Consider the following 53,708-nt stretch of genomic DNA (forward strand, 5'->3'; position numbering starts at 1 on the left):
GGCCCCCGGACGCGGGTGCGGCGGGCCCCACCGGGGGCCCGCCGCACCCGCATGGTGGTCAGGCGCGGTCGGCCAGAATCAGCTGCGCCGCCTTCTCACCGATCATGAAGCACGTGATGTTGGGGTTCACGGTCACGTGCTCGGGCATCACGGAGGCGTCGGCCACGCGCAGACCCGTCACGCCCTTGACACGCAGGCGGGCGTCAAGGGGGCTCATGGCGTCGTCGTCGGCGCCCATGCGCACCGAGCCCACCGGGTGGTACACGGTGTTGTGGGTGCGGCGCACGTAGTCGGCGATCTCCTCATCGGTCTGCACGTCCACGCCCGGGGCCAGCTCGCGCCCCGCCCACGCTGACATGGCCGGCTGGGAGACGATCTCCCGGGCCAGCCGGATGCCGGCCACCGCGACGGCCATGTCATGGCCCTCCGGGTCGGTGAAGTAGCGCGGGTCCACGGCCGGCTTGTCCCGGTAGTCGTTGGAGCGCAGGCGCACGGTGCCGCGGGACTTGGCGTGGGTGACATTGGGGGTGAGGCAGAACGTCTCGTCCGCCGTCGGGTACCCCTGACGGTAGGTGTGCATATCGAACGGCACGGAGCCGTAGTGCATCATCAGGTCGGGGCGGTCCAGCCCCTCCTTGGTCGGGGAGAAGATCCCGATCTCCCAGTACTGCGTGGCGTCGCGGTACATCGGCTGCTTGGACTCCCAGGAGATGACCGCCTCGGGGTGGTCCTGCAGGTTGGAGCCGACGCCGGGGGCGTCCACGCGCACATCGAGGCCCTGCTCGGCCAGGTGCTCGGCCGGGCCGATCCCGGAGAGCATCAGCAGCTTGGGCGTGTCGATCGCCCCGGCGGAGAGGATGACCTCGGCGCGGGCGTGGATCTCGGCCTGCCGTCCGTGCCGGTCCGCGACGTGACGGACGCCGTAGGCGCGGCGGTCGTCGTCGAAGAGCACCTCGCTCACCCAGTGGTCTGTGAGGATGTCCAGGTTCTCGCGGTCCAGGATCGGGTGGAGATAGGACACCGACGACGACGAGCGGGTGCCGTCCTGCTTGCGGTTGATCTGGAACCAGTTGGCTCCCTTCATGACGGTCTCGCCGGTGTTGAACGTCGTCGTCGGGATGCCGGCCTCGGCGGCGGCCTCGAGCAGGGCGACGCCGGCCGGGTCCTCGGCGGGCACGTCCATCAGCTCGACGGGGCCGTCATGGCCGTGGTGATCGCCCTCGGCCCGGTTGTTCTCGAGCTTCTTCACCAGCGGCAGGGTGTGCTCGGCGCCCCAGCCGGTGGCGCCCATCGCCTCCCACTGGTCCAGGTCCTCGCGGGGAGGCCAGAACGCGATGCAGGAGTTGTGGGAGGAACAGCCGCCGAGCACCTTGGCCCGGGAATGGCGCATGAAGGAGTTGCCGTTCTCCTGCGGCTCGATGGGGTAGTCCCAGTCCAGGCCGGACTCGAGCAGCTCGGGCCAGCGTCGCAGCTCGAGGACCTCGTCCAGGTCCACGTCGGTGGGGCCGGCCTCCAGCAGGGCGACGCTGATCTGGGGGTCCTCGGACAGGCGGGCCGCGAGGGCGGCGCCGGAGGAGCCGCCGCCGACCACGATGTAGTCGTAGACGGGCGTGTCGGGCCGCGGGGACGAGGCGTCGGGGACGGTGGTGGTCACGATCCGGGGGTCCTTTCGGTCATCAGCTCGTTCGTCAGCGGCGGTCGGCGAACCAGCCGGTCACCGCGGGCTCGGTGTTCTGGTAGATGTGCTTGTGCTCCACGTACTCGCCCAGCCCGGTGGGGCCGAGCTCGCGGCCGATGCCGGAGGCCTTGAAGCCGCCCCACTCGGCCTGGGGGAGGTAGGGGTGGTAGTCGTTGATCCACACGGTGCCGTGGCGCAGGGCGCGGGAGACGCGCTGGCAGGTGCCGGCGTCGGAGCTCCACACGGCCCCGGCGAGGCCGTACTCGGTGTGGTTGGCGATCTCGATGGCCTCGGCCTCGGTGGAGAACGTCTCTACGGTGATCACCGGGCCGAAACCCTCCTCGATGACGGCGGGGTTGTCCCGGTCGCAGCGGTCCAACACGGTGGGGGCGTAGAAGAAGCCGTCCTTGTGCTCTTCGCCGCCCCAGTGCCCGCCCACGCGCAGGCGTGCGCCGGCCTCGACGCCGCGGCGGACGTAGTCCGTCACCTTGTCCCGGTGGGCCGCGGAGATCAGCGGGCCGGTCTCGGCGCGCTCGTCGAAGGGGCCGCCCATCACGATGTGCCCGGCGCGCTCGACGAGGTCGTCCACGAAGCGCTCGGCGATCGACTCGTGGACGATCAGGCGCGTGCCGGCCGAGCACACCAGGCCCGAGTCGGTGAACGCGGCGTTGAGGGCGTTGTCCAGGGCCGCCTCGTAGTGGGCGTCGGGGAAGATCACGTTGGGGTTCTTCCCGCCCAGCTCGAGGGCGACCTTCTTCACGGTGCCGGCGGCGGCCTGGGCGATGGTCTTGCCCGTGGCCAGCCCGCCCGTGAAGGAGACCAGGTCCACGTCCGGGTGGGAGGAGAGCGGCTCGCCCACGGTGGCGCCGGGGCCCAGCACCAGGTTCGCGACGCCGGCCGGCAGGCCCAGCGACTCCAGTGCGCGCATCGTGAGGATGGCGGTGTGGGGGGTCTGCTCGGCGGGCTTGAGCACGAAGGTGCAGCCGGCGGCCAGGGCCGGGGCGATCTTCCAGGCGGCCTGCAGCAGCGGGAAGTTCCAGGGGGTGATCATGCCGCACACGCCCACCGGCTCGGTGACCACGCGGGACAGGACGGTCGGGTCGCCGGCGTCCACGAGGCGGCCGGGGTTCTGGTCCGCGATCTTGCCGAAGTAGCGGAAGCAGGCGGCGATGTCCGCCATGTCGCCCTCGGCCTCCACGAGGCGCTTGCCGGTGTCCAGGGCCTCGGCGCGGGCGAACTCGTCCCGGTGCTCCAGGATGTGGTCGGCCAGGCGGAGGAGCAGGTCGCCGCGCTCGGCGGCGGGGGTGGAGGACCAGACGCCGCTGTCGAACGCGCGGCGGGCGGCGGCGATCGCGGCGAGGGTGTCCTCGCGGGTGCCCTCGGCGACGACGCCGACCTCGGAGCCGTCGGCGGGGCAGTGGATGGTGCGGGTGCCGCCGTCCGAGGACGACACCCAGGCGCCGTCGATGAACTGGGTGGCGGTGGGATCGGTGGTCATGGGGATGGTGCTCCTCACGGGTGGGTGGGATCGGTCGGGGAGGCCGGGGCGGTGTCCACGGCCGGCATGGCGTCCGTGGCGGTCGAGCGGTCGGCGTCACCCCACTCATCCGGCACCTCGGACTCGAGGCGTTCGGCGAGATGGGAGTCCTCGCCCGTCATGGCGAGGAAGGTCAGGTGGGCCTCGTAGTCGTCCAGGACGTTGGCGCACAGCTGCTCGCGGCTGTAGCCGAGCACGTCCCTGCCGCGCGAGCCCTTCGCGGAGAACACCTCGAGCTGGAAGTAAGTGTCCTGGGCGACGCTGAGGCTGCCGGCAAAGCTTGGCACCGGGTAGGCCACGGGGTAGACCTGGTACTTGAAGTCCTCCTGGCCCTCGAAGGTGACGGTGAGGTCCACCCAGGGCACCCCGGACTCGGGGTGGACGCCGTGGGTGACGGCGGCGTCGGCGTCGTGGCCGCGCAGCTCGGCGGCCACCTCCTCCAGGGCGGGGCCGACCTCGCGCTCGATGTAGGCGGCGGCCTGGCGGGCCGTGGCGAAGTTCATCCGCCGGGCCAGGCGTTGGCGCCAGGTGGCGCGGTTGCCGGAGCCGCGGGCCTGGCCGGCGAGGACGGAGGGCAGGGCCGCGGTGCGCGAGTCCATGGCCAGGGACTCGGAGTGCAGCACCCGCCACAGGCTGATCATCACCAGATACAGCAGCACCGAGAGCGGCAGGCCCACGATCACGGTGGCCTTCTGCAGGGTGTAGACCCCGTCGATGAACAGCATGGACAGCGTCAGCAGGCCGGTGATCACCGCCCACGTGATGCGCAGCCATGGGGCGCCGTCGGAGTCCTCGACCGAGCCCTTGGAGGTCATGTTCGCCATGATGAGCGAGCCGGAGTCGGCACTGGTCACGTAGAAGAACAGGCCGGTGAGCACGGCCAGGCCGATCAGGAACATGGAGCCGGGGTACTTCTCCAGGAGGCTGAAGAAGCCTGCCTCAGGGGAGCTCACGGCCTCCTCCAACAGGGTCTGGTCCCCGCTGCGGAAGAAGCCGATGGCGGCGTTGCCCATGATGGACACCCACAGCAGGATGAACGCGAAGGGGATCAGAAGCACGCCCGTGACGAATTCGCGCAGGGTGCGGCCGCGGGAGATGCGGGCCAGGAACAGGGACACGAACGGTGCCCAGGCGATCCACCAGGCCCAGAAGAACAGCGTCCAGTCGGACATCCACTGCTCCGCCGGGTAGGCCGCCGGGCCGTCGGTGTAGGCGAAGGTGCGCATGAGCATCGCGGGGAACCCGGCGAAGAAGTCACCGATGTTCTGCACCAGAGCGTTGAGCAGGTCCGTGGTGCGGCCGGTGAACAGCACCCAGGCCAGGATGACGACGGCGAGGAAGACGTTCAGCTCGGAGAGACGGCGGATGCCCTTGTCCACTCCGGAGACGGTGGAGACGATGGTGATGCCCACCGCCAGGGCCATGAGGGCGACCTGCACGCCGGTGCTCACCGGCACATCCAGGATCAGGGCGAGGCCGGCGTTCAGGAAGACGACGCCGATGCCGAGGGAGACGGCGATGCCGAAGATCGTGCCGACGGTGGCGCCGATCTCCGCGGCGTGGCCGACCGGGCTGTGCACGCGGCGGCCGAAGATGGGGGCGATGGCCGACCGGATGCTCAGGGGCAGGTGGTAGCGGTAGGCGAACAGCCCGAAGGCCATGCCCATCAGGGCGTACATGGCCCACCCGGGGATGCCGTAGTGGAAGATCGTCCACAGCGGGGCCATGCGGGCGGCCTCGTCGGACATGGGCGGCAGGTCCGGTGGGGTGAGCAGGTTGGTGGCCGGGCCGGAGGTGGCGAAGAACATCAGGTCCACACCGATGCCCGCAGCGAAGAGCATGGCCGACCAGGAGAACAGGTTGAACTGCGGGACGGCGTGGTCCGGTCCGAGCCGCACCCGTCCCAGGCGGCTGAGCGCCACGACGATCACGAAGACGACGACGAGGCCCGCCGTGAGCACGTAGTACCAGCCGAAGCTCTCGGCGATCCAGCTCACCGTGGCTGAGATCACGGAGTCTGCCTGGGCGGGAAGGAACATGGCCCAGAGGGCGAAGCCGACGACGATGCCCGCCGTGCCGACGAACACCGGCCAGTTCACGGGGGAGTGGGAGGCTCCTCCGGCGTCGGGGGGACCCGGTGGCCCTGCGCTCTCGGCTGTCGTCCTCTGTTCGGCGGACACAGGTGTGCTTCCTCTCGTCGGGGTTGGGGGCCCGATCAGCCTAGCTGTTGTGGGTCATGCGGTTCTTGCCACGAGGTACGGGCTGAAGTGAGACGAGCCGGTCCCTGTCGCAGGATGAGAATTCCTCAACACAACACATCCGAAAGGAGAGCCCGCTCAGGTCTCTCGCCTCACTGCCGCCCCCAACGGTCGGTTGCGAATGCTCCCACCCCACCTGATCGGCCTACGGAACCTGGTCCCGTGGTGGAAGAAGGCTGAAATTTTCAAGCGCCGAAACCGCCCAGAGTCGGCACTTTCAGATACTTGTTGATCGCGGAAGGGTCCCATAAGAGGGCATGTCGTTGAGTTCGGGATGTTCTGGGTGGATTGTGAACTGCTTTTCGATCAGAAGGCTGTCGCTTTCTCCATGGCTGCTTCTACGATGCTTCTCTGGGCGGCTGTGAACGCCTACCTGCGTCACGTCGAGGACCGAACGGTGAACAGTGCCCAGCCCGCGGCGCCGAGCCACAGGTAGCCCGGCCACACGGACAGCCGCTGCCAGAGCCCGATGAACCAGCCGGACACGCTGACGGCCAGCATCGTGAGTGAAGCGACGACCGCCACCACGGCGATCACGCGCCCGACGGCGGCGAGCCGAGGCATCCGCTCTCGCAGTCCGGCGGCCGTGAACCACACCGCTGGCCCCTGCAGGACCATCGGCAGGGACAGCAGGGTGTGCAGGGAAAGGTCCACATCCAACGGGACCGCCGAGCCCATGCAGGCCAGCCCGACCAGCACCCACAGGACGACTCCCACCGTGCGGGCCCGCCCCGGCGGCGCCGATCTTGACTGCGGTTCCCGTCCCGCGGCTGCACACAGCAGTTCCTCCGTTGGTCCTCGGCGCCTGCATCGTCTGTGTCCCGGCAGGGGGCCTCGTCCTCTGTTTCACCTCCAACGCCGCCGGGAAGCCTCCTGTGCAGAACCCTATTGATGGCCCGGGGCTGGACCCACGGCCCATCGTCCCCTACCCACGGCCCATCGTCCCCTACCCACGGCCCATCGTCCCGGACCCACGGCCCATCGTCCCGGACCCACGGCCCATCGTCCCGGACCCACGGCCCATCGTCCCGGGCCAACACCCCACCGTCCCCCGGACCGACACCCCACTCCACGGTGACGAGGGCTGGCAGGCGAGGGGCGTCGTCGTGATTCCACAGGCCATCCGCCCTTGTCAGACCCCCGTCACCGTCCCGTAGCGTCGCACTCATGACGAATCCGAAGCCTGCAGGCACGCCCGCGACCGCCTCCACCGCCCGCCAGTGGGAGGGCGACGACCCGCGCGCCCGCCACCCGCGGCATCACGCCCCGGAGCAGCACCAGCCCGAGCCGGGCCTGGACGTGAAGACCGATCCGGTCCCGGACATCGGCCTGGACTCCTATACCGGCCTGGGCCGGCTCGAGGGCCGCAAGGCGCTGATCACCGGCGGCGACTCCGGCATCGGCGCCGCCGTGGCCGTCGCCTACGCCCGCGAGGGCGCGGACGTGGCCATCGCCTACCTGCCGGACGAGCAGCCGGACGCTGACCGGGTGATCGCCGCGATCGAGGAGGCTGGCCGGAGGGCCGTCGCCCTGCCCGGCGACCTCACGGACACCGACTACACCGCCGGCCTCGTGGACGCCGCCGCCGAACAGCTCGGCGGGCTGGACATCCTCGTGAACAATGCCGGCAAGCAGCTCGTGGCCGACACCCCGGAGGAGCTCACCGACGAGCAGGTCGCCACCACCTTCCAGATCAACGTGCTCGCCATGTTCACGCTCTCCCGTGCTGCCCTGAAGCACATGGGCCCCGGCTCGGCGATCATCAACACCACCTCGGTGCAGGCATACAACCCGAACCCGCTGATCCTGGACTACGCCGCCACCAAGGCCGCCATCAACAACTACACGAAGGGCCTGGCCCAGGCCGTCGGCCCGCGCGGCATCCGCGTCAACGCCGTCGCCCCCGGCCCGGTGTGGACCGTCCTGCAGGTCTGCGACGGCCAGCCCAAGGAGCGCCTGCCCGAGTTCGGCCACGATTCCCCGCTGGGCCGTGCCGGCCAGCCCATCGAGATGGCGCCGGCCTACGTGTTCCTCGCCAGCGGCGAGTCCAGCTATGTCAACGGGGACACCCTCAACGCGAACGGCGGCACCCCCACGCCGTGACCGGCCCCGTGACCGGTCGCATCGCCAGGCCGCCTCACCCGGCCCGCCTCGCCCGCCTCGCCCGCCTCGACCGGCCCCGTGACCGGCCGCCCCGCCCGCCGCGCCCGGCCGCCCCGCCCGCCTCGACCGGCCGCGCCCGCCTCGCAGCAGTCCCCACCGCAGCCTGTGACGGATCCCTCACCGTGAGATGACATCCTTCACACCGGCCGCTACGGTGGACGAGTTTGCGCTCCGCCCGGCCCTTCCCACCCGCCCACCAGCGCGGGGGAGAGGGGCCGGGCGGTGCCCTGTCATCCGACCGCACTCCCGAAGGGACTCTGCACATGGCCGCTGACCCGGCTGGCTCGCGCGGCACCACCGCCGCCGACGCCGCGGAGACCGTCACCACCCAGGACGGCTCCGCCACCCACGCTTCCGACCAGAACGCCCCCGACCGTCCGCGTCGGGGCGGCATCGGCAACCGGGCGCTCGACTTCGTCGAGAAGGCCGGCAACGCCCTGCCCCACCCGGCCACCCTGTTCGCCGCGCTCGCGGTGCTGGTGGTCCTGCTGTCCTGGCTGTTCTCCACGCTCGGCGTCACCGCCGAGGACCCGGTGGAGGGCGGCCAGATCGAGGTCTTCAACCTGCTGTCCCCGGAGGGCGTCCAGTGGATGTTCTCCTCCGCCGTGGACAACTTCGTGGGCTTCGCCCCGCTGGGCGTCGTGCTCGCCACCATGCTGGGCATCGGCATGGCTGAGCAGTCCGGCCTGATCGGCACGGTGCTGCGCCAGTTCATCCTGTCCGTGCCGAAGTTCCTCATCACCGCGGGCATCGTGTTCGCCGGTGTGATGTCCTCCGTGGCCTCGGACGCCGGCTACGTGGTGCTCCCGCCGCTGGCCGCGATCCTGTTCATGGCCGTCGGACGTCACCCGTTGGCCGGCCTGGCCGCCGCCTTCGCCGGCGTCTCCGCAGGCTTCTCGGCGAACCTGCTGCTCTCCGGCACGGACGTGATGCTCGGTGAGCTGACCATCGAGGCCGCCGCCACCGTGGACGGCGCCTACGCGGACGGCATGAACCTGGCCATGAACTACTGGTTCATCATCGCCTCCACCTTCCTGCTGACCATCGTCGGCACCCTGGTCTCCCAGTTCATCGTGGAGCCGCGCCTGGGCCCGTGGAAGGGCGAGGGCCGCATCGAGGACGAGGACGTCCAGCTCTCCGCCGTGGAGAAGAAGGGCCTCGTCTGGGCCACCGTCTCCGGCGTGGTCACCGTGGCGCTGCTGGCCCTGCTGATCGTCCCGGAGTGGGGCCTGCTGCGCGGCGAGGACGGCGGCGTGGTCCAGTCCCCGTTCATGGACTCGCTCGTGGTGGTCATCATCATCGCGTTCTTCGTCCCGGGCCTGGTGTACGGCATCGTCACCAAGGTGATCCGCAACGACACCGACGTGGTGGACCAGCTCTCCCAGACCCTCGCCGGCATGGCCGTGTTCCTGGTGCTGGCGTTCACCGCCGGTCAGTTCATCGCCTACTTCAACGAGTCGAAGCTGGGCCTGCTGCTGTCCGTGCTGGGCTCGCAGTTCCTGGAGTCGATCAACCTGACCGGTATCCCGCTGGTGGTCGCGTTCATCGCGTTCGTCTCGGTCGTGAACCTCTTCGTGGGCTCCGCCTCGGCGAAGTGGGCCATGCTCGCGCCGATCATGGTGCCGATCATGATGCAGCTGGGCATCTCGCCCGAGTTCACCCAGGCGGCCTACCGCGTGGCCGACTCGTCCACGAACATCCTGTCTCCGCTGATGACCTACTTCGCGCTGATCATCGCCGTGGCCCAGAAGTACGACAAGAAGATGGGCATCGGCTCCCTGATCGCCACGATGCTCCCGTACTCGATCGCCTTCCTGGTCACCTGGAGCATGATGACCATGGGCTGGTACTGGCTGGACCTGCCGCTGGGTCCGAACGCTCCGGTCACCTACACCCCGTGAGGCACTGACGGCGCCTCCTGACGGGGCCGCCTGACCTGATTCCCGACGTCGGCCGCCCGCCTTCCGCACCGAAGGCGGGCGGCCGTCGTCGTTCCTCTCCGTCCTCTGGCAGGGGTCGAGTGGGCGGGTATTCCACGATGTCGCTCGATTCCGTGGAACAGCTGCCCACCCGACTCGGGGCGACGCTCTCAGGGGCCCTGTGGCAGGGTGACTGACATGAAGACCACGAACCCCAGCCGTGTCTCCGAGCAGCTGGCCCGCCTGATCTCCACGGTCAAGGAGGATCGCAACGGGGCCCCGTCGGAGTACCTCGAGGACGTGGAGGACCGTCCGGTGGACGGCTTCGCCGTGGCCGTGTGCACCACAGACGGCGTGGCCGTCTCCGAGGGCGAGACGCAGCAGGCGTTCGCCCTGCAGTCCGTGTCCAAGGCGCTCACCTACGCGGTGGCCCTGCAGGAGCGCGGCATGGACGCCGTGCTCGAGCGTGTGGGCGTGGAGCCCTCCGGGATGGCGTTCAACGAGCTGTCCCTCCACTCGGACGGCCGCCCGTACAACCCGCTGATCAACGTCGGCGCGATCATGACCCACGGGCTGATCCCCGGGAACGACGAGGACGCCCGCCTCGAGCTCCTGCTGGACCGCTACTCGCAGCTGGCCGGGACGGACCTGACGATCTCCGAGGACGTCTGGGACGCCGAGACCGCCCGTGCCCACCAAAACCTGGGCCTGGCCCACATGCTCGCCGCTTCGCAGATGCTCCCGGACGAGGCACACGAGGTGGTCCGCGGCTACCTCGGCCAGTGCTCGGTGGAGGTCACCGTGGAGCAGCTGGCCACCATGGGCGCCACCCTGGCCTCAGGCGGCGTGAACCCGGTGACCGGCCGGCGCGTGCTGGCGGAGTGGGTCTGCCAGCAGGTGATGTCCGTGATGCTCTCCTGCGGGATGTACAACGCCTCCGGGCAGTGGATGGCGGAGGTCGGCATCCCGGCCAAGTCCGGCGTCTCGGGTGCGCTGCTCGGTGCGGTCCCGGGCGCCCTCGGCATCGCCAGCTGGTCCCCGCGCCTGGATGAGCAGGGCACGTCGGTGCGCGGCATCGGCGTGTTCGAGGCGCTCTCCGCGGACTGGGACCTGCACGTGCTGCGCCACCGCGACGCCATGGCCGGCCTGCGCGAGGCCGCCGGCGACGGGTCCTGACACCCCGGACACCCGTGTCCCGACGGCGGCCCCCGCCTCATGCGCTGGCCCACCCGTCCGCTCGGCCGGGTGAGGAGGAGAAAGCGAGGGGCAGTCGTCGTGACCGGACACACGTGGATGGCCGATCTTCGGCTCATGCCCTGGGTGGAGGCACAGTGCTAGCGTGGAGCCGACATCGCTGTGCAGTGGCGCGCCCTGACGCACCTGCGCAGCCCGAAAAGACCACGCCGACCCAGGAAGGCACCCACTGATGGCCCCCACGGCAATCCCCGTCTCTGCGCAGACCCGCGCGAGCTCGCTGTCCGACCTGCTCGCGGCCCTGATCCGCCTGCTGCCCCTGCAGATCAAGGACGAGCTCGCCCTCGCCCTGAACCAGGCCAAGTCCAAGGGTGTGAAGGTCGGCGTCGCCGCCGGTCTGATCCTCGCGGGCCTGTTCATGCTGTTCTGCATGCTGGTGTCCCTGATCGTCACCCTGATCGGCGCCTTCGCGAACCCGTCGTTCTGGTTCCCGGCCCTCATGGTGGCCGCCGCGTTCCTGCTGCTCGGCATCATCCTCGCCGCCGTCGGCGGTCTGATGATCAAGGGCGCCATGCCGCTCATCCCGGCCGAGACCGTCCGCAACATCGAGTACGACCTCGGCTACCTCAAGGAGGGCAACGCCTTCGACCCGGCCGAGTACGACCGCGTGAAGGCCGAGCGGGCCGAGCAGAAGCGCATCGAGAAGCAGCGTGAGGCCGAGCGCAAGAAGCTCGAGAAGGAAGAGAACAAGAAGGCGGTCAAGAACGGCGAGGCCGCCCCGTACCCGGAGAAGGAGACCGCCTCCGAGGACGAGATCCGCCGCCGCGCAGAGCTGCGCCGCCGCCACCTGGCGGACATCCGCTCCGGCCTGGGCGAGCGCGCCTCCGTCAAGGGCCAGATGAACGCGTTCGCCGCCCAGCGCAAGGGCCGCGGCGCCACCCCGGAGTCCGCCGGCTCCACCGACGTCACCGCCCCGTACTCCGGCGCCGCCCGCGCCGGCGAGAAGGCCGGTGCGGCCGAGGACTACGTGAAGGAGCGGTGGCAGCCGCTGGCCCTGCTCGGTGTCTCCGGCACCGCCTTCGCCGTCCTGGGCTCCATGCTCGGCAAGAAGCGCAAGGGCTGATCCGGCCGCACGCAGACTGCCCGTCCACGGCGCCTCGTCCCTCACCGAGGGGCGGGGCGCCGTGCTGTGCGCGGGCGGGGGAAGCGGTGGTGAGGACGTCCGACCCACGGCGACCTGCCACCGTCCGGCCACGTGGCCTCGCCCGAGGCCTGTGCAGGCCACAGACGCCGGTAGACTGGTCCGGCCCCCGCAGTCCCCGCCTGTGCCGCCCCGAAGGAGCCCCGTATGCGCGTGATCGACGTCGGCCTCCGCGAGGGGTACGAGTACACCGTCCGGGACACCTTCTGGACCCTGCCGAACGTCATCACCCTGGCCCGGTTCGCGCTGATCCCGGTGTTCGTCTGGCTCACCGCCACCGAGCAGTACCTGGCTGCGTTCTGGGTGCTGGCGGCCCTGTCCAGCACGGACTGGGTGGACGGGTTCGTGGCCCGCCGGTGGGACATGATCTCCACCACCGGCACGTGGCTGGATCCGCTGGCGGACCGGCTGTCCATGATCATCGTGGCCGCCACCCTGGTGCTCACCGGCGTGGCCCCGGACTGGATCGTCTGGGCGATCGTGGTGCCGGACCTCGTGCTGAGCACGGTGTCCCTGGCGCTGTTCCGCGGCAGCCCCGAGCTGGACGTCTCCGTCCTCGGCAAGGTTCGTACCGCCCTGCTGCTCGTGGCCGCACCCGTGCTGCTGCTGGGCAACGTGCCGAGCCTGACGGACACCGCCTGGGGCAGTGCCGGCCTGTGGCTGCTCTCCCTCGGCGCGATCGCCCACATGCTCGCCGCCGCGGACTACCTCCGCCGGTTCCGGGCCAAGGCCGCCGAGTTACGGGCCCGCGGGATCGATCCGCGGGACCGGACCGCCTGGTCCGAGCAGTCGGCGGAACGGCGCGAGGCCTCCGGCGCCGCACCGGCCGGCGAGGACGGGGCCGGCCCCCAGGGCGTATCCGGCGCCGTCCACGTTGCTAGGCTGAGCCGGTCTGAGCCTCCTGAGGGCCGGTGTCCACGGGGCGCCGGCGACGGGGGGAGAGGCCCCAAGACCACCCACCACCCAGGAGCACCGTCCTCGTGACCGACGCCCCGCAGGCGCATGACGCCCGTCCCCTCACCGTGATGATCGCGGCGGACACCTATCCGCCGGACGTCAACGGCGCCGCCACCTTCTGCTTCCGCCTCGCCACGGCGCTGCACGAGCGTGGCCACGACGTGCACGTGGTGGCCGCCCGCAACGACGACGGCCCGGACTTCGTGGAGCACCGCCCCGAGGCCACCGTGCACCGCCTGAAGTCCTGGCGGCCGCCCACGCACGAGTACTACCGGCTGGTGTTCCCGCCCCTGGCCCGCCGCGCGATGCGCCGCATCATGGCCCAGGTGCAGCCGGACGTGGTGCATGTGCACTGCCACTACATGATCGGCGCCGCGGCGATCACCGAGGCCGAGCGCCGCCGTGTCCGCACGATCTCCACCAACCACTTCATGCCGGAGAACCTCGAGCCGTTCCTGCCGTTCCCGCAGTGGTTCCTGGACCGCTACTCCCGCTACTCCTGGTGGCAGATGGGCCGGCTGATGAGCAAGGGCGCCGTGGTCACCACCCCCACCGCCCTGGCCGCGCGCGCCATGGCCGAGCGGGCCGGGCTGCAGAACGTGCTGCCGGTGTCCAACGGCATCGACGCCTCCAAGTACGAGCAGGCCGCCGGCGAGGTCATCACCCCGCACGCGAACCCCACCGTCCTGTTCGTCGGCCGCCTGGCCGTGGAGAAGAACATCGACGTGCTGCTGCGCGCCGTCGCGCACCTGAAGGACACCCGCCCGGAGCTGGACGTGCACGCCGAGATCGTCGGCGACGGCGAGCAGCGCGACGTCCTCCGCGAGCTTGTGGCCGAGCTCGGCATCGAGGACCGTGTGGCGATGCGAGGCCACGTCACCGAGGAGGAGCTGCACACCGCCTACCTGCGGGCAGACGTGTTCTGCCAGCCCGGCACCGCCGAGCTGCAGTCGTTGGTGTCCCTGGAGGCGATGAGCGCCTCCAAGCCCGTGGTGCTGGCCGACGCGCTGGCCCTGCCGCACCTGGCGGACGACGGCGTGAACGGCTACCTCTTCGTCCCCGGCGACCACGAGGACCTCGCCGAGAAGCTGGCCCGGGTTCTCGGCGCGAGTCCCGAGGAACGCGCCCGGATGGGCGAGGCCTCCCACGCCAAGGCCCTGCGTCATTCGGCGCAGAAGACCGTGGAGGTCTTCGAGGCGCTCTACCGCGGGGCCACACCGGCCGAGGTGCGGGCACGGCTGTGAGCGACTCCTCGCTAGACTTGACCGACGCGTGCCACGCGCGCGGGGCGTTAGCTCAGTCGGTCAGAGCAGGGGACTCATAATCCCTTGGTCACGGGTTCAAGTCCCGTACGCCCTACCTCTCTGCGGCCTTCGGTCCGGTCCACGCCGGGACGGAGGCCGCAGCCATGACCGATTCTTCCCGGCCCGCCGAACCGAGGGGCCGCGGCACCGCGGACGACGACGGTCCGGCACCTTCCGTGCGGAAGGTGCCGGACCGTCGTCGGGCCTGGACCGTGGACGCCGTCACCCGAGGGGGCCGGCGCGTGTCTGCGGCTCAGTAGCGGCCGGCCACCGAGAGCATGTTGGCCGGCATGTAGTCCACCGAGGTGATCATGAGGCCGCGGTGCGGATTCAGGGCGTGGGCCATCTTGCCGTCGCCGATGTACATCGCCACGTGGTAGACGCGGCCGGTGGAGGAGTTGCGCCAGAAGAACAGGTCGCCGGGCTGGGCTTGGGACTTCGGCACGAAGGACTTGGCGTTCCGGTACTGGTCGTGGGAGACCCGCGGCAGGGAGAAGCCGGACTTGGCCATGGCCTCGCGGACCAGGGCGGAGCAGTCGTAGCCGTACGGGCCGTTGCCGCCCCACTGGTAGTAGGTGCTCGGGTCGTTGACCTTGGAGACGATGTGCTTGACCGCGGCGGTCTTGGAGGACGGGGCCGGGGCCGGGGCAGGAGCCGGGGCAGGGGCCGGAGCCGGGGCAGGGGCGGAGGAGGAGCCCGAGACCTTCAGGACGTCGCCCACGTACATCGGGCTGTTGATGGTCTTGCCGTTCAGCGAGGCCAGGGCATACATGTCCATGCCGTGGTTGTTCGCGACGCGCCACCAGCTGTCGCCGGCCTTCACGGTGTAGGTGCCGGTGGACGGGGCAGGGGCAGGGGCCGGAGCCGGGGCAGGGGCCGAGCTGCCGTTGCTGACCTTGAGGACGTCGCCGACGTAGATGGTGGCGTCGATGGTCTTGCCGTTCATGGCGGCGAGGTCGTACATGTCCATGCCGTGGTTGTGGGCGATGCGCCACCAGCTGTCGCCGGCCTTGACGGTGTAGGTCGCCGGGGCTGCGACGGCCTCGGTGGCGGTGGAGACGGCGCCTGCACCGACGACGGTGCCGGCGCCCAGGGACAGGGCCAGGGAGGCGACGAGGGGACGACGACCGCGGCGAGCGGTGCGGGGGTGCTTCTGGGTCTCAGACATAGCGAATCTTCCAGTCGGGGACCGGCAGGTGGCATGGAGCCGCCAGGGCTTTCCGGCAGGAAGGTGCCCAGGGGTGGCCGGTACGAGAGTGAATCGGTGTGGTGAGGCCGGGAGCCGCGGGAGCGGACGGGGAAGGTCCGGGATCCGGACGATGTCCGCATCGTTATCGAATATACATGTTCGTTATCTAAACGCAACTATTGCTGTGACGGGTGTCTCTGGCGTGTCGCGCGGGGCGGGCCGCTGCCCTGCCGGCGCGATCCGGCCGGTAGCGTGGGCACCGTGACAGACCGCCCCCTGCGCCTGCTGATGGACGCCCGCTACACGCGCACCGACTTCCATGACGGCATCTCGCGCTACGGCGCCAGTCTCATCGCGGCCGTGCACCGGCTGACGACTGCGGGGGAGTGGGCCGGCCGTGTTCAGATGCACATGCTGGTCAGTGACGAGGCGCAGCTGCGCCTGCTGCCGGCCGGCGTCCCGTGGCACCGCGCCACCGGGCCCACCTCGCCCCTCGAACCGACGCTTCCCGTGCAGGTGAACCGGCTGCGTCCGGACGTGGTGTTCTCCCCGATGCAGACGATGGGCTCCGCCGGCCGCCGCTACGGGCTGATCCTCACGCTCCACGACCTCATCTACTACGAGCACCGCACCCCGCCGCGGAACCTGCCCGAGCCGGTGCGCTGGCTGTGGCGGCTCTACCACCTCGGCTACGGACCGCAGCGGCTGCTGCTCAACCGCGCGGACCGCGTGGCCACCGTCTCTCAGACCACGGCCGGGCTGATCGCCGAGCACGCGCTGACGCGACGCCCCGTGGACGTGGTGCCCAATGCTCCGCAGCCGGTAGCCGAGCCCCGGAACCCGGACGCGGCGCCGGCCCGCTCGCTCGTCTACATGGGCTCCTTCATGGACTACAAGGACGTGGACTCGCTCGTGGCCGCGATGCCGCTGCTGCCGGGGTACACGCTGCATCTGCTCTCGACGGTGCCGGCCGAACGCCGGGCGGAGCTGGAGGCGCTGCTGGCGCGGCGGCGCGCCGAGACGGGGGCCGGGACAGCGACCGGAGCGCACGGCGCGGGGGCCGGAACCTCCGGTGAGGTGGTCTTCCACAACGGCGTCACCGACGAGGAGTACATCGCCCTGCTCCGCGAGGCCACGGCGCTGGTGACCCTGTCCCGGGCCGAGGGCTACGGCCTGCCCGTGGCCGAGGCGATGTCCCACGGCACTCCGGTGATCGGCTCGGACATGCCGATCTTCCGCGAAGTCGCCGGGGGAGCCGAGCCCGCCTTCCTCCCGGTTCCGCTCGACGGCGACCGTCCCGCCGCCTTCGCCGCGCAGGTCCGCACCCTCACCGCGCCCGGCGCCTGGGCCGTGGCCTCGCGGGCCGCCGTGGGGCGTGCCGCCCGCTACCGCTGGGAGGACTCGGCGGCGCGGCTGCTCGCGGCAGTGGAGTCCGTCGCCGATGAACGCGCTCAGTCCCGCTCCCGCCGCGGCTGAGCCCCGTCCTCACCGGCATCGTCCTCCCTCCCGGCGCCGCCGTCCTCGCCGAGCGGCCACAGCACCGAGGGGCCGGACAGCCCCAGCAGCAGCGCCGGGTCCAGATAGCGATCCCGCAGCGTGCGGCCCACCAGCCAGCCGTCCAGCACGCGCACGCCCAGGTGCACGCACGGCTCGGCGCAGTGCTCCGCCGCCGGGTCCAGCCGGCCGACCGGCTGTCCCGCCGTCACCGTCTCCCCCTTCCCGACGACGGCCACCACCGGCTCCATCGAGCTCACCACCTCCTGTCCGTGGTCGATCGACAGCACCGGCCGCCCCGCCACCATGCCGACGTGCCGGACCGTCCCGTCCGCCGGAGCCAGCACGACGTCCCCGCGCAGCCGCAGGTCCACGCCGCGGTGACCGGGATCCCAGGGCTGTTCGGGGGCGTCGAAGGCGCGCAGCAGGTCTCCGGCACCCGCGCCGGGCGCGGGGGAGGACCAGCGCAGCCCCGCCGGGATCGGTGTGGGGTCGGGTGCGGAGGCGGCGGTGCCTGCAGCGGACGACGCCGCCGGTGGGCCGGCACCGGCCGGTGCGGCGCCGAGCAGCACGGTCAGCAGCAGCACCGTCGCCGGGCGGCGCAGGCCGGGGCGGCGGAAGGGCGCCCGCCTGCTCGGGCGGGGCGAAGCGGTGAGTGACGTTCCCATGGGGCCAGGGTGCGCAGAAGACGGAGGCCGGTGCCGTCGTCGAGAAGCGAACTGTGGAGGGAACCGGGCAACCGGTCCGCTGTGCAGGAGGGGACGAGCGGGCGGAAGAGGTGCCGGGCGGGCTGGGGTACGATGGTCACAGCGGTGACGTGTGCTGTGCCCGGAAACGGGAGGCGACGTCATCGACTACGCACACCACGGTGCGGCTGCGGGGCCCCGGTCCCACAGCGGCAGACCCCACCGACGGTCCCGTCCCCACGGACGGGTTTCGGCGGCGGTCCGGCGGCACCGCCGTCGTGGTGTCAGGGACCGCCCGGCCGGGCGGTCGAAGAACCGTGAAACAACGATCGGCAGCCGCCTGCGCACAGACGCGCGGGGTCCTACGGCCGCCACAGAAGGGATTCGACATGTCGTCCGTCGTGACCATGCGCCAGCTCCTCGACTCCGGTGTCCACTTCGGCCACCAGACCCGCCGCTGGAACCCCAAGATGAAGCGCTTCATCTTCACCGAGCGCAACGGCATCTACATCATCGACCTCCAGCAGTCGCTGACCTACATCGACCGTGCCTACGAGTTCGTCAAGCAGACCGTCAAGCACGGTGGCACCATCCTGTTCGTCGGCACCAAGAAGCAGGCCCAGGAGGCCATCGCCGAGCAGGCCAACCGCGTCGGCATGCCGTACGTGAACCACCGCTGGCTGGGCGGCATGCTCACCAACTTCCAGACCGTCTCCAAGCGCGTGCAGCGCATGAAGGAGCTCGAGGAGATCGACTTCGAGGACGTGGCCGGCTCGGGCCACACCAAGAAGGAGCTCCTCCTGCTCTCCCGCGAGCTGCAGAAGCTCGAGGCCAACCTGGGCGGCATCCGCAACATGTCCAAGACCCCCTCCGCCGTGTGGGTCGTGGACACCAAGAAGGAGCACCTCGCCGTGGACGAGGCCCAGAAGCTGGGCATCCCGGTGGTCGCCATCCTCGACACCAACTGCGACCCGGACGAGGTCACCTACCCGATCCCGGGCAACGACGACGCGATCCGCTCCGTCGCCCTGCTGACCCGCGTGGTCGCCGACGCCGTCGCCGACGGCCTGATGGCCCGCTCCGGCAAGGGCGGCGACGCCTCCGCCGAGCCGATGGCCGAGTGGGAGCGCGAGCTGCTCGAGCAGCACAACGCCGAGAAGGCCGCCGAGGCCGAGCAGACCGAGGGTGAGGCCGCTGAGGCCGCCGCTCCGGCCGCCTCCGAGGACGCCGCCAAGGGCGAGTGACCCCGGACCGCCCCGGCGGGCGCCCAGCCGCACCCGCCGGGGTGGACCCCAGACATCAGCATCCCGCAACCACCCCATCCAACGGGAAGGACCGAACGAGCATGGCGAACTACACCGCTGCCGACATCAAGGCCCTGCGCGAGCGCACCGGCGCCGGCATGATGGACGTCAAGAAGGCCCTCGACGAGGCCAACGGCGACACCGACAAGGCCATCGAGATCATCCGCGTCAAGGGTCTCAAGGGCGCCACCAAGCGCGAGGGCCGCGCCGCGGCCGAGGGCCTCGTCGCCGCCACCGTCGAGAACGGCGTCGGCGTGATGGTCGAGCTGAACTGCGAGACCGACTTCGTGGCCAAGGCCGAGAAGTTCATCACCCTGGGCGACGCCGTCCTGAAGACCGCCGTCGACTCCGGCGCCGCCGACCTCGAGTCGCTGCTGGCCGCCGAGTACGAGGGCCGCACCCTCGGCGACCACGTCACCGAGGAGGGCGCCCTGATGGGCGAGAAGGTCGTCGTGCGCCGCATCGCCCGCGTCGAGGGCGCCTTCGTGGACGCCTACCTCCACAGGACCTCCAAGGACCTGCCGGCCCAGGTGTCCGTGCTCCTGGCCGTGGACTCCGACTCCGACGAGGCCAAGACCGCTGCGCACGACATCGCCGTGCACACCGCCGCCTACTCGCCGACCTACCTCACCCGTGAGGACGTCCCGGCCGAGACCGTGGAGAACGAGCGCCGCATCGCCGACGAGACCGCGCGTGCCGAGGGCAAGCCGGAGCAGGCCCTGCCGAAGATCGTCGAGGGCCGCCTGACCGGCTTCTTCAAGGAGATCGTCCTCGAGGACCAGCCCTTCGCCAAGGACCCGAAGACCACCGTGGGCAAGGTCGCCTCCGAGGCCGGCACCAAGGTCACCGGCTTCGCTCGCTTCCGCGTCGGCAACTGAATCACGCCGCGGCGCCTGCCGCTCGGTCCGCCCCCTGATTCGGGGGGTAGGATCGTAGCGATCCGAGCCCGCGCCGGTCCGCATGCACCGCATGCGGCCGCCACCGATGGCGGGGTGGTCACCAGCTCGGTGACCACCCCGCCGTTGTGTGCCCACACCTGGACCAGCCCGAGACGACGCCCCGAGGAGTCCCGCCCATGGAGACGAACACCCACACCCAGTCCCTGCCGACCGTGACCGACGCCGCCACGGGCCGCCGCCGCGTGCTGCTCAAGCTCTCCGGCGAGGTCTTCGGCGGCGGCAAGGTCGGCGTGGACCCGGACACCGTCCGCGGCATCGCCGAGCAGATCGCCGAGGCCGCCGAGTCCGTCGAGATCGCGATCGTGGTCGGGGGAGGCAACTTCTTCCGCGGCGCCGAGCTGTCCGAGAACGGCATGGACCGCCGTCGCGCCGACTACATGGGCATGCTCGGCACCGTCATGAACTGCCTCGCCCTCCAGGACTTCCTCCTCCAGGCCGGCGTCTCCACCCGCGTGCAGTCCGCGATCTCCATGGAGCAGGTCGCCGAGCCGTACATCCCGCTGCGCGCCATCCGCCACATGCAGAAGGGGCGCGTGGTGGTCTTCGGCGCCGGTACCGGCCTGCCCTACTTCTCCACGGACACCGTGGCCGCGCAGCGCGCCCTCGAGATCGGCGCGGACGAGGTCCTCATGGCCAAGTCCGGCGTGGACGGCGTCTACACCGCCGACCCGAAGAAGGACCCGAACGCCGAGCGTCTGGACCACCTCACCTACGACGAGGCCCTGCAGCGGGACATCCGCGTCATGGACCTGACCGCCATGACCATGTGCAAGGACAACGGCCTGCCCATGCGCGTGTTCGGGATGGAGGGCCCCGGCAACGTCACCGCTGCTCTGCGCGGCGACGGCATCGGCACCACCGTCACCCCCTGAGCCGGGCCCCGCCCGAGCCCGAGTCCCTGAATCCCACGTAGGATGGAGGGCAGCCACTCACCCACACGTCAGGAGACATCGTGATCCAGGAGACCCTGCAGTCCGCCGAAGAGCAGATGGGCCGCACCATCGAGGCCACCCGCGAGGACTTCGCCTCCGTGCGCACCGGCCGCGCCAACCCGGGCCTCTACTCCAAGGTGATGGTGGACTACTACGGTGCCATGACCCCGCTGCAGCAGCTGGCCTCCTTCACCACCACGGACGCCCGCACCCTGCTGATCACCCCCTTCGACGTGTCCGCGCTGCGCAACATCGAGAAGGCCCTGTCCGAGTCGGAGGTCGGTGCCAACCCGTCGAACGACGGCAAGGTCATCCGCGTGGTGATGCCGGAGCTCACGGAGGAGCGGCGCAAGGAGTACGTGAAGCTCGTCAAGCAGAAGGCGGAGGAGCACAAGATCTCCGTCCGCAACGCCCGCCGCAAGGCCAAGGAGGCCATCGACAAGGCCGTCAAGGACGGCGACGTCGGCGAGGACGAGGGCGCGCGCGGAGAGAAGGAGCTCGACGCCATGACGAAGAAGCACGTGGACCTCATCGAGGACATGGCGAAGAACAAGGAAGCCGATCTGCTCGAGGTCTGAGGCCCCGCCCGGGCCCCAGCGACGCCCCACCGGAAGCATCCGATGACCACAGCCGCGCAGACCCCCGCACCCCCACGCGGCGGCCGAGACCTCAAATCCGCCGTCCTCGTGGGGGTCGTGCTGTTGGGCGTCGCCCTGGCCGGCCTGATCCTGTGGGACTGGCTGCTGGCGCTGCTCATCGTGGTGCTGCTGGTCGCCGGCGTCACCGAGGTCGCGAATGCCGTCCGAGGCATCGGCCTGGACGTCCCCAAGCCCCCGCTGTGGATCGCGGCCGTCGCCCTGCCGCTGTCCGCGCTGCTGTGGGGAGTGGAGGCGCTGTTCATCGCCCTGCTGGGGTCGTTGATGCTGGTCTGCCTCTGGACGGAGGCCACTCGCCGCAGACCCACCGGCCAGATCATCCTGGCCGGCGTGTTCGCCGTGATGTGGGCCCCGTTCCTGCTCTCCTTCGGCGTCGCGCTGCTGGACCAGCCGCGCGGCAACTTCATGGTGGCCTGCCTGCTGCTGATGGTGATCGCCAACGACACCTTCGGCTACATCGTGGGCTACCGCTTCGGCAAGAACCCCATCGCGCCGCGCATCAGCCCGAAGAAGTCGTGGGAGGGCCTGGTGGGCTCGCTCCTCGGCGCGGTGCTGGTGGGCGTGGTGGCGGTGCCGCTGCTGGTGGGCCAGCCCTGGTGGGTCGGCCTGCTGCTCGGCGTGTTCGCGGTGGTCGCCGCGACCGCCGGCGACTTCTCCGAGTCCATGGTCAAGCGTGAACTCGGAATCAAGGACATGTCCTCCCTGCTGCCGGGCCACGGCGGGGTCATGGACCGCCTGGACTCACTGGTGTTCGCCGCACCGGTGGCCTACACCCTCTTGGCCCTGCCCATCGCCTGAGCGGCGCCCCTGCCCAGGCACCTTCCCCTACGGCCGCCCCAGCGGCCCCTGACACCACAGGAGTGCGGATGTCGAAGAAGTCGCCTGATGACCTGAAGACCACCGTCGACCAGCCCTTCGAGCGCGTGGAGTCCGACGAGATCGGCTATGAGCCCAGCCACGTGGACGCCTTCATGGTGCGTGCCCGCAAGGCCTACGAGGGCGCCGGCGAGCTGTCCGTCGAGGACGTCCGCCAGGCCCGCTTCGCCACCGTCAACGGCGGCTACGCCACGGACCAGGTGGACGACGCCCTGGACCGCCTCGAGGGCGCCCTGGCGGACTCCGAGCGCGAGGCCTTCGTCTCCGAGCGCGGCGACGAGGACTGGGCCGTGATGCTCACCGAACGCACCGAAGAGCTGCTCGGCCGTGCCGACCGCGCCCCGGGCGAGCGGTTCCGCCGCCCGTCGCGCGCCGATGCCCAGTCCTATGACGTGGACCAGGTGGACGAGTTCTGCGACCGCCTCGCCGAGGCGCTGCGCGCCCCGGAGGGGGAGTCCGAGCTCGATGCGGACGACGTGCGCCGCGCCGCCTTCGCCGCCGCGGAGGGCCGCAAGGGCTACGAGGAGGGCCAGGTCGACGCGTACCTCGACGCGGCCGTGGACGTTCTGCTCCGCCGCGGCTGAGCCGCACACGAACTGTCCGGCAGCCCTACGCGGAGGGCTTCCGGCTGCCTCCGCGCGTGTTGTCAAGTCCTGTCCATGTGACTAGACTCACCCGGAGTCATCGGAGGTGACTGAGGCCACAACCGCGCCCGTGTCACCCGCCCCCGGACGGCGCCGAACACCTCCGGTGCCCGGTCACGAGAGTTGAGGACATGACGCAAGTCGATCTCCCCGCTGAGGCGGACATCCCGCAGTCAGAGCACCGCGAGTACCTGCAGGTGCTGGACGCCCAGGGCGTGCGCAGCGCCGAGCCCGAGTTGGACCCGTGGCTGGAGGACGTCGACGACGACGCCCTCTCCCAGCTGTACCGGGACATGGTCCTGATCCGCCGCCTCGACACCGAGGCCACCCACCTGCAGCGCCAGGGGCAGCTGGCCCTGTGGCCGCCGCTTCTCGGCCAGGAGGCCGCGCAGGCCGGCTCGGCCGCAGCGCTGCGCGAGGACGACTTCGTCTTCCCGTCGTACCGGGAGAACGGCGTCGCCCTGCTCCGCGGCGTGGACGCCCTCGGACTCATCCGCCTGTGGCGCGGCTCCACCTTCTCCGGCTGGGACCCGAAGGCCCACAAGGTGGCCGCCCAGCAGATCATCATCGGCGCGCAGGCTCTGCACGCCACCGGCTACGCCATGGGTGCCGCCATGGACGGGGACAAGTCCGCCACCATCGTCTACTTCGGCGACGGCGCGACCTCCCAGGGCGACGTCAACGAGGCCATGGTGTTCGCCGCCACCTACAAGGCGCCGGTCGTCTTCTTCTGCCAGAACAACCACTGGGCCATCTCCGAGCCGGTGACGCTGCAGTCGCCGCGGCACCTGGCCGACCGCCCGTGGGGCTTCGGCGTCCCGTCCCTGCGGGTGGACGGCAACGACGTGCTCGCCGTGCTGGCCGCGACCCGCCGTGCCGTGGAGCGCGCGGCGAACGGCGGCGGCCCGACCTTCATCGAGGCCGTCACCTACCGCATGGGCCCGCACACCACCGCGGACGACCCGACCCGCTACCGCTCGGACGAGGAGGTCGAGTCCTGGAAGGCCAAGGACCCGATCGACCGCGTGGCCGCCCACCTGCGGGCCAACGGCGTGGACATGGATGCCCTGGAGGCCGAGGCGACGAAGGAGGCCGACGCTCTCGCCGCGGACGTCCGCGCCGCTCTGGAGGTTCTCGAGGAGGCCGGCCCAGACGCCCTGTTCACCGAGGTCTACGCCGAGCCGCACCAGGAGCTCGCCCGCCAGCGCCGGGAGTCCGCGCTGTACCACGCCATGTTCGATGAGGAGGGCCAGGCATGAGCACCGAGAAGATGACCTTCGGCAAGGCGATCAACCGGGCCATGCACCGCGCGATGACGGACGACCCGAAGGTCGTCCTGATGGGCGAGGACATCGGCACCCTCGGCGGCGTCTTCCGCATCACCGACGGCCTGATCGACGAGTTCGGGGCCCAGCGCGTCATGGACACCCCGCTCGCCGAGTCCGGCATCATGGGCACTGCGCTGGGCCTGGCCTACCGCGGCTACCGCCCTGTCGTGGAGATCCAGTTCGACGGCTTCGTGTACCCGGCCTTCGACCAGATCGTGTCGAACCTGGCGAAGATGCGTGCCCGCACCGCCGGCAACGTGCAGCTGCCGGTCACCATCCGCATCCCGTTCGGCGGCGGCATCGGCTCCCCGGAGCACCACTCGGAGTCGCCCGAGGCCTACTTCATGCACACCGCCGGCCTGCGCGTGGTCTCGCCGTCCACCCCGCAGGAGGGCTACGACCTGCTCCGCGCCGCCATCGCCTCGGACGACCCGGTCGTCTACCTCGAGCCGAAGCGCCGCTACCACGACAAGGGCGAGGTCGACCTGGACGCCGAGATCCCGCCGATGGCCCCGGCCAAGATCGTGCGCGAGGGCAAGGACGTCACCCTGGTGGCCTACGGCCCGCTGGTCAAGACCGCCCTGCAGGCCGCCGAGGTGGCTGCGGAGGAGGGCATCGAGATCGAGGTGATCGACCTGCGCTCGATCGCCCCGATGGACTCCGGCCTGGTGGAGTCGTCCGTGCGCCGCACCGGCCGTCTGGTCGTGACCCACGAGGCCGGCCGCTCCGGCGGCGTCGGCGCCGAGCTCGTCGCCACCGTCACCGAGCGCTCCTTCCACTGGCTGGAGTCCCCGCCGGTGCGCGTGACCGGCTTCGACATCCCGTACCCGGCTGCGAAGCTGGAGGACTACCACCTGCCGGACCTGGACCGCATCCTCGACGGCGTGGACCGTGCCATGGGCCGACCCCACTCGCTCGACTCCGTGGACATGTTCGCCGCCCCCGAGACCGCCGCCGACTTCCTGGCCGCCCAGGCCCAGCAGGAGGGAACCCGATGACGAAGAAGATCTTCACCCTCCCCGACCTGGGCGAGGGCCTCACCGAGTCCGACATCACCTCGTGGCGCGTCTCCGTCGGTGACGCGGTCGAGGTGAACCAGGTGCTGGCCGACGTCGAGACCGCCAAGGCCGTCGTCGAGCTCTCCAGCCCCTATGCCGGCACCATCGCCGCGCTGCACGCCGAGGAGGGCGACACGGTGGACGTGGGCGCCCCGGTGGTGACCTTCGACCTCGGCGGCGACGACGGCGGCGACGCCCCCGCCTCCGACGGCGCCGAGGAGTCCGGCTCCGGTGACGGCCGCGTCCCCACCCTCGTGGGCTACGGCGCCGCCGCGGAGAAGGGTCGCCCGTCCCGCCGTGCCCGTCGTGGAGTCGGCCAGGCCGCTCCGGCCGTCCCCACAGCCTCGGCCCCGGCCGCGGCGCCCGCCGCTCCGGCCGCGGCCCCGGCCGAGGCCCAGGCCACGGCGCCCGCAGCCCCGGCCGCCTCCTCCGGCTCCGGCGAGCGTCCGCGCTCCACTCCGCCGGTGCGCCTGTACGCCAAGCAGAACGGCGTGGACCTGGAGACTGTGACCGGCACCGGCGCCCACGGCGTGATCACCCGTGCCGACGTCGAGGCCGCCATCAACGGCGGCTCCGCTTCCGGCCCGGCAGGCCCCGCGTCCGCCGCCGCACCGGCCGCCGCTGCCGCCGCGGGCGCAGCGGCCGGAGCCGTGCGCACCCTCGGCGGTCGCGAGCGCGAGGTGTCCGTCCCGGTCAAGGGTGTCCGCAAGGCCACCGCCGCGGCGATGGTGAACTCCGCGTTCACCGCCCCGCATGTGACCGAGTTCCTGCAGGTGGACGTCACCGAGACCATGGAGCTGCTCGCCGAGCTCAAGGCCTCCCGCGAGTTCCGCGACGTGAAGCTCACCCCGATGACCCTCACCGCCCGCGCCTGTGTGCTCTGCATGGAGCGCACCCCGGACGTCAATGCCCGCTGGGACGAGGCGGCCGGCGCCATCGTGGAGCAGAACTTCGTGAACCTGGGCTTCGCCGCGGCCACCCCGCGCGGGCTCATGGTCCCGAACGTCAAGGACGCCCAGGCCATGGACCTGCGCGGCCTGGCCGATGCGATCCGCGACCTCACGGACAAGGCCCGAGAGGGCACGCTGGCGCCGGCTGAGCTGACCGGCGGCACCTTCACCCTGACCAATGTGGGCGTGTTCGGCGTGGACGCCGGCACCCCGATCATCAACCCGGGTGAGGGCGCGATCCTCGCCCTCGGCCAGGTCCGGAGGATGCCGTGGGAGCACAAGGGCGAGATCGCCCTGCGCGACGTCATGACGCTCTCCCTGTCCTTCGACCACCGCTTCGTGGACGGCGAGCAGGGCTCCCGTTTCCTCGCGGACGTCGGCGCCATGCTGCGCCGCCCGGGCATGACCCTCGCCATGGTCTGACCCGCACCGACTGCGCTCCATCCCGCGCACCGTCAGAGCGAAGGGCCCCGGAACCGTGTGGTTCCGGGGCCCTTCCGTGTCCGTTCCGGCCCGCCAGGGTCGGGGAGGAAAAGCACGACGACGGCCGCCCGCCCCGCGCTCCCGCCTCACCGGGGTCGGAGGGCGGGGCTCACTCTCCGGTGAGCTCGAGGATCTCCTCGGTGACGATTTCGGCGCGGGCGTTGGAGAAGACCTTCTCCTGGCCGACGACCTCGAAGCCGCGGCGCTTCAGGACCTTCTGGGAGCCGACGTTGTCCGTGGGCACGTGGGCGCGGACCGGGCGCTCTGCGAAGTCGGCGAGGAACTCGTCCACGGCCGCGGTGGTGAGGCCTCGGCCCCAGTATTCGCGGGCGGTCCAGAAGGACAGCTCCGGGATGCCGTCCTCGCGGGAGCAGACGAGGGCTCCGGCGGCGCGGCCCTGTTCGTCCTGGATGGTCTTCACCTGCGTCTTCTCGTCGTTCAGCAGGTGGTCCCAGTGGTAGTCGAACACGCCCCGATCCTTCGGATTGCGCGGGGCGAACGCGGACATCACGTTGGCCTCGTCGTCCTGCTGGTGGGCGAAGAACTCGTCCAGGTCCTCGGGGCGGACATCTCGGAGCGACACGGCGGTGGACCTCTCTGTCACGGTGCGGTCTGCGGTCGCCGTCCGTCGGCACGGACGGGTGCGGCGGGTGCTGATCACGCTACCACCGCGGACCGGGCGCGCAGGGCGCCCCAGGCCATGGCGATCAGGGCCGGGCGGCGGGTGCGGCGGTCCGCGGGGGAGCGGCGCACAGAGCGCGGGGTGGAGTTGAGCAGGCCGAAGACGGCCTGGGCGCGGAAGACGGCGGCGGCCTCGTCCTCGTCCGGGTGGAGGACGCCGATGTGCTCCGCCCAGAGGTCGATGTACGCGCGCTGCACGCGGATCAGGTCCTGGCGCTCCTCGTCCGGCACCGAGCCGAGGTCCCTGTCCTGGACGCGGATGACGTCACGGCGGTGCAGGGCGAAGTCCGTGTGGAACTCGACGAGCGCCTCGAGGGCGTGCTCGCCGGGGCGGCGGCCGGCCACGGCGGCGCGGCCTCCGTCCAGCAGGCCGTGAGAGGCGCTCTCCAGGATCTGCGTCAGCACGGCGGCCTTGCCGCGGAAGTGGCGGTAGATGCCCGGGCCGGAGATGCCGCAGGCCGCGCCGATGTCCTCCAGGCGGACGGACTCGAAGCCGCGCTCGGCGAAGAGCCTCGCGGCGGCGTCGAGCAGGTCCTGGCGTCGCTGGGCCTTGGCCGCCTCCCGGGCGGTGACGGGCTCGGCGACGCTGGAGCTGCGGGGCGTGGGCATGCGGACCATCGTAACGGGCACGTCGGCGCGGCTCGGCGGGCGACGGTCGGGCGGTCCGGCGGTCCTCACGGGCCCGGCGCCCGGCATGCTGTGATGTGGACGACATGGGCATCGGGACAGTAGACTCGACCCTGGTCTTCCAGTTAATCGCAATTCACTGAGTTGGAGGTCGGGCATGTCCGTCCTGTCCACGCGCGCCGTCCCCGAGTCCGCGGAGTTCGCGGACAACGTGGCCGGTCACGCCGAGCTCGAGAAGAGCCTGCGCGAGATCGTCGCGCGCACGGCCCTCGGCGGCAGCGAGAAGTCCCGTCAGCGCCACGTCTCCCGCGGCAAGCTGCTGCCCCGCGAGCGCGTGGACCTGCTGCTGGACGAGGGCTCGCCGTTCATGGAGGTCGGGGCGCTGGCCGCCCACGGGATGTACGACGGCGACTCCCCGGGGGCCGGCATGGTCGCCGGCATCGGCCTGGTGCACGGCCGGACCGTGATGGTCGTCGCCAACGACGCCACCGTCAAGGGCGGCACGTACTACCCGATGACCGTGAAGAAGCACCTGCGCGCCCAGGAGATCGCCCTCGAGAACGCGCTGCCCTGCGTGTACCTGGTGGACTCCGGCGGCGCCTTCCTGCCCCGTCAGGACGAGGTCTTCCCGGACCGCGAGCACTTCGGCCGCATCTTCCGCAACCAGGCGCTGCTGTCCTCAAAGGGCATCCCGCAGATCGCCGCGGTGTGCGGTTCCTCCACTGCCGGCGGCGCCTACGTGCCGGCCATGTGCGACGAGACCGTGATCGTCCGCAACCAGGGCACCATCTTCCTCGGCGGCCCGCCGCTGGTGAAGGCCGCGATCGGCGAGGACGTCACCGCCGAGGAGCTCGGCGGCGGCCGGCTGCACGCCGAGGTCTCCGGCGTCGCCGACCACCTGGCGGACGACGACACCCACGCGATGCAGATCCTCCGTGACATCGTGGCGACCCTGCCCCGCCCGAACGAGCCGGCCTGGACCGTGGTGGACCCTGTCGAGCCCGCCGTGGACCCGGAGCAGCTCACCGGCGTCGTCCCCGTGGACGTCAACGCGGCCTATGACGTGCACGAGGTCATCGCACGGATCGTGGACGGCTCCGAGTTCCACGAGTTCAAGGCCGGCTACGGCACCACCCTGGTCACCGGCTTCGCCCGGATCGACGGTCACCCGGTGGGCATCGTGGCGAACAACGGCATCCTCTTCGGCGAGTCCGCCCGCAAGGGCGCGCACTTCGTGGAGCTCTGCGACCAGCGCGGCGTGCCGCTGCTGTTCCTGCAGAACATCTCCGGCTTCATGGTCGGCCGGGACGCGGAGGCCGGCGGCATCGCCCGCGACGGCGCCAAGATGGTCACCGCCGTGTCCACCTGCCGGGTGCCCAAGCTGACCGTGGTGATCGGCGGCTCCTTCGGTGCCGGCAACTACGCGATGTGCGGCCGCGCCTACTCGCCGCGCTTCCTGTGGATGTGGCCGAACGCGCGCATCTCCGTCATGGGCGGCACTCAGGCGGCCTCCGTGCTCACCCAGATCAAGCAGGACGCCCGCGAGAAGGCGGGCGAGGAGCTGATGAGCGCCGAGGAGTCCGAGGCCTTCGCCGCCCCCATCCGCGCCCAGTACGAGGACCAGGGCAACCCCCTGTACTCCACCGCCCGCCTGTGGGACGACGGCATCATCACCCCGGGCCAGACCCGCCGCGTGCTGGCCATGGCCCTCGACGTCGTCTCCCGCCAGCCCCTGCCGGACACCCAGTTCGGCCTGTTCAGGATGTGATGCCCGTGTCCGAGAAGCTCTTCGACACCGTCCTGGTGGCCAACCGCGGCGAGATCGCGGTCCGCGTCATCACCACCCTGCAGCGCCTGGGCATCCGTGCCGTCGCCGTCTACTCGGATGCGGACGCGGACGCCGCCCACGTGCGCCTGGCGGACGAGGCCGTGCGGCTCGGCCCCGCCCCGGCCCGCGAGTCCTACCTGGACATCGACGCCGTGGTGGCGGCGTGCAGGGCCACCGGCGCCCAGGCCGTCCACCCCGGCTACGGGTTCCTCTCCGAGAACGCGGACTTCGCCCGTGCCCTCGATGCCGCCGGGGTGGTCTTCATCGGCCCGCCGGTGTCCTCCCTGGACGCCATGGCGGACAAGATCCGCGCCAAGGAGACCGTCTCCGCCTACGGGGTGCCCGTGGTCCCGGGCATCGCGGACCCGACCCTCACCGACGAGCAGATCATCGCCCGGGTGGACGAGGTCGGCTTCCCGCTGCTGATCAAGCCGTCCGCCGGCGGTGGCGGCAAGGGCATGTTCGCCGTCCACTCCAAGGACGAGCTGCCCGGCGCCCTGGCCTCGGCCCGCCGCACCGCGTCCAACGCGTTCGGCGACGACACCCTGCTGCTCGAGCGCCTCATCACCTCCCCACGTCACATCGAGGTGCAGGTCTTCGCGGACTCGCTCGGCACCACCGTGCATCTGGCCGAGCGCGAGTGCTCCCTGCAGCGCCGCCATCAGAAGGTCATCGAGGAGGCGCCGGCCCCGCTGCTCACCGCCCACGCAGACGGCGAGGCCCTGCGCGCCCGCCTCGGTGACGCCGCCGTGCAGGCCGCCACCTCCGTCGGCTACGTGGGCGCCGGCACCGTCGAGTTCCTCGTCTCGGACGACAACCCGGACGAGTTCTTCTTCATGGAGATGAACACCCGCCTCCAGGTGGAGCACCCGGTCTCCGAGGAGGTCGTCCGGGTCCGTGGCGAGCAGCAGGACTTCGTCGAGCTGCAGGTCCGCGTCGCCGCCGGCGAGCCGCTCGGCTTCGTCCAGGAGGACGTGACCGTCGAGGGCGCGGCCGTCGAGGCCCGCGTCTACGCAGAGGACCCGGCGAACGGCTTCCTGCCGTCCACCGGGCAGGTGCTCACCTTCGTGGCCCCGCAGGGCGAGGGCGTCCGCGTGGACTCCCTGATGCATGTGGAGGACCCGGACTCCCAGCCCGAGGTCACCGGCTTCTACGACCCGATGATCGCCAAGGTCATCACCCGCGGCGCCGACCGTGCCGAGGCCATGGAGCGCCTCGACGCGGCCCTGAAGGACACCGTCCTGACCGGCGTCACCTCCAACCTCGCCTGGCTGCGCCACCTGGCGGCGCTGCCCGAGGTGCGGCAGGGCCGCCTGACCACCACGATGATCGACGGCATGGACGAGTGGTCCGCCCCCGAGCTGGACGAGGACACCCTCGCCGCCGCGGCCGGCGCGCTCGCCGAGGTGGACGTGGACACCGCCCACGAGGGCGCGGCGAGGCAGACCTTCGCCCGTCCCCGCGGCGGCCACGGCGCCTGGGCCGCGGGCGACGCCTGGCGCTCCGTCGGCGCCCCGGCCCCGACCCTGTCCGTCGAGGTCGACGGCGTCCGCCACAGCATCAGCCCGGTGCCCGTCGTCGCCGAGGAGGCGGACGAGCACGGCGCGGCCACGGACGCCCCGGAGCCGGCCGTGGACGCCGCGGAGATCCTGGTGCACCCGGCCGACCCGCGCACCGCCTGGGTCCGCCGTGACGGGTTCACCTGGCGAGTCCACCGCCAGACCCGCGCCGAGCGCCTCGAGTCCGCCCGCTCCGCCGCGGCCGCCCGCCTCGTCCCGGAGGGCGCCGGCTCCCCGGAGGCCCGGACCCCGATGCCGGGCACCGTGGTGGCCGTGCACGTGGCCACCGGCGACCGCGTGGAGGCCGGTGCGCACCTGGCTGACGTCGAGGCCATGAAGATGGAGCACCCCATCACCGCGGCCGTCGCCGGCACCGTGACCGTCCACGTGTCCCAGGGCGACTCCGTCCCGGCCCAGGGCCTCGTGGCCACCGTCGAGCCGGACGCCTCCGAGGCCCCGGCCCAGGACGCCTGACCCGACCGGGACGGTCCGCGGCCCCGCCGTCGCGTCCCGTCCTGCCACCAGCACACCCATCGACCAGACCGACCCGGCGCCCCGGCGCCGCACGGACGAGAAGAACAAGGAGCAGCCCCATGGCCAGCCCGAACCATCGCACCCTGCCCGCCCTGGACGAGGACTACCAGGCCCTCTCCGACACCGTCCGCGAGTTCGCGGACGAGGTCGTCGCCCCGGTCTCCGCCGAGCTCGACGAGAAGCACGAGTTCCCGTACGAGATCGTCGCCCAGATGGGCGAGATGGGCCTGTTCGGCCTGCCGTTCTCCGAGGAGTACGGCGGCATGGGCGGCGACTACTTCGCCCTGGGCCTCGCCCTCGAGCAGCTCGGCCGCGTGAACCAGTCCGTGGCCATCACCCTCGAGGCCGGCGTGTCCCTCGGTGCCATGCCGCTGTACAAGTTCGGCACCGACGAGCAGAAGCAGACGTGGCTGCCGGACCTCGTGGCCGGCAAGCGCCTGGCCGGCTTCGGCCTCACCGAGCCGAACGCCGGCTCGGACGCGGGAGGCACCCAGACCACCGCGAAGCTGGAGGACGGCAGCTGGCGCATCAACGGCGCCAAGGAGTTCATCACCAACTCCGGCACCGACATCACCTCGCTGGTGACCGTCACCGCCGTCACCGGCACCGTCGAGGGCAAGACCGGCCCGGACGGCAAGCCGGTCAAGGAGATCTCCACGATCATCGTCCCGTCGGACACCGAGGGCTTCACCGCGGCCAAGGCCTACAACAAGGTCGGCTGGAACTCTTCGGACACCCACCCGCTGCACTTCTCCGACGCCGTCGTGCCGGAGGAGAACCTGCTGGGCACCCGCGGCCGCGGCTTCGCGAACTTCCTGTCCATCCTGGACGAGGGCCGCATCGCCATCGCCGCGCTCGCCACCGGCGCCGCCCAGGGATGTGTGGACGAGTCCATCGCGTATGCGAAGACCCGCACCGCCTTCGGCCGGAACATCGGCTCCTACCAGGCCGTGTCCTTCAAGATCGCCCGCATGCAGGCCCGCGCCCACGCCGCCCGCCTGGCCTACTACGAGGCCGCGCAGAAGATGCTGGCCGGCAAGCCGTTCAAGACCGAGGCCGCCATGGCCAAGCTGATCGCCGGCGAGGCCGCCATGGACAACGCCCGCGACGCGACCCAGGTGTTCGGCGGCTACGGCTTCATGAACGAGTCCCTGGTGGCCCGCCACTACCGAGACTCGAAGATCCTCGAGGTCGGCGAGGGCACCACCGAGGTGCAGCTGATGCTGATCGCCCGCGAGCTGGGCCTCTGACGTGGCCGAGCAGATGAAGCACGACGACGGCCGCCCGGCTGCCGAGGACCCCTCGCCCACGGCGGAGGGCACTGAGGGCGCCCGGGGCGCCGGGAGCGCCCCGGCCGAGCCCGAGGTGATCGAGCAGCGTGGCCGCTACGCGGACGAGATGGCGGTCGGCCAGGTGTACCTGCACCGTCCGGGCCGCACGCTCACCGAGGCGGACAACGTCCTGTTCACCACGCTGACCATGAACCCGCAGGCGCTGCACCTGGACCACGCGTTCGCGCAGTCGCAGCCGTTCGGCAAGCCGCTGATGAACTCGATGCTGACGCTGTCCACGCTGATCGGCCTGTCCGTGGGGCAGACCACGCAGGGAACGCTCGTGGCGCAGCTGGGGCTGGGGGAGATCTCCTTCCCGCACCCGGTCTTCCCCGGGGACACCCTGTACGCCCGCTCCACCGTGACGGCGATCCGCGAGTCCTCCTCGCGTCCCGGACAGCGGATCGTGAACTTCGACCTCGAGGGGACGAACCAGGACGGCACGGTCGTGGCCAAGGCCCAGCGCACCTGCCTGATGTGGACACGGCAGGCGCACTGCGCCGCCGAGTCCGACGCCTGAGCGCACGGGGCGCCGCCCGGAAGCCGGGCGGCGCCCCGCCTCCTGCCCTCCCACCGACCTCTGCGAAGGAGCAGACCGATGACCGAGATCGCCGCGAAGGCCTGCACCCTGGGCCCGGCCGTCATGTTCACCCCGGCGGACCGCCCGGAGCGGTACGCCAAGGCCCTGGATCGCGCGGACGCGGTGATCCTGGACCTCGAGGACGCCGTCACCGCGGCGGACCGTCCCGCCGCCCGCGAGGCCGTGGCCGCAGCGTGGACCGAGCGGGCGTCCCAGGGCATCGACGCGGACCGCGTGGTGGTCCGCGTGAACCCGGTGGACACCGAGGACCACGCCGCGGACGTGGCCATGCTGAAGGAGACCGGCTGGCGGACCCTCATGCTCGCCAAGGCCGAGTCCGCCGCCCAGGTGGACCGTCTGGTGGAGGCGCTGGGGGAGGACACCCGGGTGGTGGCCCTCTGTGAGACCGCCCGGGGCGTGCTCGCCGCCGCCGAGCTGGCCGCACACCCGCACGTGACCGCCCTGATGTGGGGAGCCGAGGACCTTGTGGCCTCCATGGGAGGCACGTCCTCCCGCACCGTGGACGGCGCCTACCGTCAGACGGTGGCCCACGCCCGCTCCACCGTGCTGCTGGCCGCGGCCGCGCACGGCGCCGCCGCCTGGGACGCGGTCTACCTGAACCTCAAGGACCCGGACGGCCTGGCCGCCGAGGTCGAGGACGCCGTGGCCGTCGGCTGCCGCGCCACCGTGTGCCTGCACCCGAACCAGGTGGCCGTCGTCCGCCAGGGCTACCGTCCCACTCACGAGCAGGTCGCCCGTGCCGAGGCGATCCTCGCCGAGGCGCGGAACCACCCGGGCGCCTTCGCGTTCGACGGCGGCATGGTGGACGAGGTCGTCCTCGCCCAGGCCCGTATCACGCTGGCCCGCGCCGGCCGCTGAGGCCCGGCAACGCCCCTGGTGGGTGCCGTGAGGGTGGGGCACGTCACGACGGCGTCACATGAATACATATCCTTGACTCGGGAAATGGGGTATTTCAGGATGACCGTGATCCGGGTCACATGATCCGGAGGCTCGCACACCTTTGGAGGAGCACCCTCATGGCCCCACCTGACACCGCAGCGTCCGCCCCCCACGCCGGCCCAGTTCCGTGCCGCCCAGAGTTCAGAGGAGTTCGGCGAGCTGCGCCGCACGCACCGCAGCTTCGTCTGGCCGATGACCGTGGCCTTCCTGGTCTGGTACGTCCTCTTCGTGGTGCTCGGCGCCTTCTTCCACGACGTCATGTCCATCCGCCTGATCGGCAACATCAACCTGGGACTGGTCCTGGGCCTGCTTCAGTTCGTCAGCACGTTCGCCATCACCGCGGCCTACGTGCAGTTCGCCAACAAGAAGCTCGACCCGCGCGCCGCCGCGATGCGCGAGCGGCTCGAGGCCGAGGCCGGCGACGGCCGCCACGGTGAGGAGGAGATCCGATGAGCACCGTCATGCCCCTGCTCGCCGGCGAGACCGTCGGCACCCCGTGGGTGAACATGCTGATCTTCGGCATCTTCGTCGCCGGCACCCTCGTGATCGTCCTGCGGGCGTCGAAGAACACCGCCACCGCGGCTGACTACTACGCCGGCGGACGTGCCTTCACCGGCACCCAGAACGGCACCGCGATCGCCGGCGATTACCTGTCCGCCGCGTCCTTCCTGGGCATCGTGGGAGCCATCGCCCTCTACGGCTACGACGGATTCCTCTACTCCATCGGCTTCCTCGTCGCCTGGCTGGTCGCCCTGCTGCTCGTGGCCGAGCCGTTGCGCAACACCGGCAAGTTCACGATGGCCGACGTGCTCTCCTTCCGCCTGCGCCAGCGCCCGGTGCGCATCGCGGCGTCCCTGAACACCCTGGCCGTCTGCCTGTTCTACCTGCTGGCCCAGATGGCCGGCGCGGGCGCCCTCGTCTCGCTGCTGCTGGGCATCGACTCGAAGCTCGGCCAGTCCCTGGTCATCGTCATCGTCGGCGCGCTGATGATCCTCTACGTGCTGGTCGGAGGAATGAAGGGCACCACCTGGGTGCAGATCATCAAGGCGATCCTGCTGGTCACCTCGGTGATCGTCATGACCGTCTGGGTCATGGCCCTGTTCGGGTTCAACCTCTCCGCGCTGCTCGGCGGCGCCGTGGACGGCCATGGCGGCGACGAGGCCATCCTGGATCCGGGCCTGCAGTACGGCGCCTCGGCCGTGTCCCAGCTGGACTTCGTCTCCCTGGGCCTGGCGCTGGTGCTCGGCACGGCCGGCCTGCCCCACGTGCTGATGCGCTTCTACACGGTCCCCACCGCCAAGGAGGCCCGCAAGTCCGTGGTCTGGGCGATCATCCTGATCGGCCTGTTCTACCTGTGCACCCTGGTGCTCGGCTACGGCGCCGCCGCCATGATCGGTCCGGAGCGCATCTCCGCGGCCCCGGGCGGCCAGAACTCCGCGGCCCCGCTGCTGGCCTTCGAGCTCGGCGGCTCCCTGCTGCTCGGCATCGTCTCGGCCGTGGCGTTCGCAACGATCCTTGCGGTGGTCGCCGGTCTGACCATCACCGCCGCGGCCTCCTTCGCCCATGACATCTACTCGTCGGTGATCGCCAAGGAGCATGTGAGCCCGGAGAAGGAGGTGAAGATCGCCCGCCGCACCGTGCTGGTGATCGGTGTGCTCTCGATCCTCGGCGGCATCGGAGCCCAGGGGCAGAACGTCGCCTTCCTCGTGGCGCTCGCCTTTGCCGTGGCCGCCTCGGCGAACCTGCCGACCATCGTGTACTCGCTGTTCTGGAGGGGCTTCACCACCCGCGGCGCCCTGTGGTCCATGTACGGCGGCCTGATCACGGCCCTGGTGCTGATCGTCCTCTCGCCGGTCATGTCCGGCGCGGAGGCCTCGATGATCCCGGCGGCCGACTTCGCGATCTTCCCGCTGAAGAACCCGGGCATCGTCTCGATCCCGCTGGCCTTCTTCCTCGGCTGGCTCGGCTCCGTCACGGAGAAGCGCACCGAGGACCCGGACAAGCAGGCCGAGATGGAGGTCCGCTCCCTCACCGGCGTCGGCGCCGAGAAGGCGGTCGACCACTGATCGCCTGACCGGGCCCACGCCCTCCACGACCCGCGGGGTCGGACCGACACGGTCCGGCCCCGCGGCCGTGTGCGGGGGCGGCGTGTCCGGTGCGTGCGCCGAATCCATCGAGGCCATCGGGCCGCCGGCCCCGCCGGGTCTCCCGACGAGCTCCCGATGACCTCCCTGCCAGCTCCCGGCGAGATCCCGGCGTCGTCCCGGCATGCTGTCCGGCACGGTCCGTAGGATGGCCGGGTGAGCATCGCAGCCGTCTCCTCCTCCGCCCCGTCCGCCTCGTCCGGCGCCTCCGCCGAGGACGCCGTCCCCGCCCGGCGCCGCGTCGCCCTCGTGGGCTCGACCGGCTCGATCGGCACGCAGGGGCTGGAGGTGATCGCCGGCGCCCCGGAGCGCTTCGCGGCCGTGGCCCTGGCCGCGGGCGCGAACGTGGAGCTGCTGGCCGAGCAGGCCGTCGCCACCGGTGCGGAGGCCGTCGGCGCCGCCGCGGCCACCGAGGAGCAGGTGCGGGCCGCCCTGGCCTCCGCCGCGGAGCGGGCCGGCGTGGACGTGCCGTCCCCGGAGGTCTTCGTGGGGCCCGAGGCCGCCGAGCGGATCGCCGGCTGGCCCGGTGCGGACACGGTGCTCAACGGCATGACCGGCTCCATCGGCCTGCGGCCCACTCTGGCCGCCCTGCACGCCGGCCACCGCCTCGCCCTGGCCAACAAGGAGTCCCTGATCGTCGGCGGCGCGCTCGTGAAGCAGGCGGCCGCCCCGGGGCAGATCGTCCCGGTGGACTCGGAGCACTCGGCCCTGGCCCAGGCGTTGCTCGGCGGCACCCCGGCCGAGGTCCGCCGCCTCGTGGTCACCGCCTCCGGCGGCCCGTTCCGCGGCCGCACCCGCGCCGAGCTGGAGGACGTCACCCCGGCCGAGGCGCTGGCCCACCCGACCTGGGACATGGGCCGGGTGGTCACCACCAACTCCGCCTCCATGGTCAACAAGGCCCTCGAGGTGATCGAGGCCCACCTGCTCTTCGACGTGCCGCTGGAGAAGATCGACGTGGTGGTCCACCCGCAGTCCGTGGTGCACTCCATGGTCGAGTTCGTGGACGGCTCCACCCTGGCCCAGGCGTCCCCGCCGGACATGCGCCTGCCCATCGCGCTCGGCATGGGCTGGCCGCACCGCGTGCCCGGCGCCGCCCCCGGCTGCGACTGGACGCAGGCGACCTCCTGGACGTTCGAGCCGCTGGACGAGGAGACGTTCCCGGCCGTCGCCGCCGCGAAGGCCGCCGCCGCGGCCTCTCCCACCCACATGGCCGTGTTCAACGCCGCCAACGAGGAGGCCGTGGACGCCTTCCACGACGGGCTGATCTCCTTCCCGGCGATCGTGGACACCGTCCGCGCCGTGGTGGACTCCTACGACCCCGCCGCCGTGCCCGGCGTGGGGGAGGAGCTCACCGTGGAGTCCGTGCTCGCCGCCGAGGCGTGGGCCCGCGAGGCCGCGCGCGGACGGTGGTGAGCATGGAGGTCCTCTGGTTCGTGCTCGGCGTGCTGGCTATGGCGGTCGGCATCGCCGCCTCCATCGCCCTGCACGAGGTCGGCCACCTCGTGCCCGCCAAGCTCTTCGGCGTGCGCGTCACGCAGTACATGATCGGCTTCGGCCGGACGATCGTCTCCTGGCGCCGAGGGGAGACCGAGTACGGCTTCAAGGCCATCCCGCTCGGCGGCTACGTCTCCATGGTCGGCATGCTCCCGCCGCCGAAGGACGGGCAGGCCGCCCGCACCGCCTCCACCGGGCTGGTGCAGCAGATGGGCCAGCTGGCCCACGACGCCCGCACCCAGGCCGCCGAGGAGCTCACGGCGGCGGACGAGGGCCGCCAGTTCATCCAGTTGCCGGTGTGGAAGCGCATCGTCATCATGCTCGGCGGCCCGTTCATGAACCTGCTGATCGCCCTCGTGCTCATGACCGTCCTGGTCATGTCCGTCGGCACCGCCACCCCCACCACCACGGCCTCGGAGGTCTTCCGCTGCGTGGTGACCTCCCAGGAGCAGCAGTCGCGCGCCGAGGCCGGCCAGGCCGAGTGCCGCGACGGGGACCCGGTGGCCCCGGCCCACGCCGCCGGCCTCGAGCCGGGGGACACCGTGACCAGCTTCAACGGGCAGCCCGTCCACACCTGGGACGAGCTCTCCGCCGCCATCCGTGCCCGCGCGGGCCAGCCCACCGCCATCGAATGGACCCGGGACGGACAGGCCATGTCCGGCACCCTGACCCCGCGCCTGACCGAGCGTCCCGTCACCGACGCCCTCGGCCGCCCCGAGCGTGCCCCGGACGGCACCGCCAAGACCGAGCAGGTCGGGTTCATCGGCATGGGCTCGCAGATCGAGAACGTGCGCGGCACCCCGCTGGACGCCGTCGAACAGGTCGGCGTGCAGATCCACGGCGTCGTGGACGTCGTCCTGGTGCTGCCGCAGCGCCTCTGGGACACCGCCGTCGCCGTGGTCACCCCGGTCGAGCGCGACCCGAACGGCCCCATGTCCGTGGTGGGCGTCGGCCGCATCGCCGGCGAGGCCGCCGCCCTCGAGGACGTGCCCCTGCAGGACAAGGGGGCGCTGCTGCTGTCCCTGCTGGCCAGCGTGAACATCGCCCTGATGGTGTTCAACCTCATCCCGCTGCTGCCCCTGGACGGCGGCCACGTGGCCGGCGCCCTCTGGGAGAAGCTGCGCCGCGGGTTCGCGAAGCTCACCGGACGCGCGGACCCCGGCCCGTTCGACCTGGCCACCATGCTCCCGCTCACCTACGTGGTCGGCGCGGCCATGCTCGCCATGGGCGTCATCCTCATCGTCGCGGACATCGTCAAGCCGATCCGGCTGTTCTGAACCGGCCCCGCACCCGAAGTGCGCCGCCGGTGCAGGGCGGGCTGCCGTCGTCGTGAAGCCGCCGGAGGGACACGGAGAGGCGAGGGTCACCCGGGGCCTGCCCTGCGGCCCCACAGCCCCTAGGATGGGTGGGCGCGGTCCCGCCGGGCCGCGCCAGTGAAACACCCCAGCCGCGTCTGAACTCTTAGGAGCCGAAGTGCCCGTCAGCCTTGGAATGCCGTCCGCCCCGCCGCCCGTGCTGGCCCCGCGCCGGCAGACCCGGCAGATCCAGGTCGGCTCCGTGGGCGTCGGCTCGGACCACCAGGTGTCCGTGCAGTCGATGACCACCACCAAGACGCACGACATCGGCGCGACCCTGCAGCAGATCGCCGAGCTCACCGCCGCCGGGTGCGACATCGTGCGCGTGGCCTGCCCGACCGACAAGGACGCCGCGGCGCTGAAGGTGATCGCGCAGCAGTCCACCATCCCGGTCATCGCGGACATCCACTTCCAGCCGAAGTACGTCTTCGCCGCGATCGAGGCCGGCTGCGGCGCCGTGCGCGTCAACCCGGGCAACATCAAGAAGTTCGACGACAAGGTCAAGGAGATCGCCCAGGCCGCCTCGGACCACGGCACCTCCATCCGCATCGGCGTCAACGCCGGCTCCCTGGACCCGCGCCTGCTGAAGAAGTACGGCAAGGCCACCCCGGAGGCCCTCGTCGAGTCCGCCGTCTGGGAGGCCTCCCTGTTCGAGGAGCACGGCTTCAAGGACTTCAAGATCTCCGTGAAGCACAACGACCCGGTGATCATGGCCCGCGCCTACGAGCTGCTCGCCCAGGAGGGCGACTGGCCGCTGCACCTCGGCGTGACCGAGGCCGGCCCGGAGTTCCAGGGCACCATCAAGTCCGCCACCGCCTTCGGCTACCTGCTCGGCCAGGGCATCGGAGACACCATCCGCGTCTCCCTCTCCGCCCCGCCGGTGGAGGAGGTCAAGGTCGGCCTGCAGATCCTGCAGTCGTTGAACCTGCGCGAGCGCAAGCTCGAGATCGTCTCCTGCCCGTCCTGCGGACGCGCCCAGGTGGACGTGTACACGCTGGCAGACGAGGTCACCGAGGGCCTGAAGGACGTCACCGTCCCGCTGCGCGTGGCCGTCATGGGCTGCGTGGTGAACGGTCCGGGCGAGGCCCGCGAGGCCGACCTCGGCGTGGCCTCCGGCAACGGCAAGGGGCAGATCTTCGTCAAGGGAGAGGTCATCCGCACCGTGCCGGAGGAGCAGATCGTGGAGACCCTCATCGAGGAGGCCCGCCGCATCGCCGCCGAGATGGGCCTCGAGGAGGACGGCGGTGACGACGCCGCAGCCGGCGCCCCGGTGGTCAGCGTCCACTGACCTGGACGTCCGGGCCGCCACCGGAGGCGCCGCCCGGCTCCTGACCGACGCCGACACCCCGCAGGTGGCGGAGCTGGCCGACGCGGACCCGGTGGCGAACGTCTTCGTCGCCTCCCTGCTGCAGGCCGGACGCCGCACCGGGCCGCGGGGCCGCACCGCCGCCACCTGCTTCCTGGGCGTCGCGGACCCCGACGACGGCCCCGCCGCTGCATTGCGAGCGGTCGCCTGGGTCGGGTCGAACGTCGTGCCCCTGGCGATCCCGGGTGCCGCCCGCCACGCCCTCACCCTGGGCCGGGCCGCCGCCGCACTGCGGCGCCGCTTCGGCTCCCTCTACGGGCCGGCGGACCAGGTGCTCGGCATCGAGGCGATGCTCGCCTCCCACGGACACCGGCCCCGCTCCGTGCGCCCGGACCAACCGCTCATGGTGGCCCGCGGACCGGGCACGGTGCAGCCCAGCCCGACGCTGCGGCAGGCACAGCCGGCGGACCTGGACACTGTGCTGCCGGCCTCCGCGGCGATGTTCGAAGAGGAACTCGGCTTCTCCCCGCTGCGCCAGGGCGCGGCGTCCTACCGGGACCGTGTCCACCGGCTCATCCAGGCCGGGCGCGTGCTGATCGAGCCGGGGGAGGACGACGGCCAGGCGCCCCGGCGGATGCCGCTGTTCAAGGCGGACCTCGGCGTGCTCAGCACGGACTGCGTGCAGGTGCAGGGGGTCTGGGTGCGCCCGGACCGCCGCGGCGAGGGGCTGGCGGCACCGGCCATGGCGGCCGTGGTGCAGTACGCCGCGCGCACCGCCGACCATGTGAGCCTCTACGTCAACGCCTACAACGAGCCGGCCGTGCGCACCTACGCGCGGGTCGGATTCGAGCAGGTCGGCACCTTCGCCACGGTGCTGTACTGACCGGACGGGCGATAGGATCGCCCGGAGAATCCCTCGCCCGGAGAACGGGCGCTCCGACCGCACGACTCGAAGGAGTCCCACGCATGGCACTGCGCATGTCCACCCTGTTCCTGCGGACCCTGCGCGACGACCCGGCCGAGGCCGAGGTCGCGAGCCACAGGCTGCTCGTCCGCGCCGGCTACATCCGGCGCGCCGCCCCCGGCATCTACACCTGGCTGCCGCTGGGCCTGAAGGTGCTGTCCCGGGTCGAGCGCATCGTGCGCGAGGAGATGGACGCGATCGGCGGCCAGGAAGTCCACTTCCCGGCCCTGCTGCCCCGCGAGCCCTACGAGGCCACCGGCCGCTGGGACGAGTACGGCGACGGCGTCTTCCGCCTCAAGGACCGCAAGGAGGCCGACTACCTGCTGGCCCCCACCCACGAGGAGATGTTCACCCTCCTGGTGAAGGAGCACTACTCCTCCTACAAGGACCTGCCGGTGTACCTGTACCAGATCCAGACGAAGTACCGCGACGAGGCCCGTCCGCGCGCCGGGCTGCTGCGCGGCCGCGAGTTCGTCATGAAGGACTCCTACTCCTTCACCGTGGACGACCAGGGCCTGCAGGAGGCCTACGACGCGCACCGTGCCGCCTACCTGCGGATCTTCGAGCGGCTCGGCCTGGAGGTCGTGCCTGTGCAGGCGACCGCCGGCGCCATGGGCGGCTCGCGCTCCGAGGAGTTCCTGCACCCCTCGCCGATCGGCGAGGACACCTACGTCGAGTCCCCGGGCGGCTACCGCGCCAACGTGGAGGCCGTGACCTCCGTGGCCCCGGATCCGCTGTCCGAGGAGGCCATGGCCGCGCTGCCGGCCGCCGAGGTCAAGGACACCCCGGTCTCCACCACCATCGCCGCCCTCGTGGACGTGGCCAACGACCTCGCCCCGCGCGAGGACGGCCCCTGGACCGCGGCCGACACCCTCAAGTGCGTCGTGCTCACCGCCGTCCTGGACGGCGACGAGCGCCGCCAGTTCGTGGTGGCCGTCCCCGGCGACCGCGACGTGGACCTCAAGCGCCTCGAGGCGTCCGTGGGCGAGGCCCTGGGCGTGCACGGCGAGCCGACCGTGGAGGCCGCCACCGAGGCGGACCTGAAGCGTCACCCTTCCCTGGTCAAGGGCTACATCGGCCCCGGCGAGGGTCCGGACGGACGGAAGGTCCTCGGGGCCGAGGACTCGGTCTCCGGGCTCACCTTCCTCGTGGACCCCCGCATCGCTGCCGGCACCACCTGGATCACCGGAGCCAACGCGGACCAGAAGCACGTGTTCGGCCTCGTGGCCGGCCGCGACTTCACCTGGGACGGCGTGGTCGAGTCGACCGTCGTCCGCGAAGGCGACGCCTCCCCGGACGGCACCGGCGCCCTGACCACCCGCCGCGGCATCGAGATGGGTCACATCTTCCAGCTGGGCAGGAAGTACGCCGAGGCCCTGGACCTGAAGGTCCTGGACCAGAACGGCAAGCAGGTCGTGGTGACCATGGGCTCCTACGGCATCGGCGTCACCCGCAGCGTCGCCGCGATCGCGGAGACCCACCACGACGAGAAGGGCCTGGTCTGGCCGCGCGCCGTCGCCCCGGCCGACGTGCACGTGGTGGTCGCCGCCAAGGGCGCCGACGCCTTCGCCTACGCCGAGCAGCTCACCGCGCGGCTCGAGGAGGCCGGCCACACCGTCCTGCTGGACGACCGCACCAAGGTCAGCCCCGGCGTGAAGTTCAAGGACTTCGAGCTCATCGGCATCCCGACCGCCGTCGTGGTCGGCCGCGGCCTCACCGAGGGGTTGCTCGAGCTCAAGGACCGCGCCACCGGCGAGACCCGCGAGGTCTCGGTGGACGAGGTCGTGGCGGCCGTGTCCGCCGTCGTCGCCGCCGACCCGGAAGCCTGAACGCGGTGGACCTGTTCGGCCCGATTGAGCTCACCGTCGGCCTGCTGCTGATGGTGGTGCTCGCCGGGCTGGCCGCCGGCTGGATCGACGCCGTCGTCGGCGGCGGTGGGCTGCTGCAGCTGCCGGTCGTCATGCTCATCCCGGGCCTGACGCCGGTGCAGGCGCTGGCCACCAACAAGATGGGGTCGGTGTTCGGCACGGCCACCTCCGCCGCCACCTACGTCCGCCGCGTCAGACCGGACCTGCGCACGGCCGCCGCCACCGCCGCGGTGGCCCTGGCCGCCAGCTTCGGCGGGGCGCTCGTGGCCGCCGTGCTGCCGGCCGCCGTCATCCGCCCCGTGATCCTCGTCGCCCTCGTGGGCGTCGCCGTGTTCACCGCGGTGCGCCCCCAGCTCGGTCATTCCCAACAGCTGAAGTTCACCGGCGCAGCCCACCTGGTGCGCGCGCTGCTCATCGGCCTGGTGATCGGCTTCTACGACGGCGTCCTGGGCCCGGGCACCGGCACGTTCCTGATCATCGCGCTGGTCACCGTGCTCGGCTACGACTTCCTCCACGGCTCGGCCACCGCGAAGATCGTCAACCTCTGCACGAACCTCGGCGCGCTGGCGTTCTTCCTGCCCCAGGGGCACGTGGTCCTCGGCATCGGCCTGGTCCTGGGCGTCTCCAACCTGCTGGGCGGGTACATCGGCGCCCGCATGGCGATCGCCCGCGGCTCCGGGTTCATCCGCGTGGTCTTCCTCGTGGTGGTCGCCGCGCTCATCCTCCGCCTGGGCTGGGACACCCTCGCCCCGCTGCTGGGCTGATCCGGCGCCGGCGGCCCCTGCACCGTGCCAGGCCGGTGCGGGTACAGTGTCCAGGTCCCCGCACCGGCCGCCCGGGCCGGAACGGAGCCGAGAAGGTGAGGAGCGCACAGCCGTGCAGGAGCAGAACCAGTCCGCCGCCGGGTCGCCGCAGCAGGCCCTCGAGCAGATCGTGGCCGCGGCCGTGGAGCCGGAGGGCTTCGTGGTGGAGAAGGCGGTCGTCGTCGGTGCCGCGGACGTGCCCACCGTCCAGGTGACCCTGGACCGCGCCCACGGCGCCGAGGGCGTGGACATGGACGCCGTGGCCCGCCTGTCGCGCCTGGTCTCCGCCGCCCTGGACGACCACGGCGAGTCGGTGCCCGGCGTGGGCACGGGGGAGTACCTGCTCGAGGTCTCCTCGGCCGGCGTCGACCGTCCGCTCACCGAGCGCCGACACTGGGCGCGGAACGTCGGCCGGCTCGTGGAGGTCTCCGTGGACGGCGCCGCCCCGATCACCGCCCGGGTGCTCGAGGTCGGTGCGGACGGCGTGGAGCTCGCCGAGCACCGACCCGGCGCGAAGAAGGGCATGCCGGCCAAGACGCTGGCCCCCGTCCGCGTCCCGTTCGCACAGCTCGGCACCGGAGCCGTCCAGGTAGAGTGGGGCGGAAGTCAGCAGTCCACCGGCGCCGCCCGTGACGGGAAGGGCCCGGCAGATACGACGGAGGCATAAGTGGATATCGACATGAGCGCGCTGCGCATGCTGGAGAAGGAGCGGGAGATCCCGCTGGACAAGCTCGTCCCCACCATCGAGCAGGCGCTGCTGACGGCATACCACCGTACGCCGGGCGCCGTGAAGCAGGCCCGCGCGGAGATCGACCGCAAGTCCGGACGCGTGACCATCTGGGCCACGGAGGTCGAGGAGGACGGCACCGCGATCGGCGAGTTCGACGACACCCCGAACGGCTTCGGCCGCATCGCCGCCTCCACCGCCCGCCAGATCATCCTGCAGCGGCTGCGCGACGCAGACGACGAGAGGGTCCTCGGCGAGTTCCGCGGCAAGGAGGGCGAACTGGTCTCCGGCGTCATCCAGCAGGGCAACAACGCCCGCATGATCCAGGTGAACCTCGGCACCCTCGAGGCCGTCCTGCCCCCGCCGGAGCAGGCCCCGGGCGAGGACTACCGCCACGGCCGCCGCCTGCGCGCCTACGTGGTCTCCGCGGTCCGCGGAGCGAAGGGCCCGTCCGTGACCCTGTCCCGCTCCCACCCGAACCTCGTCCGCAAGCTCTTCGAGCTGGAGGTCCCCGAGATCGCCGACGGCGCCGTGCAGATCACGGCGCTGGCCCGCGAGGCCGGCCACCGCACCAAGATGGCCGTGAAGGCCACGCGTGCGGGCATCAACGCCAAGGGCGCCGCGATCGGCGAGATGGGCACCCGTGTCCGCGCCGTCATGACGGAGTTGAACGGCGAGAAGATCGACATCGTCGACTACTCGGACGATCCGGCGACCATGATCGCCAACGCGCTGTCCCCGGCGAAGGCCGTGTCCGTGGAGATCGTGGACGAGGCCGCCCACTCGGCCCGCGTCGTGGTCCCGCAGCACCAGCTGTCCCTGGCCATCGGCAAGGAGGGCCAGAACGCCCGCCTCGCCGCCAAGCTGACCGGATGGCGCATCGACATCGTCGGTGACGGGGCGGAGCCCGATCAGGCCTGAGCGCGCACCGCGCGAAGGCCGCCTGCCGGCGGCCACGCTGTGACGGCCCGCACACGAGGATGTGTGCGGGCCGTCGTCCTGATGTGCGACGGCACCCCGGAGGGCGAGAATCCGCCGCGGACGCGCTAGACTCGTAGAGGTCCACCTTCGGGCACCCCTGCAGGCAGGGGTTCGTCCCCGCAGTGCAGAGGAGTCCCGCATGACGTCGCAGACGCCCGTGCGGACCTGCGTCGGGTGCCGGGAGAAGGCGGATCAGACAGAGCTGGTGCGCGTGGCCCTGGACCGCAGCACGGACCCCCCATCCGTGCAGTGGGACGAGGCACGCCGGCGCCCCGGCCGCGGTGCGTGGGTGCATCGCGACCCGGAGTGTGCGGCACGCGCCCTCGCCCGCGGCGGCTTCGCCCGGTCCTTCCGGACCCGGGTGGACACCGCCGCCCTCGAGGAGGCGCGCCGGCTGAAGAGACAAGAAGACGAAGGCGGGTCAGAGATCTGATGCGTACCCGATGAGCACTGAAGCATGAGTGCCCAACGATGAACATCACCCCCTGCTGTCAGGCAGGCCGTGCGGCGTCGACCATGATGCACGCCCCGGTCTGGGACACCACCGACGGTCTCAAGGCGGGCTGAACGAGGACCACATCTGTTCCGTTCGGCCTCGCTGAGGAGGCCAGAACAGGAGAAACGTGGCCAAGGTCCGCGTCCACGAGCTCGCCAAGGAGCTCGGCATCCCTTCCAAGGAGGCCTTGAGCAAGCTCAAGGAGCTCGGCGAGTTCGTCAGCTCGGCCTCCTCCACGATCGAGCCCCCGGTCGTGAAGAAGCTCCGCAACGCCTACGCCGGCTCCGCGCCGGCCGGCGATGCCAAGAGCTCCGCCGCGAAGCCCGCGGCCGGAGCAGTCAAGAGCTCCGCCGCGAAGCCCGCGGCCGGAGCATCCAAGTCGGCGGCCGCCCCGCAGGCCCCGGCATCCTCGGCCCCCAAGCCGGGTGCCGCCGCCCCGAAGCCGGGTGCCCAGGCCCCCCAGGCCGGCACGCCGAAGCTGGGTGCCGCGGCTCCGAAGCCGGGTGCCGCCTCCCCGAAGTCTGGTGCCCCGAAGCCGGGTGCGCCGACGCCGGCCTCCTCGGCTCCGAAGCCGGGGGCCGCCGCGCCGAAGCCGGGTGCCCCGAAGCCGGGTGCCGCCGCGCCGAAGCCAGGTGCCCCGAAGCCGGGAGCCCCCCGTCCGGGCAACAACCCGTTCACCTCGAAGGCCGGCTCCGCCGGTCCGCGTCCGGGCGCCCGTGGCGGCCGCGGCGGCCCGCGCCCGGGCAACAACCCGTTCTCCTCCAGCCAGGGCATGCGCTCCGGCCGTGAGGACCGCGCCCCGCGCCCCGGCGGCCCCCGCCAGGGTGCCGGTGCCGGTGGTCCGCGTCCGGCCGCAGGCGGCCCCCGTCCGGGTGCCCCGCGTCCGAACCCGGGGATGATGCCCAAGCAGATCACCCCTGCCCCGGCCCCGTCTCGCGGCGGTGGCCGCGGCCGTCCGGGCGGTGGCCCCGGCCGTCCCGGCGGCTTCGGCGGCCGTGGCCGCGGCAACGCCCAGGGTGCCTTCGGCCGTGGAGGCGGCCCGCGCAAGGGGCGCAAGTCCAAGCGCGCGAAGCGCCAGGAGTTCGAGCAGCAGCACACCCGCGAGATCGGCGGCGTGAAGATCCCCAAGGGCGACGGCAACACCGTGCTTCGCCTGCGCCGGGGCGCTTCGCTCGCCGACTTCGCCGAGAAGATCCGCGCGGACGTCGCGGACCTGGTGAAGGTGCTGTTCACCCTGGGTGAGATGGCCTCGGCCAACCAGTCCCTCGACGAGGACACGTTCCAGCTGCTGGGCGAGGAGCTCGGCTACAAGGTGCAGATCGTGTCCCCGGAGGACGAGGACAAGGAGCTGCTGGAGGCGTTCGATATCGACCTCGAGGCCGAGGAGGCCGAGGAGGACGACGAGGACCTCGAGCCGCGTCCGGCCGTCGTGACCGTCATGGGCCACGTGGACCACGGCAAGACCCGCCTGCTCGACGCCATCCGCTCCTCGAACGTCATCGAGGGCGAGGCCGGCGGCATCACCCAGCACATCGGCGCGTACCAGGTGCCGGTGGACCACCAGGGTGAGCGGCGTCGCCTGACCTTCATCGACACCCCGGGCCACGAGGCGTTCACCGCCATGCGTGCCCGCGGTGCCAAGGTCACCGACATCGCCGTGCTCGTGGTCGCCGCGGACGACGGCGTCATGCCGCAGACCGTGGAGGCCCTGAACCACGCGCAGGCCGCCGACGTGCCGATCGTCGTCGCCGTGAACAAGATCGACAAGGACACCGCCGCCCCGGACAAGATCCGCGGCCAGCTGACCGAGTACGGCCTGGTGCCGGAGGAGTACGGCGGAGACACGATGTTCGTCGACGTCTCCGCCCGCCAGAACCTGCACATCGACCAGCTGCTCGAGGCCGTCCTGCTCACCGCGGACGCCGCCCTGGAGCTCCAGGCCAACCCGGACAAGGACGCCCGCGGCGTCGCCATCGAGGCCAACCTGGACAAGGGGCGCGGCGCCGTGGCGACCGTCCTGGTCCAGACCGGCACCCTGCGCGTCGGCGACACCATGGTCGTCGGCTCGGCGCACGGCCGCGTCCGCGCCATGTTCGACGAGAACGGCGAGGCCGTGGAGGAGGCCCTGCCCTCCCGTCCGGTCCAGGTTCTGGGCCTGTCCGCCGTGCCGCGCGCCGGTGACTCCTTCCTGGTGACCAACGACGAGCGCACCGCCCGTCAGATCGCCGAGAAGCGCGAGGCCGCCGAACGCAACGCCCAGCTGGCCAAGCGCCGCAAGCGCATCACCCTGGAGGAGTTCGACCAGGCGGTGGCCGAGGGCAAGCTGGACACCCTCAACCTCATCATCAAGGGCGATGCGTCCGGTGCCGTCGAGGCGCTCGAGGACTCGCTGCTCAAGATCGATGTGGGCGAGGACGAGGTGCAGCTGCGCGTCATCCACCGCGGTGTGGGTGCGATCACCCAGAACGACGTCAACCTGGCCACCGTGGACAACGCCATCATCATCGGCTTCAACGTCCGTCCCGCCGAGCGCGTGGGCGAGCTGGCCGACAAGGAGGGTGTGGACATGCGGTTCTACTCGGTGATCTACGACGCGATCGACGACATCGAGGCCGCACTGAAGGGCATGCTCAAGCCGGAGTACGAGGAGGTCGAGCTCGGCTCGGCCGAGATCCGCGAGGTGTTCCGCTCCTCCAAGTGGGGCAACATCGCCGGCTCTCTCGTCCGCTCCGGTCTCATCCGCCGCAACGCCCAGGCCCGCCTGGTGCGCGACGGCGTGGTGGTGGCCGACAACCTCAAGATCGACTCGCTGCGCCGCTTCAAGGACGACGCCACCGAGGTCCGCGAGGGCTACGAGTGCGGCATCGGCCTGGGCAGCTTCAACGACATCAAGGAAGGCGACGTCATCGAGACCTTCGAGATGCAGGAGAAGCCGCGCGACTGACCTGCGCCGGACGCAGGACAGCCCCGCAGCCACAGGAAGGAAGTGAGCTCATGGCCGATCCGACACGTGCAGCCAAGCTGGCCCAGCGCATCAAGGTCCTCGTGGCCGAGGCGCTGCGGCGCAGCGTGAAGGACGACCGTGTGGAGCCGGTGACCGTGACGGAGGTCCGCGTGACCAACGACCTCCAGCACGCCACCGTGTACTACACCGTGCTGGGCGACGACGACACCGTCGCCGCCGCCCACCAGGGCATCCAGGACAACCGAGGGATCCTGCGCCGCGAGGTCGGCCGGAACCTGACGATCCGCCTGGTGCCCACCCTCGAGTTCGTCGCGGACACCGTGCCCGAGGCGGCCGCCCACCTCGAGGAGGTGCTGCGCGCGGCCCGGGAGCGGGACGCTCAGATCGCCAAGTCCAGCGAGGGCGCCGCCTTCGCCGGCGAGGCGGACCCGTACCGCCACGCGGACGAGAACGACGACGAGCGAGCCTGAGGCCCCACCGACCGTGAGCTCTCAGCGCACCGCAGCAGCCCCCGACGCCCCGGGCACCGAGGCGTCGGGGGTTGTCCTCGTCGACAAGCCCGGCGGCTGGACCTCGCACGACGTGGTCGGGCGCATCCGCCGCCTGGCCGGGACCCGCAAGGTCGGCCACGCCGGCACCCTCGACCCCATGGCCACCGGCCTGCTCGTGGTCGGGGTCAACAAGGCCACCCGCCTGCTGACCTCCATCACCGGCACGGACAAGGTCTACGAGGCCACCGTGCGGCTCGGGGTCTCCACCGTCACCGACGACGCCGAGGGCGAGGTCCTGCAGACCCGCCTGGCGAACGCCGTCACCGAGGAGCGGGTGGCCGAGCAGGTCGCCGCCCTCACCGGGGACATCGAGCAGGTCCCCTCCGCCGTGTCCGCTGTGAAGGTGGCCGGCCGCCGCGCCTACGACCGCGTCCGTGCGGGCGAGGACGTGAAGCTCGACGCCCGTCCCGTCACCGTGCACTCCTTCGACGTGCTCGAGATGCGCCGCCTGGACGACGGCCGCGTGGTGGACCTTCACGTGCGCGTCCACTGCTCCTCCGGCACGTACATCCGTGCCCTGGCCCGCGACCTGGGGGAGGCCCTCGAGGTCGGCGGCCATCTGACCATGCTGCGGCGCACCAGGGTCGGCCCGTTCGACGTGGCCGACGCCCACAGCCTCGAGGCCCTCGCCGAGCGCTTCGCCATGACCGAGCTCTCCGCGGCCGCCGCGGACCTGTTCCCCGTGCGGGAGGTCTCCGACGCCGAGGCCGAGGAGCTCTCCTTCGGCCGCGCGATCGAGCCCACGGCCACCGGTGAGGAGCTCACCGCCGCCCGCCGCGGCGACGGCACCGTCGTCGCCCTGATCAAGGACGCCCGCCGTCGCGGGCAGGACATCGCGCGTCCGCACCTGGTGTTCTCCCCGTCGGAGGGCCCGGGCGCCGCCGAACAGGACGAACAGAAGGAGCCCCGCCCGTGATCCTGGACGCCTGGTTCTGGACGGGCACCGTCATCGGCGTCCTGTCCCTGCTGATCTGCCTCGTGGCGGCGGTCGTGCGCCGCTACCCGGCGGACTCGGCGATCCTCTCGGCCGCCGCCGTCGAACTGTTCCTGATCGTCTACGGCGTGGCCGGCGCGATCCGGCAGTTCTCCGGGGACACCCTCAACGGTCCGGGCTGGGAGTTCTGGGGCTATGTGATCACGGCCCTGCTGATCCCGCCGCTCGCCGTGGCCTGGGCGATCACGGACAAGACCCGGTGGGCCAACGTGGTGCTCGCCGTCGCCGGCCCCACCGTGGTGGTCATGCTCCACCGCATGCAGGTCATCTGGTACGGACAGTGGTGAGGAGGACCATGAGCACCGAACTGCAGACCCCGCCGCGCCGCAACCAGGGGCTGGGCCGCATCATCGTGATGGTCTACGCCGTCTTCGCCCTCTCGGCGCTGGCCCGCAGCCTCTTCCAGATCCTCAGCCACTTCGACCGCGCCCCGGTGGCCTACGTGCTCTCGGCGTTCGCCGCGGTCGTCTACATCATCGCCACCCTGTCCCTGGCACGCACCGGCCGTACCGCCTGGCTCGTCTCCCTGGCGGCCGTGCTCATCGAGCTGGTCGGCGTGGTGGGAGTGGGCCTGGCCACCGTCCTGCACCCGGAGCTGTTCGCGGATGCCACCGTGTGGTCGCACTTCGGCGCCGGCTACGGCTACGTGCCGCTGGTGCTGCCGATCGTGGGACTGGCGTGGCTGCTGACCCACCGCGAGCCGAAGGAGTCCTGAATGAAACTGTGGACCTCGCTGGACCAGGTGCCGGAGGACCTGCCGAGCACGGTCGTCGCGCTCGGGAACTTCGACGGCGTGCACCGCGGCCACCGTCAGGTGCTGGCCTCCGTGGTGGAGCGTGCCCGCGCCGGCGGCCATGCCGCGGTAGTGGTGACCTTCGCCCCGCATCCGCGCGCCGTGCATCTGCCGCACGTGGCGCACGAGGACATCGTCAGCCCACGCCAGCGGATCGCCCTGCTCGAGGCCGCCGGCGTGGACGCCGTGCTCCAGCAGCACTACTCGCTCGAGTTCGCCCGGCAGACCCCGGAGGAGTTCGTGCGCTCGATGTTCGTGGACGGCCTGAACGCCGCCGCGGTGGTGGTGGGCCATGACGTCCGCTTCGGCCGGGACAACTCCGGCGACTTCGACACGATGGTGCAGCTGGGCCGCGCCCACGGCTTCGAGGTGATCGCGGTGGACGAGTACCCCGCTGCCCTGCCGGAGCACCCGGACCGCCGCTGCTCGTCCACGTGGGTCCGCGAGGCGCTGGCCGCCGGCGAGGTCGCGGAGGCGGCCGCGGTCCTGGGCCGCAACCACGTGGTCTCCGGCGAGGTCGTGCACGGCTGCGCCCGCGGCCGCGAGCTCGGTTTCCCGACCGCCAACCTGGCGGCCGACTCCGAGGGCATGATCCCGGCGGACGGCGTCTATGCTGGCTGGGTCCGCGACGGCGAGGACGGCGTCTGGCCCGCCGCCATCTCGGTCGGCACCAACCCGACCTTCGAGGGCGTGAGCCGTGTGGTCGAGGCGCACGTGATCGACCGCCCGGATGAGCGGGTCGAGGACTTCGACCTCTACGGCAAGCACATCGAGGTCGAGTTCGTCGCGCGCATCCGCGGCATGGTGGCCTATGAGGGCGTGGAGAAGCTGGTGGCCCAGATGCATGCGGACGTGGAGCAGGTCCGCGCGATCCTCGCCTCCTCGTGATCCTTCCCGACGACGGCGTCTCATCCTCCGCGGGGCATCTCGCCTCCGCCCGGGGAGGGGGTGCGTCGGCCGGTGCCGGCGGCGCCGGTGACGCATCCGCCGTCCCGTCCCTGCCGGGCCGGGCCGCCATCACCCGCACCCGCGGGGTGAACCCCTTCGACGTGACGGTGCAGGAGGGCGAGCACTACGACGCCGTCCGCCCCTCCTACCCGGAGGCCGCCGTGGACTGGGTGCTCGAGGGGCTGGAGGCGCCCATGGACGTGGTGGACCTCGGCGCCGGCACCGGCCTGTTCACCCGGCTGCTCGCCGCCCGGCCGGTGGAGGAGGTCGGTTCGGTGGCGGCCGTCGAGCCGTCCGAAGCCATGCGCGCCGTGCTCGCCCGGGACTTGGCGGACGTGGAGACCCCCGACCGCGCCGTCCGCGGCGACGAGGGGGAGGCGGCCCGCACCGCCGGGCGCGTGAGCGCCCTGCCGGGCACCGGGGAGGCGACGGGCCTGGCGGAGGCGAGT

General features: G+C 71.7%; 47 protein-coding genes and 1 tRNA gene. 40 read left to right on the top strand and 8 right to left on the bottom strand.

Annotation, left to right across the window (positions count from 1 at the left end; all coding sequences use genetic code 11):
- Nucleotides 1-58 precede the first annotated feature (58 nt).
- The 4 genes from MLY01S_RS04625 to MLY01S_RS04640 form a co-directional block, all read right to left on the bottom strand.
- The gene (locus MLY01S_RS04625; protein ID WP_067189761.1) at nt 59-1,654 is read right to left on the bottom strand and encodes a GMC family oxidoreductase; all 1,596 of its coding nucleotides are present in this window, start codon (nt 1,652-1,654) and stop codon (nt 59-61) included.
- Between the two features lie 34 nt (nt 1,655-1,688).
- The gene (locus MLY01S_RS04630; protein ID WP_067189763.1) at nt 1,689-3,176 is read right to left on the bottom strand and encodes an aldehyde dehydrogenase family protein; all 1,488 of its coding nucleotides are present in this window, start codon (nt 3,174-3,176) and stop codon (nt 1,689-1,691) included.
- Nucleotides 3,177-3,190: 14 nt separating this feature from the next.
- Nucleotides 3,191-5,314 (bottom strand): choline BCCT transporter BetT, encoded by a 2,124-nt coding sequence (gene betT, locus MLY01S_RS04635; protein ID WP_082739704.1) that lies wholly within the window; start codon nt 5,312-5,314, stop codon nt 3,191-3,193.
- A 537-nt stretch (nt 5,315-5,851) separates the two neighbouring features.
- Entirely contained in the window at nt 5,852-6,301 is a 450-nt protein-coding gene (locus tag MLY01S_RS04640; RefSeq protein WP_135103351.1) for a DUF998 domain-containing protein, read from the bottom strand.
- 339 nt (nt 6,302-6,640) lie between these two features.
- Between MLY01S_RS04640 and MLY01S_RS04645 the strand changes: the two genes are divergently transcribed.
- The 7 genes from MLY01S_RS04645 (at nt 6,641) to MLY01S_RS04675 (ending at nt 14,266) form a co-directional block, all read left to right on the top strand.
- On the top strand, nt 6,641-7,576 hold the full coding sequence (locus MLY01S_RS04645) for an SDR family oxidoreductase (RefSeq protein ID WP_067189767.1): 936 nt from the start codon (nt 6,641-6,643) through the stop codon (nt 7,574-7,576).
- 323 nt (nt 7,577-7,899) lie between these two features.
- On the top strand, nt 7,900-9,537 hold the full coding sequence (locus MLY01S_RS04650) for an AbgT family transporter (RefSeq protein ID WP_082739706.1): 1,638 nt from the start codon (nt 7,900-7,902) through the stop codon (nt 9,535-9,537).
- Between the two features lie 216 nt (nt 9,538-9,753).
- Nucleotides 9,754-10,731: a glutaminase A gene (glsA, locus tag MLY01S_RS04655; protein WP_067189769.1), complete on the top strand. Its 978-nt coding sequence runs from the start codon at nt 9,754-9,756 to the stop codon at nt 10,729-10,731.
- Nucleotides 10,732-10,981: 250 nt separating this feature from the next.
- Nucleotides 10,982-11,872 carry a phage holin family protein gene (locus MLY01S_RS04660; RefSeq protein ID WP_067189771.1) on the top strand — a complete coding sequence of 297 codons (891 nt, stop codon included), beginning with the start codon at nt 10,982-10,984 and terminating at the stop codon, nt 11,870-11,872.
- A 225-nt stretch (nt 11,873-12,097) separates the two neighbouring features.
- Complete coding sequence (locus MLY01S_RS04665) at nt 12,098-12,934, top strand: CDP-alcohol phosphatidyltransferase family protein (protein ID WP_082739708.1); 837 nt, start codon at nt 12,098-12,100, stop codon at nt 12,932-12,934.
- 41 nt (nt 12,935-12,975) lie between these two features.
- On the top strand, nt 12,976-14,151 hold the full coding sequence (locus MLY01S_RS04670; RefSeq protein WP_067189830.1) for a glycosyltransferase: 1,176 nt from the start codon (nt 12,976-12,978) through the stop codon (nt 14,149-14,151).
- A gap of 41 nt (nt 14,152-14,192) precedes the next feature.
- Nucleotides 14,193-14,266: transfer RNA gene (locus MLY01S_RS04675), tRNA-Ile, on the top strand.
- Between the two features lie 198 nt (nt 14,267-14,464).
- On the opposite strand, the gene MLY01S_RS04680 is transcribed toward MLY01S_RS04675, so the two are convergent.
- Complete coding sequence (locus MLY01S_RS04680) at nt 14,465-15,379, bottom strand: C40 family peptidase (protein WP_070638472.1); 915 nt, start codon at nt 15,377-15,379, stop codon at nt 14,465-14,467.
- 297 nt (nt 15,380-15,676) lie between these two features.
- On the opposite strand from MLY01S_RS04680, the gene MLY01S_RS04685 reads away from it, so the two are divergent.
- The gene (locus MLY01S_RS04685; RefSeq protein ID WP_067189834.1) at nt 15,677-16,876 is read left to right on the top strand and encodes a glycosyltransferase; all 1,200 of its coding nucleotides are present in this window, start codon (nt 15,677-15,679) and stop codon (nt 16,874-16,876) included.
- Here MLY01S_RS04685 and MLY01S_RS04690 read toward each other — a convergent pair.
- Nucleotides 16,852-17,562: a M23 family metallopeptidase gene (locus MLY01S_RS04690; RefSeq protein WP_167635515.1), complete on the bottom strand. Its 711-nt coding sequence runs from the start codon at nt 17,560-17,562 to the stop codon at nt 16,852-16,854. The two genes, MLY01S_RS04685 and MLY01S_RS04690, sit on opposite strands and share 25 nt — an antisense overlap.
- 407 nt (nt 17,563-17,969) lie before the next feature.
- On the opposite strand from MLY01S_RS04690, the gene rpsB reads away from it, so the two are divergent.
- From rpsB to MLY01S_RS04735, 9 genes are all read left to right on the top strand, one after another.
- Nucleotides 17,970-18,824, top strand: coding sequence for a 30S ribosomal protein S2 (gene rpsB, locus MLY01S_RS04695; protein WP_067189775.1), 855 nt, complete (start codon nt 17,970-17,972; stop codon nt 18,822-18,824).
- Nucleotides 18,825-18,925: 101 nt separating this feature from the next.
- Nucleotides 18,926-19,762, top strand: a complete 837-nt coding sequence (tsf, locus tag MLY01S_RS04700; RefSeq protein ID WP_067189777.1) for a translation elongation factor Ts — start codon at nt 18,926-18,928, stop codon at nt 19,760-19,762.
- Between the two features lie 197 nt (nt 19,763-19,959).
- Nucleotides 19,960-20,715 (top strand): UMP kinase, encoded by a 756-nt coding sequence (gene pyrH / locus MLY01S_RS04705; protein WP_067189779.1) that lies wholly within the window; start codon nt 19,960-19,962, stop codon nt 20,713-20,715.
- Between the two features lie 80 nt (nt 20,716-20,795).
- Complete coding sequence (frr, locus tag MLY01S_RS04710) at nt 20,796-21,353, top strand: ribosome recycling factor (RefSeq protein ID WP_067189781.1); 558 nt, start codon at nt 20,796-20,798, stop codon at nt 21,351-21,353.
- 42 nt (nt 21,354-21,395) lie between these two features.
- A complete protein-coding gene (locus MLY01S_RS04715) occupies nt 21,396-22,229 on the top strand; it encodes a phosphatidate cytidylyltransferase (protein ID WP_067189783.1) in 834 nt (277 codons plus the stop codon).
- A 68-nt stretch (nt 22,230-22,297) separates the two neighbouring features.
- Nucleotides 22,298-22,891: a DivIVA domain-containing protein gene (locus MLY01S_RS04720; RefSeq protein WP_067189785.1), complete on the top strand. Its 594-nt coding sequence runs from the start codon at nt 22,298-22,300 to the stop codon at nt 22,889-22,891.
- A 191-nt stretch (nt 22,892-23,082) separates the two neighbouring features.
- A complete protein-coding gene (gene pdhA / locus MLY01S_RS04725) occupies nt 23,083-24,210 on the top strand; it encodes a pyruvate dehydrogenase (acetyl-transferring) E1 component subunit alpha (protein WP_067189787.1) in 1,128 nt (375 codons plus the stop codon).
- Entirely contained in the window at nt 24,207-25,277 is a 1,071-nt protein-coding gene (locus tag MLY01S_RS04730) for an alpha-ketoacid dehydrogenase subunit beta (protein WP_067189789.1), read from the top strand. Before pdhA ends, MLY01S_RS04730 begins: the two co-directional genes overlap by 4 nt.
- Nucleotides 25,274-26,710 (top strand): dihydrolipoamide acetyltransferase family protein, encoded by a 1,437-nt coding sequence (locus MLY01S_RS04735; protein WP_067189790.1) that lies wholly within the window; start codon nt 25,274-25,276, stop codon nt 26,708-26,710. Before MLY01S_RS04730 ends, MLY01S_RS04735 begins: the two co-directional genes overlap by 4 nt.
- A gap of 169 nt (nt 26,711-26,879) precedes the next feature.
- Here MLY01S_RS04735 and MLY01S_RS04740 read toward each other — a convergent pair whose 3' ends face one another.
- Nucleotides 26,880-27,353, bottom strand: coding sequence for a GNAT family N-acetyltransferase (locus MLY01S_RS04740; RefSeq protein ID WP_082739721.1), 474 nt, complete (start codon nt 27,351-27,353; stop codon nt 26,880-26,882).
- Between the two features lie 74 nt (nt 27,354-27,427).
- Nucleotides 27,428-28,060: a TetR/AcrR family transcriptional regulator gene (locus tag MLY01S_RS04745; protein ID WP_067189792.1), complete on the bottom strand. Its 633-nt coding sequence runs from the start codon at nt 28,058-28,060 to the stop codon at nt 27,428-27,430.
- A gap of 175 nt (nt 28,061-28,235) precedes the next feature.
- On the opposite strand from MLY01S_RS04745, the gene MLY01S_RS04750 reads away from it, so the two are divergent.
- The 23 genes from MLY01S_RS04750 to MLY01S_RS04860 all read left to right on the top strand — a co-directional run.
- Entirely contained in the window at nt 28,236-29,846 is a 1,611-nt protein-coding gene (locus tag MLY01S_RS04750) for a carboxyl transferase domain-containing protein (RefSeq protein WP_067189794.1), read from the top strand.
- Nucleotides 29,846-31,939 carry an ATP-binding protein gene (locus MLY01S_RS04755; protein ID WP_067189796.1) on the top strand — a complete coding sequence of 698 codons (2,094 nt, stop codon included), beginning with the start codon at nt 29,846-29,848 and terminating at the stop codon, nt 31,937-31,939. Before MLY01S_RS04750 ends, MLY01S_RS04755 begins: the two co-directional genes overlap by 1 nt.
- Before the next feature lie 119 nt (nt 31,940-32,058).
- Nucleotides 32,059-33,249 (top strand): acyl-CoA dehydrogenase family protein, encoded by a 1,191-nt coding sequence (locus tag MLY01S_RS04760; protein ID WP_067189798.1) that lies wholly within the window; start codon nt 32,059-32,061, stop codon nt 33,247-33,249.
- Nucleotide 33,250: 1 nt separating this feature from the next.
- On the top strand, nt 33,251-33,850 hold the full coding sequence (locus MLY01S_RS04765; RefSeq protein ID WP_342447518.1) for a MaoC family dehydratase: 600 nt from the start codon (nt 33,251-33,253) through the stop codon (nt 33,848-33,850).
- Between the two features lie 78 nt (nt 33,851-33,928).
- On the top strand, nt 33,929-34,789 hold the full coding sequence (locus MLY01S_RS04770) for an HpcH/HpaI aldolase/citrate lyase family protein (RefSeq protein ID WP_067189800.1): 861 nt from the start codon (nt 33,929-33,931) through the stop codon (nt 34,787-34,789).
- Between the two features lie 168 nt (nt 34,790-34,957).
- The gene (locus MLY01S_RS04775) at nt 34,958-35,323 is read left to right on the top strand and encodes a DUF485 domain-containing protein (protein WP_067189802.1); all 366 of its coding nucleotides are present in this window, start codon (nt 34,958-34,960) and stop codon (nt 35,321-35,323) included.
- Nucleotides 35,320-36,936, top strand: coding sequence for a monocarboxylic acid transporter (locus MLY01S_RS04780; protein WP_067189804.1), 1,617 nt, complete (start codon nt 35,320-35,322; stop codon nt 36,934-36,936). Before MLY01S_RS04775 ends, MLY01S_RS04780 begins: the two co-directional genes overlap by 4 nt.
- A gap of 327 nt (nt 36,937-37,263) precedes the next feature.
- Nucleotides 37,264-38,427 (top strand): 1-deoxy-D-xylulose-5-phosphate reductoisomerase, encoded by a 1,164-nt coding sequence (gene dxr, locus MLY01S_RS04785; RefSeq protein ID WP_245232180.1) that lies wholly within the window; start codon nt 37,264-37,266, stop codon nt 38,425-38,427.
- A gap of 2 nt (nt 38,428-38,429) precedes the next feature.
- Nucleotides 38,430-39,785 carry a M50 family metallopeptidase gene (locus MLY01S_RS04790; protein WP_067189840.1) on the top strand — a complete coding sequence of 452 codons (1,356 nt, stop codon included), beginning with the start codon at nt 38,430-38,432 and terminating at the stop codon, nt 39,783-39,785.
- Nucleotides 39,786-39,999: 214 nt separating this feature from the next.
- On the top strand, nt 40,000-41,151 hold the full coding sequence (gene ispG, locus MLY01S_RS04795) for a flavodoxin-dependent (E)-4-hydroxy-3-methylbut-2-enyl-diphosphate synthase (protein WP_067189808.1): 1,152 nt from the start codon (nt 40,000-40,002) through the stop codon (nt 41,149-41,151).
- On the top strand, nt 41,108-42,052 hold the full coding sequence (locus MLY01S_RS04800) for a GNAT family N-acetyltransferase (RefSeq protein ID WP_067189810.1): 945 nt from the start codon (nt 41,108-41,110) through the stop codon (nt 42,050-42,052). Before ispG ends, MLY01S_RS04800 begins: the two co-directional genes overlap by 44 nt.
- 83 nt (nt 42,053-42,135) lie before the next feature.
- A complete protein-coding gene (locus MLY01S_RS04805; RefSeq protein ID WP_067189811.1) occupies nt 42,136-43,962 on the top strand; it encodes a proline--tRNA ligase in 1,827 nt (608 codons plus the stop codon).
- Between the two features lie 50 nt (nt 43,963-44,012).
- Entirely contained in the window at nt 44,013-44,765 is a 753-nt protein-coding gene (locus MLY01S_RS04810; protein WP_067189842.1) for a TSUP family transporter, read from the top strand.
- A 112-nt stretch (nt 44,766-44,877) separates the two neighbouring features.
- Nucleotides 44,878-45,471 carry a ribosome maturation factor RimP gene (gene rimP, locus MLY01S_RS04815; RefSeq protein ID WP_245232178.1) on the top strand — a complete coding sequence of 198 codons (594 nt, stop codon included), beginning with the start codon at nt 44,878-44,880 and terminating at the stop codon, nt 45,469-45,471.
- Nucleotides 45,472-46,452: a transcription termination factor NusA gene (nusA, locus tag MLY01S_RS04820; RefSeq protein WP_067189814.1), complete on the top strand. Its 981-nt coding sequence runs from the start codon at nt 45,472-45,474 to the stop codon at nt 46,450-46,452.
- Nucleotides 46,453-46,651: 199 nt separating this feature from the next.
- The gene (locus MLY01S_RS04825; protein ID WP_067189816.1) at nt 46,652-46,945 is read left to right on the top strand and encodes a YlxR family protein; all 294 of its coding nucleotides are present in this window, start codon (nt 46,652-46,654) and stop codon (nt 46,943-46,945) included.
- Between the two features lie 190 nt (nt 46,946-47,135).
- The gene (gene infB, locus MLY01S_RS04830) at nt 47,136-49,952 is read left to right on the top strand and encodes a translation initiation factor IF-2 (protein ID WP_067189818.1); all 2,817 of its coding nucleotides are present in this window, start codon (nt 47,136-47,138) and stop codon (nt 49,950-49,952) included.
- Nucleotides 49,953-50,002: 50 nt separating this feature from the next.
- On the top strand, nt 50,003-50,443 hold the full coding sequence (gene rbfA / locus MLY01S_RS04835) for a 30S ribosome-binding factor RbfA (protein ID WP_067189820.1): 441 nt from the start codon (nt 50,003-50,005) through the stop codon (nt 50,441-50,443).
- 13 nt (nt 50,444-50,456) lie between these two features.
- Nucleotides 50,457-51,440 carry a tRNA pseudouridine(55) synthase TruB gene (truB, locus tag MLY01S_RS04840; protein WP_082739715.1) on the top strand — a complete coding sequence of 328 codons (984 nt, stop codon included), beginning with the start codon at nt 50,457-50,459 and terminating at the stop codon, nt 51,438-51,440.
- Nucleotides 51,437-51,805, top strand: coding sequence for a hypothetical protein (locus tag MLY01S_RS04845; protein WP_082739718.1), 369 nt, complete (start codon nt 51,437-51,439; stop codon nt 51,803-51,805). Before truB ends, MLY01S_RS04845 begins: the two co-directional genes overlap by 4 nt.
- 8 nt (nt 51,806-51,813) lie before the next feature.
- Nucleotides 51,814-52,233, top strand: coding sequence for a hypothetical protein (locus tag MLY01S_RS04850; protein WP_067189822.1), 420 nt, complete (start codon nt 51,814-51,816; stop codon nt 52,231-52,233).
- Nucleotides 52,234-53,199 carry a bifunctional riboflavin kinase/FAD synthetase gene (locus MLY01S_RS04855; RefSeq protein ID WP_067189824.1) on the top strand — a complete coding sequence of 322 codons (966 nt, stop codon included), beginning with the start codon at nt 52,234-52,236 and terminating at the stop codon, nt 53,197-53,199.
- The coding region (locus tag MLY01S_RS04860; protein ID WP_169795138.1) for a class I SAM-dependent methyltransferase at nt 53,196-53,708 on the top strand (513 nt) is incomplete at its 3' end. The genes MLY01S_RS04855 and MLY01S_RS04860, both read left to right, overlap by 4 nt.

Origin of the sequence: Micrococcus lylae NBRC 15355 (assembly GCF_001570885.1) — a bacterium.
Classification (GTDB): domain Bacteria; phylum Actinomycetota; class Actinomycetes; order Actinomycetales; family Micrococcaceae; genus Micrococcus; species Micrococcus lylae.

What these genes read in the sequence shown, in the direction of transcription:
- MLY01S_RS04630 (WP_067189763.1), bottom strand. Translation starts at nt 3,176, where the DNA reads ATGACCACCGATCCCACCGCCACCCAGTTCATCGACGGCGCCTGGGTG.
- MLY01S_RS04645 (WP_067189767.1), top strand. Translation starts at nt 6,641, where the DNA reads ATGACGAATCCGAAGCCTGCAGGCACGCCCGCGACCGCCTCCACCGCC.
- MLY01S_RS04650 (WP_082739706.1), top strand. Translation starts at nt 7,900, where the DNA reads ATGGCCGCTGACCCGGCTGGCTCGCGCGGCACCACCGCCGCCGACGCC.
- glsA (WP_067189769.1), top strand. Translation starts at nt 9,754, where the DNA reads ATGAAGACCACGAACCCCAGCCGTGTCTCCGAGCAGCTGGCCCGCCTG.
- MLY01S_RS04660 (WP_067189771.1), top strand. Translation starts at nt 10,982, where the DNA reads ATGGCCCCCACGGCAATCCCCGTCTCTGCGCAGACCCGCGCGAGCTCG.
- MLY01S_RS04665 (WP_082739708.1), top strand. Translation starts at nt 12,098, where the DNA reads ATGCGCGTGATCGACGTCGGCCTCCGCGAGGGGTACGAGTACACCGTC.
- MLY01S_RS04670 (WP_067189830.1), top strand. Translation starts at nt 12,976, where the DNA reads ATGATCGCGGCGGACACCTATCCGCCGGACGTCAACGGCGCCGCCACC.
- MLY01S_RS04680 (WP_070638472.1), bottom strand. Translation starts at nt 15,379, where the DNA reads ATGTCTGAGACCCAGAAGCACCCCCGCACCGCTCGCCGCGGTCGTCGT.
- MLY01S_RS04690 (WP_167635515.1), bottom strand. Translation starts at nt 17,562, where the DNA reads ATGGGAACGTCACTCACCGCTTCGCCCCGCCCGAGCAGGCGGGCGCCC.
- rpsB (WP_067189775.1), top strand. Translation starts at nt 17,970, where the DNA reads ATGTCGTCCGTCGTGACCATGCGCCAGCTCCTCGACTCCGGTGTCCAC.
- tsf (WP_067189777.1), top strand. Translation starts at nt 18,926, where the DNA reads ATGGCGAACTACACCGCTGCCGACATCAAGGCCCTGCGCGAGCGCACC.
- pyrH (WP_067189779.1), top strand. Translation starts at nt 19,960, where the DNA reads ATGGAGACGAACACCCACACCCAGTCCCTGCCGACCGTGACCGACGCC.
- MLY01S_RS04715 (WP_067189783.1), top strand. Translation starts at nt 21,396, where the DNA reads ATGACCACAGCCGCGCAGACCCCCGCACCCCCACGCGGCGGCCGAGAC.
- MLY01S_RS04720 (WP_067189785.1), top strand. Translation starts at nt 22,298, where the DNA reads ATGTCGAAGAAGTCGCCTGATGACCTGAAGACCACCGTCGACCAGCCC.
- pdhA (WP_067189787.1), top strand. Translation starts at nt 23,083, where the DNA reads ATGACGCAAGTCGATCTCCCCGCTGAGGCGGACATCCCGCAGTCAGAG.
- MLY01S_RS04730 (WP_067189789.1), top strand. Translation starts at nt 24,207, where the DNA reads ATGAGCACCGAGAAGATGACCTTCGGCAAGGCGATCAACCGGGCCATG.
- MLY01S_RS04735 (WP_067189790.1), top strand. Translation starts at nt 25,274, where the DNA reads ATGACGAAGAAGATCTTCACCCTCCCCGACCTGGGCGAGGGCCTCACC.
- MLY01S_RS04745 (WP_067189792.1), bottom strand. Translation starts at nt 28,060, where the DNA reads ATGCCCACGCCCCGCAGCTCCAGCGTCGCCGAGCCCGTCACCGCCCGG.
- MLY01S_RS04750 (WP_067189794.1), top strand. Translation starts at nt 28,236, where the DNA reads ATGTCCGTCCTGTCCACGCGCGCCGTCCCCGAGTCCGCGGAGTTCGCG.
- MLY01S_RS04755 (WP_067189796.1), top strand. Translation starts at nt 29,846, where the DNA reads ATGCCCGTGTCCGAGAAGCTCTTCGACACCGTCCTGGTGGCCAACCGC.
- MLY01S_RS04760 (WP_067189798.1), top strand. Translation starts at nt 32,059, where the DNA reads ATGGCCAGCCCGAACCATCGCACCCTGCCCGCCCTGGACGAGGACTAC.
- MLY01S_RS04770 (WP_067189800.1), top strand. Translation starts at nt 33,929, where the DNA reads ATGACCGAGATCGCCGCGAAGGCCTGCACCCTGGGCCCGGCCGTCATG.
- MLY01S_RS04780 (WP_067189804.1), top strand. Translation starts at nt 35,320, where the DNA reads ATGAGCACCGTCATGCCCCTGCTCGCCGGCGAGACCGTCGGCACCCCG.
- MLY01S_RS04790 (WP_067189840.1), top strand. Translation starts at nt 38,430, where the DNA reads ATGGAGGTCCTCTGGTTCGTGCTCGGCGTGCTGGCTATGGCGGTCGGC.
- ispG (WP_067189808.1), top strand. Translation starts at nt 40,000, where the DNA reads ATGCCGTCCGCCCCGCCGCCCGTGCTGGCCCCGCGCCGGCAGACCCGG.
- MLY01S_RS04805 (WP_067189811.1), top strand. Translation starts at nt 42,136, where the DNA reads ATGGCACTGCGCATGTCCACCCTGTTCCTGCGGACCCTGCGCGACGAC.
- MLY01S_RS04810 (WP_067189842.1), top strand. Translation starts at nt 44,013, where the DNA reads ATGGTGGTGCTCGCCGGGCTGGCCGCCGGCTGGATCGACGCCGTCGTC.
- MLY01S_RS04825 (WP_067189816.1), top strand. Translation starts at nt 46,652, where the DNA reads ATGACGTCGCAGACGCCCGTGCGGACCTGCGTCGGGTGCCGGGAGAAG.
- rbfA (WP_067189820.1), top strand. Translation starts at nt 50,003, where the DNA reads ATGGCCGATCCGACACGTGCAGCCAAGCTGGCCCAGCGCATCAAGGTC.
- MLY01S_RS04850 (WP_067189822.1), top strand. Translation starts at nt 51,814, where the DNA reads ATGAGCACCGAACTGCAGACCCCGCCGCGCCGCAACCAGGGGCTGGGC.
- MLY01S_RS04855 (WP_067189824.1), top strand. Translation starts at nt 52,234, where the DNA reads ATGAAACTGTGGACCTCGCTGGACCAGGTGCCGGAGGACCTGCCGAGC.